The organism is Maribacter sp. 2-571 (assembly GCF_050589625.1).
In the GTDB taxonomy this organism is placed as follows: domain Bacteria; phylum Bacteroidota; class Bacteroidia; order Flavobacteriales; family Flavobacteriaceae; genus Pelagihabitans.
Map to the genome: position 1 here is coordinate 1 of NZ_JBNGOP010000004.1, position 57,671 is coordinate 57,671.

Consider the following 57,671-nt stretch of genomic DNA (forward strand, 5'->3'; position numbering starts at 1 on the left):
CAAGAGCCGTATGATGGGAGACTATCACGTACGGTTCTGTGAGAGGCTTGGGGTGAAACTCCCCTTGTCTACTCGACTACCAGAACCGTTGAAAGTTCAAATAAAGGATTGATTTTCTAAAGGATATTTAAAGAAAAGTCCAAGTAATTTATTATTTTTAGTCCAATATTGGTTGATAAAAAACTTCATAATGTTAGACATTGTATACGGATACCAGAATTTATTGCAGAATATTGATAGATACATCGATGACAGTAAATTCAAGAAAGCGTACTTTATCGAGCAACTTGGAATCTCCCGAGCTACATTCTACAACAAGGTGAAAAAGAAGAATTTTACTATTGATGAAATGGTAATCCTTAGTAATATTCTTTTTCCTGAGGAAGCAAAGGTTTTCGAGATCAAGGAAGCTTTGAGGGCTAGCCGTGAGGATAGCAAGAATGGCAGAACAAAGGCTCACGAGGAGGTTATGGATAATGTACGTAAAAAGCTGCGTGCATGAATGTGAGGTGGACTAGAAAGGCAGACCGGTCCTTCAATAGAATAGTCGATTTCCTATTGGATATTTGGACCGTTGAGATTGCAACGAATTTCGTTGATATTGTAGATCATACTATCAAATTAATCGTGAAGAATCCGGAGATGTTCAAGGTTTCTCAATATGATAATATCAGTAGAGAAGCATTTATCACAAAACATACTACAATGTTTTATCGAATCTTGGACGATACCATCGAGATTGAATACTTCTGGGGGAATTTTGATGACCCTGAAAAGATAAGCGAATTACTAAAGTTCAAATGAAGGATAGTAGATGATTAAGAGATATTTTGACAAATTACCATATAAGAAAAACTGTGTGATTGCGGCTTTGGTCATTTGGAATTTGTTGTTTATACCTATAATAATTGAGATTTTTAAAAATTATGACAACCCAGATCTTGGATGTGCGGGGCTACCACCAATTACCTTTGCTTTTATAACATGCATTGCTCTTCTATTATCCAAAGATTTCCAAAAACGAATACTCCAAAAGGTAAAGACTACAAAGACATACGGAAGGATGTTTTCTTAATTTCCATTCTCATGTTGGGTTTTTTAACCTTACAGGTACAGTACATTTTTAAAATTTTCTAGCTTAACCGAGTTAAGACCAAAGTTCAAATAAACGATCAATTATGTATAAATATGAGTTTGTAAAAGTTCCGATGAAGCAAGGATTTATAAAATCAAGACCAAGTAAAGATCATAGAGATATTATAAAGTCTTATGCAGAAAAAGGATGGAGGTTTAAACAGGTTTTTGCGCCAGCAATGAGTGGTTATGGGTCGGCAAGCTATTTTGAGCTAATTTTTGAAAAGGAAATTTAAACTAAAGTTCAAATAACCGATAAATTGGTGATGGGCTTGTTAGTGTTTTTCAAATAGTATATTTTAGGGTTATGACGCGATACTGTTGTTTTTTGATACTCTGTTGTGTGGGGGTGCAATGTTGGGCCCAAAGTTCGATTTCCGGAGAGATCGGCATAGCCTTTCAAAAGGAAAAGGAGGTAAAAATACATTTGAGCCGGATCAAGCTCGAAGATTTCCCGAGTGCGAAAGCGGAAAAATCCATTGCTACTACCATACTCGATAAAGAAGGTCGTTTTTCGTTCCGCGAACTGCAATTGGAAAAGAAAGATGCCATATATCATATTTATGTGAATACGGTTGCGGAGGCCTTGGGAGCGACAAAAAATGCGGACCATTTTTTTGTCTTTTCCGCCCGGGACAGTATCCATTTCACGAAGGGTAAAAAGGCGTTCGAAAAATACACCAACACCAATACCGCCGATGCGGAATGGCAGCGATTGAGGGCCTATGAGGCGCGTCTGTTCGGTACCGTTTTAAGTGGCGAGGATAGCCTATCGCCCGAGCGTTTGGCACATTTAAGACGCTATACCAAAGATTCGCTCCAAATTTTAATGGTAAAACTCATCGGCATCAAACAACTGGACCAACAGGAATTGTTGGATGTGGATATCGCTAAAAATCCGGATTATTACCTTGCGCTATTGGAAGAATTGAAGGAAAGTGAATTGGAGCGATCCGATTATCTTTTTTTGGAAAACAAACTGGCCTTCATCACAACCGAAAAGGCGGAGCATAAATTTATGTACAGTACATATATCAATATCTTTTTGGGGCTCATCATCCTGTGCCTGACCCTTTATGGCATCCGGAAAAAAAGAAGGCCGAAACCCGATATTGAACAATTGAGCCATCAAGAGCGTACCATTCAACAATTGATACTGCAAGGGAAGAGCAATAAGGAAATTGCCGCGGAACTTTTTATCAGTATCAGCACCGTAAAAACCCATATTACCCATATTTATGGGAAACTACAAGTAGCCAACCGAAAAGAACTGTTTCAAAAGGCACCGTACCGCTAGGGGACTAGTCCTAAAATACGACCCATTTCACTGTTGTTTTCCAAGAACAAACGATTACTTGCATGAAAAATGAACGTCATGCGCTTGTTATCCATATGCCTTGTATTTCTTTATGTTGTAAAAAGTAATGCCCAAGAGGGCCATGCCATACAAGGTACGGTAACCGATAAGGACGGTATGCCCATAACCGTTGGGGACATATTATTGTTCAAAAAGGACGGCGACAGCTTACAGCAGTATACCGTGCTGGTCGAAGGAACGTTTCGTATGGATGAAATTGCGTCCGGAGCATACCGACTGCGTATCTCGGCCATGGGCTATGCCACGATAACACGGTCGGTGGTCATCTCAAATGATCTTACCTTACGGCTTTCCTTGGAAGAAGAGGATACCGCTTTGGAAGCGGTGACCGTAACCGCCGCAAAGCCTATCGCCTTTAATCGGGGAGGGAATTTTACCCTGGACGTTACCAATCCCGTGCTGTCGTCCATTCCCGACCCCGTGGCGCTTTTGGAAAAACTTCCGGGAGTACAGGTCAGTCCCGACCGGGAGTCCATTACCATACTGGGTAAGGGAACTCCGCTGCTGTATTTGGACAAACAACGCATCTCCATGGATACCTATAAAACACTTTCGGTCGATGCGATCGATAGCATTACCATATTAAAAAACCCATCTTCCAAATACGAGGCCGACGGGCGGGCGGTGGTATTGATCAAGGGAAAAGCAGCAAAAAAGGAAGGCGTGCGCATCAACTTTAAAGAAACCTTGTCCCAAAGGCAAAACGGTAACAGTTACCATGGCATCGACCTGAGCCTAGTTGGCAAGCGCCTGCAATGGAACGCTCGACTGGGATACAATTTGTTGCAGACCTGGGAAAGCAACCGTTTTGCATTCGATATCCCGGAAGCGAATACCTTTACCGATTATGAGGTGCTGATAGCGGTCAACGATCGAAAACAGACGAACGCCGGAACCGGACTCACCTATACCATCAATTCCACCGACTATCTTTCCGTAAACGCCGACATGCGCCTACAAAACGATACCTTCCCGATAGCCACCGATACCCGTTTGATACAGGATGGTCGGGAGCGTAACATCCGTACCCATACCGACAACGGTAATACCAAGGATTTTATAAGCGTAAATGCGAATTACAATACCCGATGGAACGAAACGGTCGGACTTTTTGTTGGAGGACAGTATACTACTTTTCAACAAAAGTTGAATACCGAAATTTTTAACGCCACCGACGGGGGAACCTTATGGGCCGATGAGAATCGTAATCAATCGTATGGCATCGATGTATTTGCCACCCGTTTTGATCTGGAACAAGATTTGGGAAAGCACTTTAAATTGGAGCTAGGTGCGAACATTACCGAAGCAAGTGCGAATGCCAATGCTCGAACGCAAACGACGGATCCGCCCCGGACCACCCTTACCGATTTTGACTATTCGGAAAGGCGATACGCGGCATACACCCAAGTTGCGGGAAAAATAGGAGCGAAAATCACTTTTAATTCCGGGGCCAGGATCGAAAGGAACATAGTAAACGCAATGGAAACCCCGAGCATGTTACCATCGATCAATAGGGACAATAGCTATTTTTTTCCAAAGGTTTTGCTCGAGTTTCGGTTGGATAGCACAAAACAGTTGTTGCTGAACTACGCCAAAAGCATTTCGCGGCCCGACTATTCCCGGACCAGTGTTATTTCCGCATTTATAAACCCCTTTTTGGAAGGTTCGGGAAATCGTGGGCTATTGCCTGCAATTACCCAGGAGTGGTCGGCTACATTGCAATCGAAAAATAAGGTAGTAGGGTTCAGCTACGCAAGGCGAAAAGCCCCCATATATTTTACGATAGGATATGATGAAGGATTGGGAAAGGCGGTGTTGAGCCAAAGGAATTTAGATCGGGAGCATTTTTTGGAAATCTCGGCAAACATGCCCTTCTCGAAAGGAAAGTGGACGGCAACCAACTACGCAGCGGTATCGTTACGGAAAACCATGGACGGAAATGCATGGATAGGACGGGCAACGCCCTATGTTTATATCTCCACCAACCACCAATTCACAATAGCAAAGGACACCACCCTGTCTTTTGGCGGATGGGGCATCACCCGACGTGGCGAAGGAATTTTTGATAGAAATGGTATGTTGGTCATGGAGGCGGCAATAACAACGACCCTGTTGAAAAAATGGAGACTCGCATTGCGGTTCAACGACATCACCAGGGCCATGCGCTTTGAAGAGGCGTATTCCGTGGCGGGGGTAACTGCCAATGGAACGTATTTCGCGGATGGACGAGAGCTGGCATTGACCGTACAATACACACTGGGAAAAGGGCATCAGAAAGTACAAAAAAATAGAACGGTCGACGAAGAACTGGAACGTATCCGATAAATGAAGTGGTTTAGACTTTTTGTCCGGAAACCTCGGGAGGCTATAAAATGATGCTTTTTCACCCTTTTTTCGACTTTTTTTCCTTCCGTAGCCCGGTTATTCAACTCAAAAAAGACTTCAACAGGGCAAAAAATCATTTCCCGAAGCATCGGGATCACCGCAATCCAAAACGTTTAGACCACTTCAGTGTTAGATCGTCGTTAAAGCAATTTTTGTTTAATAAAAAACAATTAATTTTAAACAAAAATAATATTATGAGAGTTCTTTGTTCGTTTTTAATCTGTTTTTTAGTTTCAATCGGTATGGCCGCTCAAGAAATTACATCCTTTCAAGGAATGTGGGGCGATGAATTTTACCAGGATGCCGACAAAATAAGTTGGAAGGAAGTCGATAAAATCATGAAAGAAAGTACCGTTGCCGAACAAAATTGGCAGAAGTATAAAAAGCAGTCCCTCGGAGGGCTCGTTGCAGGTGCGGCGAACCTGGGCGCTACGATCTGGTTCGTAGTGGAGTATAACGACGACAGGGTGGTGACCGCACCGGCCATCGCCGCGATCGGTACCGCCGTAATTTCTTCCATTTTTTTCAACAGTGCCAAGAAAAACAAAAAAGAGGCAATCCTGAAGTACAACGCATCCTTTGACAATACCACCGCTTTCAAACTTGTTCCGGTCAGCAATTCCAATGGAATGGGCATCGCGTTACAATTTTAGGCAAACATTATTCTATAAAGATCGTTTCAAGGTTAAAATGGTATAAAAATCCATCCAGGACTTAAGGGTTCGCGATGGATTTCGTTTTTTTGCCTAACGGTAAAAACGAAAGGGGTATGCGAAAACTAAGAAATGACGAATTGGGCCGAATCGATGTAGCGGCGTTTCGGGATATGCCGAAAACCCCATTGATCATTATTCTGGACGACGTTCGAAGTCTCCATAATATTGGCTCGGTATTTCGAACATCCGATGCCTTTCTTATCGAAAAGATCTATTTATGCGGTATCACCGCCACGCCTCCTCACAAGGACATTCATAAAACTGCCTTGGGCGCAACGGAAAGCGTCGCTTGGGAATACCGTGCGGATATTATGGGATTGGTATCCGAATTAAAAGAACGGGATGTATCCCTAGTGGCCATAGAACAGGCCGTTGATGCGGTGCCCTTAAATGCGTTCAATGTCCGTTCCGGGCAAACCTATGCCATGATTTTCGGAAACGAGGTAAAAGGGGTTTCACAGGCCGTGGTGGACGCTTGCGGGTCGGTAATCGAAATTCCGCAATACGGCACCAAACATTCGCTCAATATTTCGGTAAGTGCCGGTGTCGTTATTTGGGATTTTTGGTCCAAAAGCGAGCGATTACAAAAGCCCTCTAAATAACGAAACCTCGACGGTCGGTCGAGGTTTCATTCATAGTTTGAGTTAGTTTAGTTTCCCATTAGGAGTTGGCAATAACGCAAATACATTACTGTTATGCAAGCATTTTTCTTGAAAAAATGTTAAAACAACTGTGTAGTGGCAAACTCCTGTATCTGTTGGAGTACCTTCTGGTAGTCGGCCTCATCGGCTACAAAATCCAGATCCGTACTATCGATGACCAAGCTGTTCTGTTCGGGATAACTGCGGAAAAAGTCGAAATACCCTTGTTGTATTTTGGATAGGTATTCGGCCGAAATATTTTGTTCATATTCGCGTCCGCGCTTTGCGATGTTCTCGAGCAATCGCTCGTTCGTTTGATACAGATAAACGTAAATTTTGGGCTTTTTAACCTCCTTGTACATCAGGTTGAAGAGCTTACGGTACAGCCGAAATTCCTCGGCCTGCAAGGTAACTTGCGCAAATATCAACGATTTGTAAGTGTCGTAATCGCTAACCATAAAGTTTTTAAAAAGATCGTACTGTGAAGTATCGTCCGAAAACTGCTGGTAACGGTCGGCCAAAAAAGACATTTCCAAGGGAAAGGCATAGCGGCTCCGGTCTTCATAAAACTTCGGTAAAAACGGGTTGTCCGCAAAACGCTCCAGTACCAATTTGGCGTTGAAATCCTCCGCTATTTTACCAGCCAAAGTGGTTTTTCCAGCACCAATATTCCCCTCTATGGCAATAAACCCGATATGGGTAAGCAGCTCTTGCCGACTTTTGAACAAACGGAGCGTCGTTTTTTCCAACTTGCCCTTATCCCTACATTCCTGGATCAGATTTCGGGTATCCTTGTTCAAAATGGGATGGTAAAACTGCGGTGCGATATCCGCCAAAGGTCTCAGTACAAACTTTCGAAAAGGAAGTTCCGGATGGGGAATTACCAGCTTTTCCGTCACTACGGTCTCGCGTGCATAATACAGAATGTCGATATCGATTAAGCGGGGCTCGTAGCCTTCCTCCTGAAACCTTTTACGGCCCATTTCCGTCTCTATCCGTAATACGTTCTCCAGTAGTTCTTGGGGAGTAAGCGTAGTGTTTACCGCAACACAGGCATTTAAAAAATCGTCGGATTCAAACCCCCAGGCGGCACTTTCGTACACCGGGGAAATCCGCACAATATCGCCCACGGTTCCCTGTAGGGCGAAAACGGCCCGTTGCAGGGCATTTTTTTTATCGCCCATGTTGGTGCCCAAAGAGAGGTATGTAAGAACAGGTTCAGCCATAATGGTAGACAAAGAAACAAAAAGTCGAGGTGAGTTTTAAGAACGGCCCCGTACTTTTATGAACATCATATCAAGTTGCTCCGGAAATTCGCGCATCTCCGAAAGCTACCGAGGAGTTCCGTATCTTTGCAATTCAAAAATATGCGACTTTAAATGAAATTTTTACGAAATCTACTTGCTGCCATTCTTGGTACTTTGATCGCCCTGGGAATTGTGTTCCTGATGTTCTTTATATTGGCCAGTTTGATCGGAAATGCCGAAGATACGGTCAGTATCGAGTCCGATTCCATACTCGAACTGCAATTGCAACTGCCCATAAACGATTATACCGGTCAAAACAACACCGATCCCTTCGCAGGGGTCTTTGAGCAATCGCAAGGATTGGACGAGATTTTGAACGCCATTCAAGTAGCAAAGGACGATAATGATATTAAGGGAATCAGTATCAACAATAACTTTTTGCTTACCGGGCTGGCGCAAACACAGGAGATCCGAAAGGCATTGGCCGATTTTAAGGAAAGTGGAAAGTTCGTTTACGCCTATGGGGATTTTTACTTGCAAAAGGATTACTACTTGGCAACGGTCGCGGATTCCATTTTTCTGAATCCTGTCGGGGGTATGGATTTTAAGGGCCTTTCCTCCGAGGTACTCTTTTTTAAGGAACTTCAGGAAAAGACCGGGGTGAAGCTTGAAGTGATCCGACATGGAAAATACAAAAGTGCCGTTGAGCCTTTTATTGCCGATGAAATGAGCGATGCGAACCGTAGGCAGATCAAGGAACTGATCATGTCGCTATGGGAATCCATGGTCGTTGATATGGCCGCGGGAAGAAATACCTCCGTTGCCAATTTGAATGCCATTGCCGACACCTTGGGCGGCCGTTTGCCCCAATACGCGAAAAATTCCGGACTGGTCGACGGGCTGTTGTTCTATGATCAATATGAAAAGAAATTGCGAAATGCGGTATCGGTTGCCGAGGATGGCGAATTGAACGTGGTTTCCCTGGAGGAGTACACCAAGCGGGCCAACACCAAAGGGAACAAAAAAGGAAAAGATAAGATTGCGGTCATTTATGCCCAAGGCGAAATACGGTATGGCGAGGGAGATCAAGAAGGTATCGGCCAAGGGTTGATGACAAAGGCGATACGAAAAGTAAAGGACGACGAGGACGTAAAAGCGATAGTGTTGCGGGTAGACTCTCCGGGTGGAAGCGCCTTGGTCTCCGATATCATATGGCGCGAACTGGAGCTGGCCAAAGCAAAAAAACCGGTAGTGGTCTCCATGGGTAACGTTGCCGCATCGGGAGGCTATTATATCGCCGTGGGTGCCAATAAAATTTTTGCCGAACCTACGACCATCACAGGTTCTATCGGGGTATTTGGTACCGTGCCCAATATCAACGGGCTCGCTACGGATATCGGCATCAATGCCGAACAAGTGGGCACACATAAAAATGCAGTGGACTATTCCGTTTTTGAACCCATGGACGATACCTTTCGGGAAACCGTGCAGGAGGGTATCGAGGAAATATATGACACCTTTTTGGACCGGGTATCCCAAGGTAGGGGCATCAGTATCGCCGAGGCCGACAGCCTTGCCCAAGGAAGGGTATGGAGCGGTACGGATGCAAAACGGTTGGGCTTGATCGACGAATTGGGAAATTTGGACGACGCGATTACCGAGGCTGCCAAAATGGCGGAGTTGGAGTCCTACGGCATACGGAAATATCCAAAATACAAAACCGGTTTTGAGCAACTGATGGAAGATTTGGGAGGTGCCGGTGCCAAGGCGCAGGAAAAGTTCATAAAAGAAAAGATCGGAACGGAAGCATACCAAACATTACGAACCATTAAAACTGCCCTGCAACAAAAGGGAATTCAAGCAAGAATGCCTTTTGTGCTCGATATCGATTAATACATGACCCTAAAAGACCAGAAACTGGCCTACCGGATCTATCTGTATCTGGGGGCACTGTTCATAACATCTCTAGTGGTGTCGAACCTGATTTTCCAGAAGTTCTTTTACTGGAAACCCTTTGGAGACGTTACCGTGTTCGGGGCCACCCTTTTTGAGGTCTCCGTTGGTATTCTGCCCTATCCCATTACCTTCTTGATCACCGATCTGATTTCGGAGATTTACGGTAAAAAAAAGGCCAATCAAATCGTCACGGCAGGTATTTTTGCCTCTTTTTTCTCCCTAACGATCGTCGTTTTAGCCGATGTTGCGCCGGCAATTCCAAAATCACCTATCGACGATGCGACCTTTACACAGGTTTTTGCGCTTAGTCCGGTGGCGGTGCTGGCATCCATGATCGCCTATCTTTTTGCACAATATGTAGATATAGCCCTGTATCACTTTTGGAAACGCGTAACCAAGGGCAAATTACTTTGGTTACGGAACAACTTTTCTACTTTTTTATCACAGTTCGCGGATACGTTTACGGTAGTTGGGCTCCTTTGTATTTTTAAGGTGTTGCCCTGGGACCTGTTTTTTGGGCTTTTGGTAAGCGGTTTTCTTTTTAAGGTTTTTATAGCATTTATCGACACCCCTTTTCTCTATTTTTTCGTATATCTCTTACGAAAACGATTCGGACTTGCCATTGGGGAAGAAATAAAGCTGGAAGTATAAAATATAAGGACTTTCCAAGAGTTATACACCTGTAGGGCCTTGGCCGTTTTATCATACAACTATCATGAGGAAAAAAATTATAAAAATCGGAGGTATTCTGTTGTTACTTCTTGTAGGTATCGTCATAGCCGCACCGTTTCTTTTGGAGGCTAAAATTGGCGACCTTATTAAAAACAATGTGAACAATAACGTGAACGCTACGTTGGATTTTTCCGAAGCGGACCTGAGCCTTATCCGAAGTTTTCCAAGTGCAGCGGTACGCCTTACAAATGTTGCTTTGGTGAACAAATCCCCCTTTGAGGGAGATACCCTTTTTGCAGCAAAAAAAGTGGAGCTTAAAATGGGTATCGCCCAACTCTTCAATACCGAGTCAGAGCCTATTGCCATTAAAAAGTTATTGGTCGATGGGGCCATTGTGAACATTACCGTCGATGAAGATGAAAATGCCAGTTATGATATTGGAAAGGAAACAACGGACGTGGCTTCTGCCGAAACGGAACCTTCTGGCGGATTTCAGCTGAACCTACAGCAGTACGAGCTGTCCAACGCTGCCATAAGCTATAACGACCGCGCTGCGGGAATACAGTTCAACCTTGTTGAGTTGCAGCACAAGGGCAGTGGTGATCTTTCCTTACAAACTTCGGAATTGGAAACGACCACCAGTGCGCTCGTTACCTTTGGTATGGATAGCACGGTTTACCTTAATCGGAACAAGGTGCAATTGGATGCCCTGATCGGTGTCGACCTCACCCAGGACAAATATTCGTTTTTAAAGAATGAAGCGATCGTTAACCAGTTGCCATTGGTTTTCGATGGTTTTGTAAAATTGAACAACAGTAGCCAGGAGGTCGATGTTAGTTTTAAAACGCCCTCGTCCGATTTTAAAAACTTTTTAGCGGTAATACCGGAAGCCTATTCCAAAAACATTGAAAACGTGAAAACGACCGGTAATTTCGAAGTCGGTGGGCGTTTTTATGGTATTGTGGACGAAACCCATATACCAAAATTTGATATTGCCATCAATTCTACGAACGCGAGTTTTAAATATCCCGATCTGCCAAAATCGGTGCAAAATGTAAACATCGATACCAAGATCAACAACAGAACGGGAATTGTGGAGGATACCTATGTCGATATCGATACGTTGACCTTTACCATCGACAAAGATCGCTTTAACATGACGGCACACTTAAAGGAACTCATGGGAAATACAAAGGTAAATGCTCACGTTGACGGAACGATGCATTTGGCCAACCTTGCACAAGCGTATCCCGTACCGGACGGTTTGGACCTCAAAGGACTGTTGGAGGCGAATATTACGACCGCTTTTGATATGGCCTCCGTAGAAAGCCATAACTACAAAAACACGAAGACGACCGGTGCTTTGAATCTGAAGGACTTTGAATACCGTTCCGATGAGGTGGCCAAGCCCATCGCGTTGCAGACCACAGCGATCACTTTTAACCCAGAAACGGTTACCCTCGACCAGTTGAGCGGTACTACCGGAGAAACCGATTTTAACGCCACCGGAAGTATCGAAAACCTATTGGGATTTCTCTTTAACGACGAACAGGTTGAAGGAAACTTTGATTTGAACTCCAATACGTTCGCGCTGAACGATTTTATGGTTCCCGATCAGGAAGATGCTACAGATGGTGGGACACCGAAGGACTCCGGTTCCGAAACGCCGGGTGCTACGGAAAAAATAAAGATTCCTTCTTTTCTGGATGCCACCATCAACGCCAATGCGACCAAGGTATTGTATGATAATTTGGTCTTAAAGGATGTAAAGGGGCAGCTAAGGATTAAAGATGAAAAAGCGGTTTTAAGCAATATGACATCTTCGTTGTTCGATGGAAAAATAGCCTTTGACGGAGAGGTGTCCACCAAAAATGAGATCCCGACCTTTGCCATGAACCTTGGGCTGGACAAACTGGAAATCGGGGAAACCTTCAAATCATTGGAATTGTTCAAGGTGCTCGCACCCGTGGCAAGTATACTGCAGGGGAAATTGGATTCCGATATTCAGTTGTCCGGTAACCTTACCAATGATTTTAGTCCCGACCTGTTATCCCTAAGCGGAAATATTTTGGCCAATATCTTTGCCAGGGAAATCGATACGGAAAAAACACCGGTATTGAACGCACTCGATAACAAGCTGGATTTTATCGATCTGAAAAGCCTTAACCTGGACCAACTAAAAACCAAGCTGACTTTTGAGGACGGTATCGTTAGTGTAAAGCCTTTTACCATAGCGTATAAGGATATGGCCATCAATATCGACGGCGGTCATACCTTTGATCAAAAACTTGACTATACCGCTACGATGGAGGTGCCCGCAAAGTACTTGGGTTCTCAGGTAAACGACCTTATCGCAAAAATCGACGACAGTTCCCTAAAGGGTATGACCATTCCTGTGAAGGCAAATATTGGAGGGGTGTACAACAGCCCGGCCGTGACTACCGATTTAAGTTCGGGCATCAAAAGTCTTACCGGTCAACTTATCGAAGTGCAAAAGCAAAAACTGGTGAACCAAGGAAAGGACAAGGCCAAAGACCTTATCGGGGATATTCTGAACCGTAACAGTACCGATACCACTCAAACTAAAAATGGAAGCGACAACGATGTGAAGGAAGTTCTGGGCGGAATTTTAGGAGGGCAAAAGAAAAAGGATAGTGTTACCGCTTCGGATGCACCGCCAGAAAATGGGGAAGATGTGGTAAAAGAAAAGGCAAAAAATATTTTAGGGGGCCTTTTGGGTGGTAAAAAGAAAAAAGACAGTTCGAAATCCGAGGAGAAAGAAAAGCAGTAAACGTAACACGATGTAACATTCGAATAAAAGTAATTTTACATTGAAAGGAAAGTTGTAATTTACAGATGATGAAATTACACCATTTCAAAGTTAAAATGGTAATAACAGTGTGCTTATGAGTTTTTTAGCCAAATTATATATAAACGGAAGGGTAATCAATGTTTTGGATACCAACATTCAATTCTATCAGGATGTAAACCCTATAAGTTTTAAGCCGAGTGCATTGCCAGCAGGGGGAGTGTTTAATATGACCTTGGAGGCCGATGGTACGACCGATCTTTTGAACCTGGCGGTTGCTCCCGATACCATGTGCAACGGATACATCCGTTTTTATAAAAGGGATGGAATGTCCAAACTGGTCGATTACGAATTTTACGATACCTACGTTGTGGCGTACAAACGGGTTTTTGAAGGATATATGGGAAGGGTCACTACCGACCATTACACGCTTTCGCCCGGTATTTTAAGAATTGGGGATATGGTGTTCGAAAAATGGTGGAAAGTGACCGATTTGGCCGCAAATGATACTCCGATAGCGACCCCCGAATTAAAGAAATCCCCAAAGGTCACGGATTATTACATTACGGATAGCGAGGGCAACAGAATTGAGGAAACGAAAATAGGACAGACCATTACGCTCAACATTCGTACCCAGGATATGATCGGGGAAACCATGACCATCAATCTTGACAATCCTTCGGCCGATTTCATGTATCAAGGTAAGGTTTTGGAGAACGATACTTTGGCCGACCTCACCATTACCAAGAAAATAGAGCGCATTAAATTGGAAGTTGTTAAACAAGGAACAAAATAATGGCAAACAATACATTCCAGCTTTCTGTTTTAGGAGAGAACAGAACACTTGACTTAAAAGTCTTACCGGAAATTACGGATAGTTTTTGGTTGAACATAAAGGACGAAGAGATACCTAAGGACGACGAGGGCGTGCAGGATATTTATCATGGAGAAAAGGTAAAGGTAAAATTAGTGGTCACCGGTGCCGAGGAAGGCCAGGAATTGGTGATCACCGTTAAATCTCAGGACGATGGCGCGGAACTTGCCGAGAGCGAGAAACAACCTTTTGCCCTATCGACCAAAGTACAGAATGGTGAAGCGTTGAGTGAACCGTTCTATATAGACCCCATTTGGTTCGATAAGGAAAATACGGTCACCTATGTTTTCGATGTTAAACTAAAAGAGGGCGATTCGGTTCTAGCGGAGAACTTGCCAGAAGCCGAGGAGAAAAGGTTGGCTCCGGTAGGGTTCGGAAAACCCGATCTGTTTAAAATGGACCCTACAAAAGGATACAGTTTGGAACGTGAATCCAACGGAAAAAAAACAGCGTATACCGGTGGTAAGATGGAAGAAATCGAATTGTACCAAAGTTGGTTCGAAGACGACTCGGATGAACTCGATACGGCTAAGAAAGTTCAAATTAAGTCATATTTTGAAAGTGTTTATATGACACGCCTGATGGGGTGGTCTCCAAATAATGAATATGGCAATGCCGCGAATAGGGCCAAGATTATTGCCGCTTTCGAAACGGCTTCGTCCAAACACGGCGTGCCCGCTTCAATCATGTTTACTTATGCGGCAGGCGAAGGAATGCAGTTAAGATGTAGTCGTGGACCATTGACCGATATAAATAAACAGGTCCAGTCTTTTCAGGCTTTTGGACTAGACTTTTTTGAGGAGCAGGCCGCAGGTCTTAAAAAGCAAGGTTATTTGTCCAAATCATTTGATACTAAAGCGACCGCCCTCGCCGAAAAGTATGTTGATTCAAAAGGAAAAAAATATTACTTAGTTAAGCCTGTTAAGGATTTTAAAGGTGGAGACTATGCAATCGTTAGATTGAAAAAAGGCGGTTACTATACTAGATCAGAGGCAGCGGACGGAGGTAAGACCGTCTCCGTTTATCCGGTGGTCTTTAAAGATTTGCTTACCGGAATTGAAGGTGCCTGCGCCGTTTATGCAAAAGCTTACGACGACGCACAGGCCAGTAGTAAAAAAATCGGTTGGGGGGAGCTTACCCAAAACCAAAAGGCCTTCTTTGGGTATGTAAAAATCCAAAAAACCAGTACCAAAGGGAATGCGGAATTGAACCGGTATCGGCCCAAGCCCGATGCCAACTTTTATGATCGTAAATATAGCCCTGTCGGAGTTCTAGAGATTGAGGCAATTATGGATAAAAGTTACCGACGCTATGTTGCTTGGCGTTACATTCGTTTAGGAAAGTTTTTTACGGAATGATTTTGCCCATGCGATTCATATGGACAATTTTGTTCGGTCTGGGGCACTGTTTTAGTGTTCAGGCCCAAAAGAGTTGGGATGTAGAGGCCCCTGACAAATCCATAAAAGTAACCAACTACCGCGCCTTTGATCAAGGTCTGGACAGTGTGGTGATCCGGCATAAGGACTCTAGGCTAAGTTTTTTTGGTGATTCATTATGCCAGGGCCCTGATGACGAATCGTGCATAACCGGTGCTGCCGGAGTATCCTTTATATCCGATATTCAAGTTTTGGACGATAGCAGGTATATGCTTTTCTCATTTTCGAATGGATCCCTGCGGAGTAGATTTGATCTTATGATCTATAACAAACAAACGAACGCTATCGATTTTTGGTTGATATCATCTTTGTCGGATAAAACAACTCCCACGGTGCTCTTTTATTATCTAGAGGATACCCAAGAGCTGTTGCTCCCTAAGGCGATTAACTTTATCGATGCCGAATGGATCCACACTGTAGATTACATGAATAAAACTGCGGAACATCTTGTGCCCATTAAAAAGGACTTTAAAATAGTGCAGCTGTTCGATTCCCATTATAGTTATATAGATCGCTCAGAAGAAGACCTGTTTTATGTGATACCTTTACGCAAAGGGGATAAAAAATAACTATTGGGATGATTGGAAAAATAAAATCATGGTTCTGCCTTTTGATTGCGCTGTTCGGTATACTGTTGGGCAGTGCACAAGATCAAAAAAAACTACTGTTCGAAGATCGTATAAGCATACGGCATTCCTATTTTGGGGATGGGACGGTAAAATGTTTGCGTATTAGCGATGGTGATGAGAAAATTAGCTTTTCAAAAAAAGATTTCCTCAAAGGCTTGCAATCGGAGACCAATGGAATTTATGAAAGTACCGAACAATTGGCCTTTTTGCCTCAAATCGAACATATTTCAAGATTATCGACCGATATCATTGTATTCAAGGGAAGTTATCCGTTTTTCGGATCGGTACAGCACCTGATTTTTTATAGTACCGCTTCCAAATCTATCGTAAAATGGGTTGCGTACTACGCCAGTTATGAGAACGTTATCAATTCACTTTTTTTCTATACGGATAGTAATCGGGTTTTGCTTAAGAATAATAGAAATTCTATCTACCAGCAAAAAATATACGTGTTGAAGTATAGGAGCAATTCCGTTGAAACCATCTTGCCCTCAAAAAGTACAATGCGCACGGTCGGAGTTGGTTTGGGGGCGAGCACTAAAGAGGACTGGGATACCACAAGAGATGAGGCAAAGGAGTATTTTGAGTTCGGTCTTTACGATTTACCCTAAATTACCCTAAACGATTTAGTAGTCCTTGTTATTCCATTTCTGATTTGGCAATGAGTTCAACACCCTTTTTGCCGTAATACCAATGAATTTTTCGGGAAATTTTTAAGTCTTCTGTCAAAGTATCCATTACGGGCTACCACAATAAGTCATACTACAGAAGTTTGGTTTGGTGCTAGGTACTGTTGGGTAAACACTTCAGTAAATAAAATTTACAAATTATGAAATGAGCCATAACAATTCTTGATACCAACCGAAATGATTATTGGTGAATTACATCTGACCATTAAAAAACAATAAATATAAACAGATGAAAAACGGGTTGTTGTTGATGCTTTTAATGGTAAGTTTTATTTCATTAAATGCCCAAAAAAGCCATGTTTTCAAATCGGACGATGGCAAAGTTTTGGCAGAGAACTTTATCTCTTACGAGGAAGGTGTGGATAGTGTGGTGGTAAAAAATAAAAAGCACCAATTTAAATTTTCGTACCACGAACCGTTTATTCAGATTAAAGATGGCTACGGCTATGACCTATTTGACAATGCTATCACCATTCGTAATATGAAGAAAGTAAAAAATCGCATCTATCTTTTAGTAGGCTATGGAGGAAATTTGAACGTTGACACCGAGCTTCATTTGATCTTTATAAAAAAGAGTGCGGTTCTAAAATACTACGTATTGAAATCGCACGATAAAATGCTGAGAGACGTCTCCTTTGAATATTTGCCCAAAACAAAAGAGGTGGTCATTCCGATCGCCAAACAATATACTCCACAAGATTTTATATATGCTATAGCTGCTGAATCCGGCCAAATGGATACGATTGGACCAATTAAAGATGGGGTAAATGATCAATACCACAAGTATAAATTAAAAGTACAAGACTAAGTTTTATAAAGATAGGGTTGAGGGGTATGTTTTGCATAAAATGGGGCCGAGGAATATTTTATGTTTCTAGCCCAAAGTCAGTGGAAAAAACGTGTCAAAGCGTAAGCCTAACTTTGTTCTTTTAAATATCCTAACCGGTTACGTGGCTACAGTATCCCTATTATACCATATTATCGGTCTTTGGATTTAGTTTTCAAAAGCTTTATGGGCAAGTAGTTCAATTCCTGTAAGAAGGAATCAGCGTCGTTTAAGGTTTTTTCAAAATAGATCGGATGCTTTGTATTAAAAAAACCATGCGGCTGGTCTTCGTACAGCTTTAGCGTGCAGGGGCTTCCGACTTTTTCCATAACGGTAGCATAATATTTCGCGGTGGCCACGGGAATCAGTTCGTCCGCAGTTCCCAACATCAATAGGGTAGGGGGAGCATCCTTTTTAATGTTGTGCAGCGGGGAGAAATCTTTGTAGGCATCTAGGATGCGTTCATACCCATAACCTCCGGGACCATTGTCAATTACGGGGTTAAAGAGTACAAGGGCGTTAGGTATACAGGACACCTTTAAATTTTCGCCTTCCTCGTTAAAATCCGATATCAAAGCCGTGGCAGCTGCAAGATGCCCCCCGGCCGAACCACCGGCAGCAATAATTTTGGTAGGGTCTATATGAAGGTCTTTTGCATTTTTTCGAACATACCGCATGGCCGATTTCGCATCCTTTAACGCCTCAAAAGGTGTGGTGCCATGGGTTACTTTTGTCCGATAATCGGCCAAAAAACAAACGAGTCCCCTTTTGGAGAAATACCTTGCTTGTTGCAAAAAGTGCGAACGGTTCCCTCCGATCCATCCTCCTCCGAAAAAGAAAATCATTGCCGGATAGTCTTTGGAACTATCGAAATTCTCGGGTTTATGGACTTCCAAAAACAATTGGGTAGTATCTATTTTTTTAAAGGGGAGCAGTTCTTGTCCTTGCGCCGGGGCACACCAAAGGAGTACCAAAAGGAACGAAAAAAAATACTTCATGGTCGGTCGTATTTGAATATGGGCGAAAGTTACGGGAATAAAATAATAGTGCAAGACACTACTGACCGATAGGTGGCATTCTAAAAACCGTATAGGGCAATATTGATTTTCTGACCTCCTTTAGTGGTCAAAATACCGTTTTGCTGCAGTAACGTTCAGCTCAATTGATGCCGATAGAGACCACGTAGCCTTCGGATCCCCGGACATTGAAGACGGTGTCGTCCTCAAAAATCAAATACTGTCCTTTTATTCCTTTTAATACGCCGTTAAATGAAGGTGTCTTGTTCAAGTTAAGACTTTTGACCTTCTCCGGATAGCGCAATACGGGAAACGCTATTTCGGTTTCCTGATTGTTTTCGATAAAATAGGGTAATGCTTCCTCGGGGATATAGGGTTTCAGTTTCGAACGCCAGTCCACCAAATTTTCATCGGTAACCTGATTGGTCAGCATTTTTCGCCAATTGGTCTTATCGCCAATATGGTCCTTTAGGGCCACTTCGGTAATGCCCGCAAGATAGCGGTTGGGCACTTCAACAATTTCAATGGCTTCATGGGCGCCCTGATCGATCCATCGGGTAGGCACCTGTGTTTTACGGGTTACCCCCACTTTAACATTGCTCGAGTTGGCCAAGTACACGATATGCGGTTGCAATTGTACCCTTTTTTCATATTCCAGATCTCGGTCTTCCTTGTCCAAATGCGCAGTGCTCAGTTCCGGCCTCATGATCCAGTCTCCGGCATTCGGGGTTTCAAAAAAACAACTTTTACAAAATCCCTGTCGGTAAATGGGTTTTTCCAAACCGCAATTGAGACATTGGTACGTTACAAAAGTGATCTGAAGCTCCTTGTCCAGTACTTGGTTGAGGTTTAAAAAATCGGTATCAAAAAGCAAATAATATTGAACGGGCTTCCCGACCTCCGTTTGCATTTTTCGTAATACGCCTTGGTACTGCATTAATAATGAGTGGGTTTAAATGTTCTATTTGAATGTAAGCGTTATATGACCTATTTTAGTACATCAAAGATACCCAAAATGCCCATACCTTTATTCAATTCCATTGCGTCTTGGTTGCTAAAAAAGCGCTATCATCAGATAGAACTTTTTATAAAGTACCCGGCCGAAGTACAGGAAGAGGTATTGCAACAGCTGTTGGAAATTGCCCAGAATACCGAAATTGGGAAGAAGTACGACTTTGAATCCATTCAAGGATATGCAACCTTTCGGGAACGTGTTCCGATCGTGTCCTACGAAGAAATAGAACCCTTGATCGAAAGAACACGTAAGGGGGTTCAAAACCTGTTTTGGCCCACCGCGATCAAATGGTTTGCTAAGAGCAGCGGTACCACCAATGCAAAAAGTAAGTTTATTCCCGTTAGTTCGGAAGCGCTGGAGGACTGCCATTATAAATCCGGTAAGGACTTGCTTTGTTTGTATTTGAACAACAACGAAAATTCGCAACTGTTTACGGGAAAAAGCCTGCGATTGGGCGGCAGTAAGGAACTCTATGAGGATAATGGGTCTTTTTTCGGTGACCTGTCGGCGATCTTGATCGATAATATGCCATTGTGGGCCGAATTTAGCAGTACCCCTAGCAGCAGGGTATCCTTAATGAGTGAATGGGAGCGCAAGCTTTCGGCGATCATAAAGGAAAGCACGAACGAGAATGTAACCAGTTTGGCCGGTGTGCCGTCGTGGATGTTGGTGCTTTTGAATCAGGTACTCCAAGAAACCGGAAAGAGCCATCTTTTTGATGTTTGGGAAAATTTGGAGGTGTACTTTCATGGCGGGGTCAATTTTAGTCCCTATAAGGAGCAGTATCAAAAGATACTCCCAAGAGAGCGTTTTAAGTATTATGAGATCTATAATGCGTCGGAAGGTTTTTTTGCCATTCAAGACCGTAACAATTCCGATGAGTTGCTCTTGATGCTCGACTACGGCATTTTTTACGAATTCATTCCCATGGAAGCGTATAAAAACGAACAACCACGGGCCATACCGCTTTGGGAAGTTGAAAAAGATAAAAATTACGCGATAATCATTACCACAAACTCCGGATTGTGGCGCTACAAAATAGGGGATACGGTACGTTTTACCTCCCTGGCCCCCTATCGGGTAAAGGTAACCGGGCGTACTAAACACCATATAAACGTTTTTGGGGAAGAACTGATTATTGAAAACGCGGAAGAAGCCCTCAAGCAAATTTGTATAAAAACGGGGGCAGAGATCATGGACTATACAGCAGGGCCCATTTTTATGGAGGGAAAGGAAAAAGGCGGGCATGAATGGATCATAGAGTTTAGAAAAAAACCCGAAGACCTGGATTACTTTACCGAGTTTTTGGATAACGCTTTAAAGTCTTTAAATTCCGACTATGAGGCCAAACGCTATAATAATACGACCCTGAGGATGCCAAAGGTGCATATGGCCAGGGAAAACCTTTTTTACGACTGGCTGAAATCAAAAGATAAATTGGGAGGGCAACATAAAATTCCCCGCCTATCGAACAAACGTAACTATGTTGAGGAACTCCTTGATCTGAACAAAATGTAAACTTCCGAAACCCCCGAACATTAATGGAACTCCACACCTTTATGAATTTTTTGCTGATTGCGGGCGCTACGCACGGGTTCATATTTAATGTGGCGACTTTCCTGTACCGCAGAAGGATAGAAATGCCAGTGGTTTTCCTCAATTTATTCGTTTTCTTTTTATCGCTTAACAACTTACAGTCCTGGTTATTGGCCAAAGGTTACGGCACCACCTTATTTTTTGCACAGCATTTTATATTCCCTTGGTACGTAATGATCGTACCGATGTTCTATGCCTTTTTGATCTATTATTTTGGATTGGAAAAAAGGTGTGCAACTTTTTTGGGGTTATCAAAAGGAGTTTTCATAGGAGAGTTTTTAGTACAGCTTGTCATTAGTTACGGAGTGGATGTCGGTGTTTTTAACGCAAGAATACTGACTACCTATGTAGCCTTTGAAGATGCCATTACCTTGGGATATTCTATTTTCATATTTACCAAAGTGGTAGTTTTGGCCTTTCGGTACCCCAAACGGAATCCGGCTATTTTAAAGATCGATAATTTAAAATGGATCAAGCGGACCGTTGTTTGGGGAGGACTGATATTCGCACTTTGGACAGTCGCCGTACTTCTCAATATTTTTTCGGACGTCATGAAGGCTCCTTATAGTTATTACCCTTTGCGCATCGCATCTTCAATTTTAATTTATTGGACCGGATACCAGGCATTCTTCCGATATATGGTTTACAAGGACCAGGTGATTTTAAGAAGGGAGCAGGAAAAAAAAACAGCTGGGTATTAATTTGTAGGGATAAATTTACGGTAAGTAAAACGATACATCTTACATTTGTTTTTCTTTTCATGTGGGCTTTCGCTGAATGCGTTTATGCTTTTAGAAAATGGGAGAATATTTTTTTAAGAAAACCAATAAAAGCGATTTTTACCCGTTCTAGCAATGAAGCGGTTTACACTTTCTGATTGGAAACGAAAAGGAAGGCTTTTGTGACCTGATAAAGTCATTTTTTGGTAGCATAGTATTAACTACGGTATGCAAAAAATGGTAAGGTAAGGGTACAAAATGCGCTCCCGATGTTTCGGGGATAGATAAAAAAGTTTAAAGCACATAAAGACATTAATAACCCCCAAAAAATAAAAACGATCATCCAAGAAATTATAATATGACAGAAAGGCTAGTGGTTTTATCCGACATATGGGGCGTAAAAAAGGGGTTATGGATTACCTCTTATCTCGGTTACCTTCAGCAGTATTATAATATCGTATTTTATGATATTCAACAACTGGCGAACATCGACCTTGCCATAAAGAGTGAGGAAAACTTGCACCAGGCCTTTGTAGAAGAGGGTATCGATACCGCTGTCGCCCATCTTCTGAAAAAGGAAAAAGAGCCAAGTCATTATCTGGCCTTCAGTACCGGTGGTACGATTGCTTGGAAGGCTGCCTTAAAGGGAGTGCCCATGAAATCCCTTTACGCTGTTTCGGCGACAAGGGTCCGTTTGGAAGATGTAAAGCCTTCTTGTCCCACTAGTTTGGTATTCGGTGGTGAAGATGCGTATCGACCCGATGCGGATTGGGCCGAGAAGATAGGTCTGGATTTGGAAATACTATCCCACTTCGGCCATGAGTGCTATGCCGATGAAAAAATAATCGGTAAGGTCTGCAGGGACCTGTTGGCAGCGATTACGACAAAAGAAACCATTGCAAAAAAAGCGGTGTAAAAGTGCTGCGGTAATAGTGTATTCTAAGCGCTTGGTACCCCAACGATGCCGATATTTCGTAACATAATCTCCCGCCTACCTAACTAGCTGAAAGTTTTTTTATTCTTATCATCGCGAGACATCGCGACATCGCGTGATACTACACCAATAAAAAAGCCCTTAAAGTTTTGTTGAACATTAGGGGCCTTCTATTATTTTCAACCCCTGATCCAATTTCTATCGGGCTAAGGGCGTATTGCCATAATTTTATATGGTGGTGGAAGCGCTTTTACGGGAGTTACCGTTAAGATACCGCCTTTAGTTTTTTCACCGTTTCATACGACAGCTTTTCTTCCGCATAAGGTTTAGTTACTTTAAATTCGGTCTGTTCGGAACTTGGCATCTCGAACATGGCATCGGTGAAAATAGCTTCGCATAAAGAGCGCAATCCACGCGCCCCGAGCTTGTACTCTATAGCTTTCTCCACAATATAGTCCAAGGCATGGTCGGTAATCTTAAAGGTGATACCATCCATTTCGAACAACTTTTCGTATTGTTTTATGATTGCGTTTTTAGGCTCCGTTAGAATCGCTCTCAACGTTTTCGCATCCAAGGGATTCATATAGGTCAAAACCGGCAAACGACCGATAATTTCGGGAATCAGCCCAAATTCCTTTAAATCTTTGGGTATAATGTACTGGAGCATATTGGTCTCGTCCAAACTTTCATCCGCCTTTGAAGCGCTATACCCTACGGCCTGCATGTTCAAACGTTTGGTAATGGCCCGTTCGATACCGTCAAAGGCACCGCCTGCGATAAACAGGATGTTTTCGGTATTGACCTCGATAAACTTTTGGTCGGGGTGTTTTCTGCCCCCTTTCGGCGGTACGTTGACCACCGTACCTTCAAGAAGTTTTAACAAGCCTTGCTGTACGCCTTCACCCGATACGTCCCGGGTAATGGAAGGGTTGTCCCCCTTACGCGCAATTTTATCGATTTCATCGATAAACACGATACCCCGTTCCGCTTTTTCCAAATTGTAGTCCGCGGCCTGTAACAGCCTTGTTAAAATGCTCTCCACGTCCTCGCCCACATAGCCGGCTTCGGTTAAAACGGTAGCGTCTACTATGGCCAACGGAACATTTAACATGCGGGCTATGGTTTTTGCCATTAAGGTTTTTCCCGTACCGGTTTGCCCGACCATTACGATATTACTTTTCTGTATTTCAATATCGTTCTCTTTGGAGGAAGGTTGTAAAAGGCGTTTATAGTGGTTGTACACCGCTACCGACATCACCTTTTTTGTACGCTCCTGTCCAATGATAAATGTATCGAGGAAGTCCTTGATCTCCAATGGTTTTTTGAGTACCAACTCGGCCGAAAGGTCGTTGGTCTTGGTCTGTTTTGATTCCTCTGCGACGATGCCGTGTGCCTGTTCGATACAACGGTCACATATATGCGCATCCAATCCCGCGATCAATAGATTGGTCTCGGGTTTTTTGCGCCCGCAAAAAGAGCATTCTAAATTTTCTTTTGCCATAATAATCTGGTCCTAACTATAAAACTAACGAAAGAATCCGGTTTTTATTCGGTGCTTTGTAGTAAGCTCCCGATGAAACTGTGTAGTTTGTCGAAATTATGACCGTTCTCTTACCAAAATTTCATCGATCATTCCGTACTCCTTTGCGGCATCGGCCTTCATCCAGTAATCGCGATCACTGTCCTCATGCACTTTTTCAACAGTTTGCCCGGAATGTTGTGCGATAATGGCATACAGTTCGTCTTTTAATTTCAAAATTTCGCGAGCGGTTATTTCAATATCACTGGCCTGCCCTTGGGCGCCTCCCATAGGCTGGTGGATCATTACCCGTGAATGGGTGAGCCCGCTGCGTTTGCCTTTTTCCCCTGCGCAGAGCAGTACCGCTCCCATGGAAGCGGCCATTCCCGTACAAATGGTAGCGACATCGGGCTTTATAAATTGCATGGTGTCGTAGATGCCCAAGCCGGCATACACGCTCCCACCGGGCGAGTTGATGTAGATTTGAATGTCCTTGGAGGCATCGGTGCTTTCCAAAAACAACAACTGGGCCTGAACGATATTAGCGACCTGATCGTTTATGCCCGTACCCAAAAATATAATACGATCCATCATCAATCGAGAAAATACATCAAAAACGGCAATGTTCATTTGGCGTTCTTCAATGATGTTGGGCGTCATGCTCGTAGGGTACATGCTGCTTATGATCTTGTCGTAATAGGCGCTATTGATACCTTGGTCCTTTATGGCGTAGTTTTTGAATTCTTTTCCGTAATCCATAGTGTTCAGTTCAATGTTTTAGACTTGTTTCAAACATTTATGTAAAGAAGAAAGTTCTTATAAATATTTGGATAAAAAAAGGTGCCGAAAACAGGTTTTTCGGCACCGTAAAGATACTTATTATTTTTATGAAACTATCCGTATACTTCCTTGACGAAATTTTCGTAGGTTACCTCTTTTACTTTTAGGTTTGCTTTTTCTTTGTAAAGGGCAATCAATTTTTGGCTCATCAACTGTTCGGACAAGCGTTTTACTTCATCCTGATTGCTCAGTACACGGGTGGCAATATTGTCAAGTTCTTCCTCCTGTGGGTTTAACTGGCCAAATTGCGCCATTTGCGATTTGATAAAGCCTTTGGCGAACTCTTTCAATTCATCAAAGTTGATCTGTACATCGTTTTGCTTGATGATTTTGCCTTCTATGAGTTGGTAGCGAAGCCCTTTTTCCGATTTCTGATATTCTTCGGTGGCTTGTTCTGATGTTAACGGCTCTTCACCCGTCATTTGGATCCAGCGGGTCAGAAAATCGGCAGGGAGATCGAATTTTGTGTTTTCGATAAAATGTTCCGTAACGTCGTTCAATAATTTTTGTTCCGATTGCTGCTCAAACTGTTTTTCGGAATCCGTTTTGATCCGTTCCCGTAACTCTTTCTCCGAGGCAATACTTTCGGCACCGTACAGTTTGTCGAACAATTCCTGGTTCAATGCTGCCGGTTGGCGTTCATTGATTTCCGAAATGGTAAAATCAACGTCTATTTTAAGGTCTTTCGCTTTTTCAGCGGCAATGCCCAAAGCACCGGAAAGCAAATAGTCTTCTTTAAAAAGTCCTTTGGTATTTATGGTTACGGTGTCGCCCACCTTTTTTCCGGTAAGTTGGCCAAGTGCCTTTTTACCGGCTACCTTGTCCAGTTCCAAGGTCGTTTTGTTATCTATCCCTTCCTCCTCGTTTTTAAACGTTCCGGTAAGTTCGTCGGTTTTGTCCGAAGTCTCCTTTTGGATGAGTTTTCCGTATTGTTTTTGTATACGCTCCACTTGCTCATCGACCATTTTTTTGTCGGCAACGATCTTATAATGGGTAATCGGCTTTTTTGATTTTAAGGAGACATCAAAAGCGGGGGCAAGGCCCAATTCAAATTCAAAATCAAATTCCTCTTGGTCCCAATCGAAGTTGTCCTGCTGCTTTGGTAATGGATTTCCCAGAACATCCAGTTTTTCCTCGGTCAAATAGGTATTTAAGTTATCTTGAATGAGCTTGTTCACCTCGTCTACCAACACTGCTTTGCCATATTGTTTTTTGATCAGTCCGATGGGTACCTGGCCTTTTCTAAAACCGGGTATGTTGGCTTGTTTTCGGTAGTCCTTTAAAATGGCATCTACCTTATCCTGATAGTCGTCCTTGGTAATGGCCACTTTTACCACTGCGTTCAGTTCGTCGATCTGCTCTTTGGTAATATTCATACGGTTCTATATCTTAAAATTGGTTCTAGGATAATACGAAAAGCACTAAAGGCCCGTCACGGGGAACTGGGCATTGGTATTGTCGGTGCAGGATCCGTAATCCTAAATGTATCCGTTATTCCCTTGTTTTTAATGGAGCGCAAAAATACTACATTTTCTATCCCTTACCAAGTTTTATCGTTTGATGCTCCAAATGGACCGTTTTATACCATTTCAAGGTCAAAATGGTATTAGCTTGGTTGACTTTAAAAGTGAATTGGTATTATTTGGTATCCTCCTTTAGTAGTGAAAACAGCACGGACTGAAGAAATGACAACAAAAGGCTGAACAACAGTGCCCATAACAGCCCGTCAACCGCGAAGCCGTCGATGAAATAATCCGCAATAAGGATAATGACGGCATTGATCACCAACAAAAAAAGTCCGAAGGTAATCAAGGTTATCGGTAGGGTAAGCACCGTTAAAATGGGTTTCACTAAAAAATTAAGGATACTTAATGCCACGGCAACGATAAGGGCGGTGGCATAGGTGTCAACGCTGACATTGGGCAACACTTTGGAAAGGACCACCACCGCAACGGCACTCAGGAGCAATCGTAATACCATTTTCATTTTTCGCTATTTATGGGATGCAAAAAGGCACCGATGTTTCGGTGCCCTAAATGTATGCATTTATTTTTTTCTGACTACTTTATGTAAAGTCCCGTAAAATCCAGGGGCTCCACATCGGGTAGGGTAGCGTCATAGGTCGTTTCTATGGCTTTTAGAAACTCGCCGGCCAAAAGCCCATATCCTCTAGGGGACGGATGTATTCCATCTAGCGAAAAGCTTCCTCCAGTGGCATAAACACCGGTGAGCGAACTTCCATCGCTTAGGGTGATACCGGTACTGGCAACAGTATTTAAAATGGCATTGACATCTACAAATGCCAAACCGAATTGATTGGCCAAGTTCTCTATGGTCGTGTTATAACTCGCAAGGGCCGTGGCCACCGCTGTCTGTTCTTCCGGGGTCAGTACCCAGTTGTCGGCCAAGGGAACGGAAACACCGTTAATGGAGGTCGGGTCGTTCGGGTCGGCCAATTCTCCTATGATTGTCTGGGATGTAAACACCAATAGGTCTTCTGCCGTCGCCTGTCGTATATTGATCAAAGCGGGATTAAAACTGGTCAAATCGGTAAGGTCTTCATCGATAATGACCACTGCATTTCCTTCTCCCGGGGCAAAACTAATGGTGCGACGCGCAAGTTCTTCGGCGGAAATTGCACCACCCTGTTGCAATGCTGTCAACCCTGCATTATAGGCACCATAACCACTAGCACTATTTAGAAAGCCCGCTGTGGCCTCATCCAAAGGTATTGGATTGTGCGGTACGGTGGTAAAAAACGGAATGGAGGTTACATCCGGTAAGTTGGACACTACGCCTTTGGCGCCATTCGCCGTTAAGGCTCCCAAAAGATTGGTATAAATCATTTCGAACAATCCGGGATCGGTAATGTCGTTACTTCCATAGGTCGTCGCATCCGGATTTCCGGTTTGATCGACCCCTAAACCACCGCTGGTGGCATAACCTAGAATATCGTTGTTTCCGATCCATAAACTAAAAAAGGTAGGTTCCTGTGCTACGGCATCTCCTAATATGGTAGCGTTGGGTTCCGAGGCGAACCGTGCAAAATAAGGATTGGCGGCTCCTACAGGAACGCCCTGAACGTTTCCATATCCCGGGGCTACAAGGTGAAAGCTTTTGGCACCCGGTACACCCATATTATTGAAAGGCCCGCTTAAAACGTTTGAAATTTCGGTAGTGCCCGTTCCTTCGACCTGAACCGGTGCAGGGGAACCGGAGGCAAAAGATAGTATCAATCTGTTTCCGAGTATTTGGTTGCCGCCCAATGTAGCCCCTCCCAAATTATCGGCCATAAAAGGAATTTCAAAGGAACCGCCACCAACTTCGGCAAAGGCGGTCGCCAGCATGTTGGGATAAGAGGCCGTTTGGCCGTCTACAAAAAGCGCATTGTCCGAAAAACCTGCGGTGAGGGAGTTGCCCAAAGCTACATAGTTGGAAAAATCTGCGGAACCTGCAGAAAAATTTTCCGGTACGGGTTCCGGTGGTGTAGTGGTTGCAGGGGGAGTGTCGTCATCGCTACAGGATGTCAAAAGAAATCCAAAAAATGCGAACAACAAGAAGAGTTTTTTCATCTTTTAAATATTGATTAAACGAGTTAGTTTATGGTATTGTCAAATTTAGGTAAAATTATCATACGCTCAAGGATATGCCGTAAAAATTATGCATGCATAATAAATACCCCTTTTAAATTTAGGATTCTATAAAATGTTTGGTAATGGTAAAATACGCGTCAGGGTTTTCGGCATGCAGCCAGTGGCCCGTTTCGGGAATTGTTTTTACCGTGGCCAACGGAAAATGGCGGACGATTTGGGGAGTATCCTTCGTATCGATATATTCACTATTGCCACCCCTTATAAACAAGGTCGGACCTTCAAAAATATCGGTGTTTCCTATGTTTTCCCCAACTTCGTTCATTCGCTCGCCAAGTACGTCCAAATTGATGCGTAGGGCAAAGCGATCTTTTTCGGCCCGGTACAGGTTTTTCAATAGAAACAACCGGATTCCCGGCTCCTTTATCTGTTCGGCCAATGCCGTTTCCGCTTCTTTTCGGGAACCTATCGCAGCCAAATCCAATGCTTTTAAAGCCGAAAGGATGCTGTTGTGGTGTGGCGGGTAAAACTTTGGCGCGATGTCGGCCACAATAAGTTTTTTGGTCATTTCAGGATGGTCGCAAGCGAACTGCATGGCCGTTTTACCCCCCATGGAGTGGCCCATAATAATGGCTTTGGAAAGTCCTTTTTCCCTCATGTATCGGTAAAGGTCATCGGACAGAACGTCGTAATTAAAGGTATCGGAGTGAAAACTTCTTCCGTGGTTGCGTTGGTCCACCAAATGTACTTGTAGCCCATTTTCGGCATAGTGTCGGCCCAAGGTTTTCCAGTTGTCCGACATTCCTAAAAAACCATGCAAAATGATCATCGGTTCTCCTTCTCCCAAAACAAGGGAATGTAACTGTTCCATTAGCCTAATTTGTTTAGATACATGTTAACGACATTTTCAAGCCCCACATATAATGCTTCGCATACAAGTGCGTGCCCAATGGATACCTCCAACAAATGGGGTACACTGGTCTTAAAGTTTTTGATGTTTGCCAGGCTCAGATCGTGCCCTGCATTTATGCCCAGTCCGTTCGCGTGGGCAATTTTCGCAGCTTCGGCGAAAGGATCGGCCGCATTTTTGTTTCCAGCTTCGTAAGCTTTGGCGTAACTTTCGGTATAGAGTTCTATCCTGTCCGTACCGACTTTTGCAGCACCCTCGATCATGGTCCGGTCGGGATCTACAAAAATGGAGGTGCGTATTCCGGCATTTTTAAAAGTGCCTATCACATCGTTAAGAAAATCGGCGTGGACCACCGTGTCCCATCCTGCATTAGAGGTAATGGCGTCTACCGCATCGGGGACCAGGGTCACCTGTTCGGGACGTACTTCCAGTACCAGATCGATAAATTTTTTGATCGGATTTCCTTCAATATTAAACTCGGTAGTCACCACTTTTTTTAGGTCCCTTGCATCTTGGTAGCGGATATGGCGTTCATCGGGTCTTGGATGGATGGTGATGCCCTGGGCCCCAAAATCCTCGATGTCCTGGGCTACTTTCACCACATTGGGTACGTTCCCCCCGCGTGCATTTCGTAACGTGGCAATTTTGTTGATGTTAACACTCAATTTCGTCATAGGATGCGCCGATAAAAGATTAGAAATGCAAAAATACGAATTAGGGGCAAGCCTACCTTGGTCAAGGGCGTCCAAATAAGGTCGCCCTTTTGGTTGTACATTTTCAGTATAGGAAAATGGAAAACATTCCAAACTACCCACATTTACGGAAGCTTTCTAGTGATAACTGTAAAAGTACGAGGTATCAATGCTCGATTTTTTAGCTTTTCCTTGATCTGGCCATACCGAAGTGGTCCGGGCCTTCCCCAAAAGTGGATTCATGGAGCTTTTCGGGAAGTACACATAATGCACGGTAGAATTTTTATTAGTATTTTGCGTTCTTATAAACGTTATGCAGATCCAATCCCATATCATATCCAACATTCCCGTTTTTCAAATTGACGACCCGTTGAAGGAGGTTATCGCGTTTTTTGGCGATAGTACCTATTCCCATGTATCGGTAGTAGAGAACGGGCAGTTTTTGGGTGTGCTCAACGAAAGTGACCTGGAGAATTTTGAAGCGGATAAAAGCATCGAGGATTTCCGATACATTTTGGAAGGTTTTTTTGTAAGCAAGACTACTTCGTGGTTGGATGTGTTGGAGGCCTTTGCAAGAAACGAGGCCAATTTATTACCGGTAGTTTCCGAAAAGGGTACCGTGTTGGGGTATTATGATCTTACTGACGTCATCGGGGTGTTTATCGACACGCCTTTTTTTACCGAGCCGGGCGGTATTATTGTGGTCGCCACGGGAATAAAGGACTATTCGTTCAGTGAGCTCGCCCAGATTGTGGAAAGCAACAACACCCGTTTGATCGGCGGTTTCATTACCGATCTCAGAAACGATGTGGTACAGGTAACGTTAAAGGTAGGGACTTCCAATTTGAACGAGATTATACAGACTTTACGTCGGTACAATTACAATATTCTTTTTGGTAATGATGACGACCAATTCCTTGAAGATTTGAAGCAGCGTTCCGATTATTTGGACAAATACCTAAATGTATAGCAATGAAGGTCGCCATATTCGGTCAAACCTATCAAGAAAGTATCATTGATTATGTTGCGGAACTGCTGGAAGAAATCAAGAAAATTTCGGGGCAGATCCGTATCGAGACCGCCTTTGCAGAATTTTTGAGCACCGCTATACCTACAGCGGACTATGGCCGATTTTCCTTAAAAAGTGGATTGGATTCCAGCGTTGATCTTTTTGTAAGTTTTGGTGGCGATGGAACCATGCTGCGGGCAGCGACCTATGTTCGTAATCTGGGCATACCTTTGGTGGGGGTGAATACGGGACGCCTTGGATTTCTTTCCACCTTCCAAAAAGAGGATGTGCGTAAAGTGATCCAAGAATTTAAGGCGGGCGCGTATCGTGAAGAGGAACGCAGTTTGGTGGAGGTGGTATCCGACACTCCGATACCGGAATTCGAATCCATGCACTTTGCCCTAAATGAAATAACGGTGAGCCGTAAGGACACCACCTCTATGATCAGCGTAGAGACCTATTTGAACGATGAGTACCTCACCTCGTATTGGGCAGATGGCCTTATCATTGCCACCCCTACGGGGTCTACGGGCTATTCCTTAAGTTGTGGCGGGCCGGTGATCGTTCCCTCTGCAAAGTCGTTGGTGCTTACGCCTATAGCGCCCCATAATCTCAATGCCAGGCCCTTGGTCGTTTCCGACGATACCGTGATCCGTTTAAAAGTTTCCGGAAGGGAAGAAAATCATCTGGTCTCCTTAGATTCCCGTATCGCTTCTTTGGAAAATGGCAGGGAAATTATCGTACGAAAAGCCCCGTTTTCCGTAATTATGATCGAATATACCTCTGAGAGCTTTCTCAAAACACTTCGCAATAAACTGTTATGGGGCGAAGACCGTCGGAATTGACCCCATTAAAAACAATAAATAGAGGTAATCACTGTTTATCAAGATAGAATAGTATCGATTGTCGCTTTTATGATACCCTTACGGACAATCCTTTTATTTGAAAACGTATTAACGCAATGAAAAGATTCTTATACTGCATCATCGCTTTTATGACCGTTCAGGCCAGTGCTCAAACGTACGAGATAGGGCTATTTGCGGGAGGGGCAAATAACATAGGGGATGTCGGGCGTACCAACTATATATTGCCTTCCGATATTGCGTTGGGCGGTGTTTTTAAGTGGAACAAGAGCAAACGCTATGCATGGCGGGCCAGTATGCTATATGGGAAATTTACGGCGGACGATACCAAATCGGATATTCCCGCACGGCAGCAGCGCGGTTTCGTGGCCGATAATTCCATTTTAGAGGCTTCGGTCGGACTGGAGTTTAATTTTGTGGACTACAACTTACATAAGTTGGGACCGGCTTTCACGCCATACCTATATACAGGGCTAACCTATTTTAGGTATGACTATAATTATTTTGATCTGGGCCAGTTCCAAAACGCGAACCAAAAAGACGGTTCCTTTGCCATTCCAATGACCGTTGGTGCAAAAATGCGGATCAACCAATTTCTTATCTTAGGCGCCGAAATCGGTGCAAGATATACCTTCACCGATAACTTGGATGGTAGCAATCCCGAGAAATTGACCGTAGCACAACAGTTCGACACCGTAATATTCGGTAACATTAATAGCGATGATTGGTACGTATTTTCAGGATTTACCTTAACTTACACCTTCGGTAGAAAGCCGTGTATGGATTGTTTCGAGTAATTGCCCTATGAATACCATTGAAGATATTTCATCCCACAATTTACCGCAGCACATCGCAATTATAATGGATGGTAATGGCCGGTGGGCCAAACAGAAGGGAAGGCTTCGCGTATTTGGTCATGAAAACGGGGTTGCCACCGTACGTAGGACCGTAGAGGACTGTGTCAAGATAGGCATATCCTATCTTACCTTATATACTTTTTCAACAGAAAATTGGAAACGTCCCAAGCTGGAGGTCGACACGCTAATGCGACTGCTCGTTTCATCCTTAAAAAAGGAATTGGCAACGTTTCAGGAAAACAATGTAAAACTTAATACTATTGGCGACATTTCCTCTTTGCCAAAAAGGGCCAACAAAGAACTTTTGGAGGTCATGGAAAAAACAAAGGACAACGACGGGATGACCCTAACTTTGGCCCTTAGCTACGGCGCTAGGGAAGAGCTTAAAAACGCCGTTAAAACCATCGCTTCCAAAGTTAAAAATAATATAATTTCTCCCGAAAATATTGATGAAACCATTATTAATACTCATCTTTACACGCATGATTTGCCAGATGTAGACCTGCTGATACGAACCAGCGGGGAACATCGGATCAGTAATTTTTTACTTTGGCAGATAGCATACGCGGAATTATATTTTATTGACGTATTTTGGCCCGATTTTAGTGAGCATCATTTGGTAGGTGCAATAAAAAATTACCAAAATAGAGAACGAAGATTTGGAAAAACTAGCGAACAACTCATCTAACGGTGCGAAAAGATTCTCGCCGCTACAACTCACATTAACCTTTCTACTCCTCTTTAACTCCCTTCTTATCCTTGCACAGGATGGCTATCAAGACGGGAAAAAATACATTCTTGGTGGTTTGGAGGTCACAGGGCTCCAAAGCTATAACGAACAAACCGTAAAAACGTATACCGGCCTTCGCGTGGGCCAACCAATAACCATACCCGGGGAAAAGATCAGTGAGGTGATCAACAAACTTTGGGGGCTCGAACTGTTTACCGATATCAGTTTCTACATCAATAACATTGAAGGTGAAAAGGTGTTTCTTGAACTTAATATTAAGGAAAGACCAACGCTGACCGATGTTACGGTTTATGGGGTCAAGAAAAGGAAGATTCAGGATATTTTAGACGATACCGATTTAAAAAAGGGAAAGAAAATTACCGAAAGCCTTATCTCCAACACCAAAAATTTCCTAGAGAACAAATATAAAAAGCAAGGATACCTAAATGCAAAAGCTACCATTGCTACGGCAAAGGATACCTCGGAGACCAATGCCGAAACCATGGTCATCAATATCAAAAAAGGGGATAAGGTAAAGATCAGGAACTTTATTTTGGACGGGAACAAGCAGCTCAAAAAGAGAAAGCTGCTTTCCGCCATGAAAAAAACCAAGGAAAAACGCTTTGGTCGTTTTTGGAAGAAGTCCAAATATATCGAGGACGAATATGAAAACGATTTGGATCTTTTTATAGACAAGTATGCCGAGAACGGTTTTCGCGACGCGCGGATCATTTCCGATTCCATTATAAAGGTCAACGAGAATAATATCGATATTTTACTCAAGCTCGAAGAGGGGAACAAATATTATTTCGGGGACATCGATTTTGTCGGTAATACCGTTTACGGGGACCGACAGCTACAACGTGTCCTAGGCATCAAAAAGGGCGATGTGTACAATGGGGTCGCCCTGAGGGAACGCATACAGGACGACAGTAAGCCGGATGCCCAAGATATTATTAGCCTATACCAGAACTATGGCTATCTTTTTTCCAGTATCAATCCGGTAGAAATTTCGGCCCAAAACGATACCATCAATTTTGAAATACGGATCATCGAGGGGAAAGAGACCTTTCTGGACCATGTTACCGTAAACGGAAACGACCGTACCAATGATCATGTCATCTTTCGCGAACTGCGCACCCGACCAGGACAAAAATATAGCAAGGCCGATATCATCCGTACCATACGCGAGCTACAACAACTCGGCTTTTTTGATGCGGAACAGATTCAGCCCGATATCGAAAATCCCGATCCCAACGCCGGTACGGTAGACGTAAACTATAATCTAGTGGAGTCGGGTTCCAGCCAGATCGAACTCCAAGGTGGTTACGGTGGCGGTGGTTTTATCGGTACGCTCGGACTATCGTTCAACAACTTTTCCATTGGTAATATTTTCAATAAGGAAGAATACAAGCCGGTTCCCATGGGAGACGGGCAAACCTTTGCTTTGCGTTTGCAGGCCAGTAGGACCTTTAGGGTATACAGTCTTAATTTTGCGGAACCCTGGTTGGGGGGAAGAAAACCGGTTCGGTTCAACCTTAGTTTTTCAAGAACGCAACAGTTTGGCGTAACCCGCGACAGTAGGGGGCGTTTCCAACCTAATAAGGACCAACAGTTCTCCATTACGGGGGTGTCTGCCGGTTTGGCAAAAAGGGTACAATGGCCGGACGACTTTTTTACGGTCTCCCACTCGCTAGGATATCAGTTGTACAATTTTAAGGACTACGATCTTGGGTTGTTCAATTTCGGCGACGGTTCGGTGAACTCCTTTACCTATACCTTGGGTATTTCCAGAAATGCCATTGCAGGTGGACGTATTTATCCTAGGGGAGGTTCAAACTTTGAAATTACCGCTAAGCTCACCCCGCCCTATTCGCTTTTTAGCAACAAGGATTTTAAGGAGATACGGGAGCAGAGCGACGACTTGCTCGAACAACTTAGTCCTTTGGACTTGAACGACCCTTTGCGTGCAGAACTCGGTGATCAGCGCGAAGTGCTGGAAGAGCAACGTTTCAAATGGTTGGAGTACTATAAAATAAAGTTTAAGGGCGACTGGTTTACCACCCTGGCCGGTAGCGCAGATCATTCCCTAGTGCTTCGCGCCAATGCGGAACTCGGTTTTCTGGGGAGTTACAATACCAATATCGGTAATGTTCCCTTTGAGCGTTTCTTTGTAGGAGGTACGGGGCTTGGTAACTTTACACTAGATGGTAGGGATATCGTACAGCTTCGGGGCTATGACGAGCAGACGCTCACTCCGCTGAACCCTTTGACGGGAAGGTCCGAAGGGGGCGTAGTCTTCAATAAATATTCCCTGGAATTACGGTACCCACTTACTTTAAAGCCGTCTGCTTCTATTTACGGACTTACTTTTTTAGAAGGAGGAAACGCCTTCAACAATTTTCAGGACTTTAATCCGTTTGAAATACGACGATCGGCCGGAGTGGGGCTGCGCATATTTATGCCGGCGTTTGGACTTTTGGGAATTGATTTTGGATACGGATTTGATTCCGATTATGTTAATCCCAATGGAGGACCGAGCGGTTGGCAAACACACTTCATTATTGGCCAACAATTTTAAAAACAAAAAATTGGATCGCTTTATCAAGTGCTAACTGTTTCATTTTAAAATATTTGGTATTTTTGGCACGATATTTTCTATGGTATTAAATGAAATTCAAATGAAGAAAAAAACAAACGTTCTTTTAGTAGTGTCCTGCTTGTTGTTCGTTGCTTACAGTTTTGCACAGCGCGGCGTTCGTATCGGATACGTGGATATGGAGTATATTCTTGAAAATGTGGAGGAATATCGCGATGCCACGGCACAGTTGGAGACCAAAGTCCAGAAATGGAAGGTAGAGATCGAACAAAAGCAAAGCGCGGTCGAGCAAATGAAAAAGGATTTGATGGCCGAAAAGGTATTGCTTACCGATGAGCTGATTACCGAACGCGAAGAAGAGATCTTGATTTTGGAAAAGGAAATGTTGGAATACCAACAAAACCGGTTCGGACCACAGGGCGATCTGGTATTACAAAAGAGACAGTTGATCCAACCGATACAGGACCAAGTCTTCAATGAAGTACAGAAAATAGGTACAAATAAAAAGTATGATTTTATTTTTGATAAATCGGCGGATGTTGTAATGTTGTACTCCCAAAAAAGGCACGATATCAGCGATTTAATTTTAAGGGGAATCGCGCGCACCAGAAAGGTTAGCGCCCCCAAAAAAAAGAAGCAAAAAAGCAAGATAGACGAGTTTGAAGGAGAGGAAACGGAGGAAGCGCCAAGTGATGCCATAATCGAGCGCAGGGCAAAAGCAAAGGAGGCACAGGATGCCAAAACCAAAACGGCGGAGGAGCGAAGGGCGGAACAGCTTCGGTTACGGGAGGAACGCAAGAAGGCCTATGAAGAACGGCGTAAGAAACTTTTAGAGGAAAGAGAAGCAAAAAAGAAAGCAAAAGAGGCGCAACGCCAAGGAGCGGTCGCCAAGGATACGATTAATTAGAAACCATTAATAACTATTATTTTAAATTAAACACGACATAGCCGTACTTTTTAAGAACGGTTTACGACATGTAAACACCATTAAATTTTAACTCATGAAACACCTAAGGAAAATAGCGGTAGCACTCGTACTTTTTGTAGCTGCAACAAGTTTTGTAAACGCGCAGAGCAAAGTGGCACACATCGACGTGACACAACTATTGTCGGCCATGCCGGAGATGAAAGCAGCGGAGGCCGAATTGAAGAAACTATCGGAAACCTATAATGCCGATATCGAGAGTTCCATGACCGAGCTCCAAAACAAATATACGCAGTACGGAAACGAATCGGCTACCGTATCAAAAGAGGAAAACGAAAAAAGGGCATTGGAACTACAAGGTGTTCAAAAGAACATTGGAGAGGCCCAGCAGCAGGCGCAACGTGACCTTCAGCAAAAACAGGCAGAACTTTTCGCCCCGATATCCGAGAAAGCAAAAGCGGCCATAGAAAAGGTTGCTGCAGCACAAGGCTTTGACTACGTGGTGGATTCGCAAGTAGGCGGAGGACTCATCGTAGCAAAAGGGAAAGACCTATTGGCCGATGTAAAAAAAGAATTGGGTATTTAAGGGATAACCCTTCAATAAAAAAAAGTCCATCCCCACGGGATGGACTTTTTTTTACCTCTTTTTGAACGTGGCCGTCCCCGGTATACTAATGGTCAAAAGGCCATACTGAGCCCCCTATAATCTCAAATGCTATAACGGCATGCGGTACTGGTCGAAGTCGACCGATTCTTTCTTAAATTTTTTGGTGTTTTGTAGCAAGGTGTCAATGCGGCGAATGTCCTGTTGGTTGTTGTTGGCCAAAATATAAATAGACCCCCACACATCAAGGCTTAACGTAACCCTACCATTTTGGGAGCACATAACGACTAAAATTTCGTCGTTCATCCAAAGGTCTATCTTTCCTTGTTGCTCAAAACCATGCATGGACAACAGTTTCATGATTTCGAACAGCAGGTACTCTCCATCATCGGCAGTTCCAAATTCGATCAAAAGATTTTCCGATCCGTAGGCAGGTCGAAGTTTGTAGGTGTTGTTGGGACGCATATCATGTGGTTTTAATAGGATGATTTCTGGTGAAGATGCTTAAATACTCCGAGCAGAGGCCTTTTAGAATGTAGTGCCACCAGTTTTTCTTTGCTGATAACACCCCCATTGGTTTTGGCATTATTGTAATACGGCAAACTGGTCTTCGTCCTCAAAGTATTGGGCAACAATTTCGCGGATGTGTGCTTCTTGCAGTACGGAGTTCGCGGTTTTATACTCCGCATCGATCAAGGTTTTGGCGGGGAATGTTTTGCAAGAGGTCTCTTCACCTTGGAAGTTGGTGATCTTCAACATTGCGGTACCTTCCAACACCGTTTTACCGGAGATGACCAAGCGATGGTTTTCAAAAGCCTCTTTGTCGGATGCTCCAAGGTTTTTTATGGTTTGGTTTTCCAGCAGAACATCCGAAGTAATTGGGGACCCCGGTTTTATCTTTTCCGTTGCTTTTTTATCATTGCTACAGGAGAGAAATAATGCGGTCAGTGCGATTAGAAGGTGTACTTTCATCTTTAACTATTTTTATAGTACAAAGATGGGGTAGGGCAGTCTTCCGCTTTAGGCCCAATTAGGTGAAAAAGGCCTCCCTGTTTTCAGGGAGCGTTATAACAGGGCCGTTTGGATAGCGCGGATACTGGGTCGGTTACCCAGTGTTGTGTGCTTAGTTTTTACAAGCCGTTAAGCGTCCAATAATCCCATTTTTATGGCATGTTTGGTGAGCCCTGCCAAATTTTTAACCTGTAATTTGGAGATAAGGTTTTTTCGGTAACTTTCTATGGTATGTTTGCTCAGAAAAAGAGTGTCCGCAATTTCTTGGGTAGTGTTTTCTTCGGCAATCAGTTTTAAAACCTCTACTTCACGATCCGTTAGGGAAACCTCCTCCTGCTTCTTGTTTTCGAACATTGCGTCGGTGTACGCTTTTTTTATTTCGGTAGAAAAGTACTTTTCCCCTTTCACAATGGTTCGTATGGCGGTAAGCAATTCCTCTTTTTCGGCATTTTTGGGTACATAGCCATCTACGTTGTTCCGGATGAGTTTGTCGATCATACCCCCATCGATATGCATGCTTACCACAAGCGTCTTTAGCGCCGGATATTTTTCCTTTACGATGCTATTGAGTTCGATACCATCCATTTCGGGCATCGTTAGGTCGGTTATCAATAGGTGCAGCTGATCAGTACCGTTGATGTCAAGATATTTCACTACCTGTGCACCGTTTTTGGCCGTAAGGGTAATGGCGAACTCGGGGGCGTCCTGTAAAATGCTCATAAGACCGTCGATGAACATTTTGTGGTCGTCCGCAATGATCAAATTGTACTTCATAGTTTGTTTTTTGGTTAACGGTTTAGTTATGGCCGAAATCGGTGGCAAAAAGTATTGTACATTTCAAAACTTACGATGCTTCGTAAGCTACCACAACCGTTGCATAAAGTTACTAATAAAAACTACTCCCCATACTTGCTCTCTAGAGGTCTTTTTAAGGGAATTGGAATTTGTCTTAGCAAGGTTTATACGAGGCAACGATCAAGCTCAAGCTCAAGTTCAAGTTCAAGTTCAAATTCAAACTTTGCCACTGCATACTTTTTAGTTACCACTAATTACTACAAACTACCATACATTCACTGTTCATTGAAAAAGGACCGCTACGCTGAAGGAGCAAGGACAAAAGACAAGTACAAGTTCAAGTGTCAAATTCAAACTCAAATTCAAACTCCTGAGCTTCTGCCAATCATCAATGCACAGTCCGGTCGAGCTTGGTCGGTACTGCTTTCGAAAGCGCTTCTACAAGCTCTGCATGACAGGAATGTCCCGTTTTGGCACCTTGCCAAATGACCAACGCTTTGTCAGTCCGAGCGTGTCGAGGACCGTGCCGAAAGTGCAAGTGTCAAATTCAAATTCAAATATCAAATTCAAACTTTGCCACTACATACTTTTTACTCATTACTAACCATGCCAACCGCCTACTGCTACTGCAAACTGTTCCTTGAAAAAAATCACTAATTACTAACTACTTAATACTAGCAACTTTGCACCTTCGAACATCAAAATAGCGGTAGCGCAGTAGTTGAAGTGCTGCAATGAAAATGAGGAAAATAATGCTCATATTTTTGGGATTTCAATGGATACTACCGTTCCTCTTCCCGGGGCGGCATCAAAATGGCAGGTTCCGTTCATTTCCCGTACACGATCTTTAATATTCTTAAAACCGATTCCTGCTACTTTTTGTCCCATTTCAAAACCCACTCCATTATCTTCGAACAATAGCGATATGGTATTGGCAATACAGCTCAGATGGATGTCTACCTGTTTTGCCTTGGCATGTTTTAAGGTATTGGTCATCAACTCCTTGATAATGTTAAAAAGTTCCATTTGTAACTTGTCCGCCACGGCGTTCACTTCATCCTCGGGGTGTGGGTGAAAGCCTATCTTCAATTTACCGGTACTTTCGATGGATTTTATATAGGTGGCGATAAGTTGTGTAAAAGCGTTCTGTCTGAATTTTTTGGGTATGAGCGTATGGGAAATATCGCGGACCAATTGATAGGTTTCGTCCAACTGTCCGCCGATAAGGCCCAATTGTTCGGAGTTTTCGTCAACACTGGCCAGTTGTAGTTTAATGCCCGCTAAATTACCTCCAATACTATCATGCAGTTCCTGCGCAATACGTTTTCGCTCTTCATCCTGTCCGGCTATTGCCGCTTTGATCAGGTTGAGTTCCTGTTCCTTTTTCAATGCGGCAACCTTTTGGGAATTGATGACCTCTTGTTTTTTTGATAGTTCGCTTTGGGCCTGTATTTTTTGATAGTAAGTAAAGAGTAACGCAATAATAGGCACAAGAATGATCAAGAATCCGATCAAGAACGCATTTTTATACGTTTTTTGACGTGCAAGCTCGGTAGTCTTGAGAATTTGATCTTCCTGTAACTTTAATATTTCCTTTTCTTTTTCCAAGGTTTCGTATTGTACTTCCAGTTCTTTGCTTATTTTTTGTTGTTGGCGTTCGCTTATCCTTTTACGTACGGCCGCCAAGCGGGTCATCACGGCATAGGCATTCTCGTGGTTGCCGGCGTCGGCAAAAACGTTGCTCTTGATCTTCAAAATTTCCTCTTGATAATGCAGGTTGTCGCGCTCCATGGCGTTCACATAGGCCATGCTCAAGGCCATGGTCGCCGCTTCGTAGTTTTTCTCCTTATAGAACAATTCGCCCACCCTAATGGTGCCTTCGAAATAGAGCACGTTCAACCCTTCCGCAAGGGCGCGTTCACGTGCCCCGTTATAGAGTGCGAACGCCTTGTCGTATTTTCCCTCTCGTTCGGCAATTTCGCCCAGTTTTAGATCTAGGAACAGCGTTTTTCCCAAATCTTCGACTGCAGTGCTTCCTTTTTTGGCCTGCTCATAGTATTTTTTCGCTTTGCTACTGTTGTCGCTGCTGTAGTAGGCGTCGCCCAAATGGATCAATGCCTCGTTCGTATATTTCGGCCATTCTTCGCCAAAATCGGCAATGGCCTTCTCCAACATCTCGATCGCCTTTTTATGGCGCTGTATTAAATTATATACTTTCCCAAGTCCGATTTTATGTTGGTATTGGTAACCGGTGTGTTCGCATTTTTCCGCGGCCCGAATTCCTTTTAGATGCCATTCTATGGCGTTGTCCAGAAGCCCGTTAAATTGATTGCCCACCGCTAAAAAATAATAGGCCTTGGCGTAATGGGAGGTTTTCTCCGCTTCGGGCCGATCCCAGTTGGTCAATTCCTTTATATACAAGTTCCCGTAATGGCGTATGGAGTCTGCCGAGGCTTTTTCCATATGGGCAGTTGCCAATTGCTCAAAAATGGAAAAACGTTCCGTACCGTATGCGGCATCCTTTAAAGCCTCATAGTAGGGTTCCAAAGATTTTCTGCGTTCGATGGGAATCATCGAGAACCATATCTTGTCGTCGTTATCCGCTCCAATTTCTTCAAAAGGCGCTGTTTGCGAAAATGAGGGGACGAACAAAAAGAGTATCCATAGCACGCACCATGCAGACACATTTTTCTTGAAAATGTTTTTTGAAAAAAAAATATGTGGCCAAAAATACTTCATGCCTATTACTTGGACGATGCTCCGGGACCGTAAAATTTCATTTCGATACCATGTTTTTTGGCAAAGTCGCTTACGGCCTTATCGTAAGTCACAAAAACGGCTTCCCTTTTATCGAATACGGAATCTAAATAATCGCCATAAGGTTCTAGGGCAACGCTGGCGGCATCAAGGTCCGGCGCGTTTCCGGCAGCCTCGAAAGCGGCCAAGGTTTTAGGATTTTTGGCGGTTTCAATAGCGAATTCCATATAGGCTATTGCCGATGTTATCATGGCATCCGAATCCTCGTTGCCCAACTTTCCTTGAAGCTTGGTTACATTTTCTTCCATCATACGTACATGCGTCGGTGTGGTCAGGACCAAATCTTCCGGTCCCAGTTGTAATCCCTTTTCCAGTCTTTCGAGTCTGTTTTCAAAATTACGCAAAACGTATACTTGGTTGCCCGCACTTATAGCGCTATTGTAGTAATCCTCAGGACTGGAACCGCAGGAAGATAATACGACCAAAAGAAAGCATAAAATAAAGTTCAATTTCATTATTAGCTGTTTTTTATTTAAAAAGTTCAAACCATCTGATGAACGCGTATCGAGTTGTTCGCTTGCCTAACGCCGAGGCGTTGAGGTCCCATTTTATACCGTAATTTTGAGGTTTCCGGAATCTATACCCGCAAAATAACATCATTCCAGCACCGAGCTTTCCTTCCCGGTTCCAAACGCCACAATAGGAGTTTCATTACCTGGCATATCATCGCTCTAAAACATCTTGGACGTTTGCAAATTACATCATTCTAACCGGGAAGAAAAGTCCACTTAAGGTCGTTCCCTTCAAATACAACAATGCTTTGGTCGATATATTTTATAAGATCGGGACAATCGCGACCAAAATCCTCACAAAAAACGGTTTTACTACGACCGTCATGCTCTAAGGTTATTTCAATACTGCTGCTGCAAGAAGTATCCGTCCGATAGCGTTCGTTTAAGGTCCAAAAACGTTCCGATTCCAACTTGGAGAAAAAGGAGTCCACAACTTTTTTTTCCAATGGGGTAACGCTCGATACGTTAAATCGCTCGATTGTCTTAACATCCGTGCTATCGGGAAAGTAAAAGATACTATTGCCGATCAATTGAAACATATAATTATGATACCCGCCCCGTTTTACGGTCAAGGTATACATGTCCGATGAAATGGTGGTTTTTTTGTTCGTATTGTAACCACAATACGCTAAGAAGGATATCAATAAGGCGATTGTTTTCGGTAGTAAAAAACGCATGAGGGTATGATTTTATGCTACAAAGATGAGGAAACGGGGCTTGGGCGGAACCGCGGTTGTCGGCCAAAATGTGTTCCCTGAATTCAGGGATGTATCTAGTGAACAAGCCGTTTTTTAATCCGGTCTATCATTCGAATTTTATCATTAGGGTCGAAAATGTAAAAAAAGTGAAACGTTCGTATTTGCGTAGTTTCGAGCTGTAGTAGCTTTTCTAATGCATAAAACAGCTTATATCATTTCAAAGGTAGAAAAGGTATTAAACCCATGTATTTGCCCGGGTCCAATTTTAATGCCATTATTTGGCCGGTCTTGATAATGGGAAAGGAAGTTTTTTGTTTTTGTAATGGGTATCTACTTCGTATTCATGGGTTCTTTGTTGTTGGTATGCGCCACGATGTTGGAAACGATCATTTTGGCATGTACCCTAGAATTTTCAATGAACCATTTATGGGTTTCCATGCCGCCACAAATGACACCCGCCAAATATAGCCCCTCGATATTGGTCTCCATCGTTTGGGGGTCATAGCTCGGAATTCGCTTCTCATCCTGCGAGAGTACGATACCCAGTTTTTCCAAAAATCCAAAATCGGGCCGATAACCGGTCAGGGCCAAAACAAAATCGTTTTCGATGACGGTCGTGCCTTCAGGAGTTTCCACAACGATCTCGGCAGCGCGAACTTCCGCCAACCGACTGTGGTAATATGCCTTTATACTCCCTTCTTCGATACGATTGATGATGTCTGGCCGTACCCAGTATTTTACCCTTTTTCCGACTTCCGGACCGCGAATGATCAAGGTTACCTCCGCACCTTTTCGCCAACATTCCAATGCCGCATCAATGGCGGAGTTACTGGCACCGATAACCGCGAGTTTTTGATGGGCGTAAAAATGGGGGTCCCCGTAATAATGGGAAACCTTGGACAGGTTTTCCCCAGGGATGTTCAAGGTATTCGGAAGATCATAAAAACCGGTGGCGATTACCACATTGTCGGATCGGTATTCGTTTTTGTCCGTTTTGATGGAAAAACCATCATCGGAACGAACCACCTGATCTACTTTTTCGAACAGTTTGATGCGAAGTCCATTACTGCTTACGATTCTGCGGTAATACTCAAGGGCTTCACTGCGCTTTGGTTTGGCTTCCTTACTGATAAATGGAATGTGGTCGATTTCCAGCCGTTCCGAAGAAGAGAAGAACTGCATGTTCACCGGATAATTGAACAGGGAATTTACAATAGGCCCTTTTTCAATGATCACATAGGTCAATCCTTTTTTTTGTGCTTCCAAAGCGCAGGCGATTCCTATGGGGCCGCCCCCTACGATTACAAGATCTAGGTGCTCCATCATTCGGTCGCTTGTATTAATGCCGTAATCGTTTTTTCCGGGGAGTCGCTCTTAAATACAAAGCTGCCGGCGACCAGCACATCGGCACCCGCATCTTTTAACGCTTTGGCATTTTTTGATGTTACCCCACCGTCGATTTCGATAAGTGTCGATGCCTTTTTTCGTTCGATGAGCTGTTTTAGTGCCCGTGTTTTAGAGTAGGTATTTTCGATGAACGATTGTCCCCCAAACCCAGGGTTTACGCTCATGATACAAACCAGGTCGAGGTCGGTGATGACGTCCTCCAAGAGTTGTACGTTCGTATGCGGATTCAATGCCACTCCTGCTTGCATTCCCGCTTTTTTTATCGCTTGAACGGTTCTGTGCAAGTGGGTACAGGCTTCTAAATGAACGGTCAGTACGGAAGCTCCCAAATCGGCAAAAACATTGATATAGCGGTCAGGGTCGACAATCATCAAATGAACGTCCAAAGGTTTCGTAGCATGTTCGGCAATCGCCTTTACTACTGGCATCCCGTAGGAAATATTGGGAACAAAAACACCATCCATCACGTCGATATGGTGCCAATCGGCCCGGCTCCGGTTTACCATTTCAACATCGCGTTGCAGATTTCCAAAATCCGCTGCCAATAGGGAGGGTGCTATTTTGATCGTACTCATATCGTTCAACTTCTTGTATGGGCTGCAAAAATACGGAATTGGTGCCGCTTATACCTTATGCCATCCCTTTTGAACGATAAATTGCGCAAACGCCATTGTGGAGGGCATTGTTGTTGGTACTGGGCACAAGTTCCGATAATACCATTTCTAATGTTAAATTACCCATTAAAAATTGTTCTTTTCCGTGTATGCTTCAAAATAAAAGCTAACCATAGCTACTGCTATGCTTAGATTTTCTTTTTCGCCTACCCAAAAAATCCCTGGTTTTTATTTGCGTAATTTAACACCAGAAATGGTATACCGCCAATGGCTTTCGTTGGAAAACCAAAGGGATACGATGCCTATAAGAACGGCCTAAGCTTTTTAAGACCTTCATAAACAACGATGCCGACGGCATTTGCCAGGTTTAAGCTTCTGATGTGTTGGCTGAACATCGGTATCTTAAAAAGGGTTTCCCCATGGGACTCGGTAATCGATTTTGGAAGACCGGTGGATTCTTTTCCAAAAATTAAAAACATATCCTCTTTAAAGTCGATATCCCAATGTTCCTTTTCGCCATGACTGGATAAAAACGCCATTTTTTTATCACTGTGTTGCTCGAAAAAGCTTTCGGTATTCTCGTATATCGTTACCGAAACATGTTGCCAGTAATCCAGGCCGGCCCGCTTTACACGCTTGTCGCTAAGTTCAAAGCCCAAGGGGCGTACCAAATGCAAATGGGAGCCGGTGGCCAGGGCCAAACGTCCTATGTTCCCCGTATTGTTCGGGATTTCAGGGGTAATCAATACGATGTTAAACGGCATGGGATAATTTTTAAGGAGGATGGGTATGGGCGACCTTTAATGTTCAAAACCAATCCAATTCAAATTCAAGAACGGTATGCATCCAAGAGGCGAACAGCCCTAACGCTACGACCAAAACCGTACGATAGATTTCGCTATTTCGATGCCTTTTCCATTTTCTTTTGAACCACAGTAGGTCAAGAATCAAAAATAATGTAAAACTGATGATTCCGACAAGACTGCCCAAGGCATAAATGATGAAATCGCGAATATCAAAAATTTGTTGTAGCCTATTTTCCGATGCAACGGAAGGTCCCAGTTGTACATACTTGAATGCGATACAGACAAGAATGCTGAGCAAGGCCCAAGGGAGGTATGAAAGTATTTTTCGTAAGATTGGCATAGGGCTTTCGGTATTGCTGCTGTTCCCTGTGATAAATGGCAAATTACTTTTTGCCCGATGCTTTGTTTACGGCACGCAGATAGAGCTGTTCCACCTTGGTTCGGGCCCATGGAGTTCTTCTAAGAAATTTTAAGGACGATTTTACGGAGGGATCTTTTTTAAAACAGTTGATATCGATTTTCGCGGCCAACTCCTCCCAAGTGTAACGTTCTACCAAAAATGCCATAATATCCGCCAATTTTACACCATGTAAGGGGTTGTTCGGTTGTGTTTTAAAATCGGACATCGGGTATTGGCTTTAGGGTATAAAATGAAAAAACTCCGGTAATCAGCCGGAGTTTATTCATCAATCAAAAAACGAACAGTCATGATAACTGCTTGTACTGGTAAAATTACAATATATATGCCAAATTTCCAATTTGATAAAAATTTAACATCATAATTACTTGATCCTAACCTAAATAGGTTTTAAGAATTTTACTTCTTGAGGTATGTTTTAGTCTACGGATCGCTTTTTCCTTGATTTGCCTTACGCGTTCCCGAGTAAGATCAAAGGTTTCTCCGATTTCCTCTAGGGTCATGGAATGTTGACCGGCCAGACCGAAGTAAAGACGGATTACGTCCGCTTCCCTTGGGGTCAATGTTTCCAAGGCCCGCTCGATCTCCGTACGCAGGGAATCGTGCAACAGTTCCTTGTCTGGGTTTGGCGATTCACCACTACGCAATACATCGTAAAGGTTGGAATCTTCACCGTCGATCAAGGGTGCGTCCATGGATACATGGCGTCCTGAATTTTTTAAGGACTGCTTTACGTCTTCCACGGTCATGTCCAATTCTTTCGCTATTTCTTCTGCGGAAGGCGGACGTTCGTGTGCCTGCTCTAAAAAGGCAAAGGTTTTGTTTATTTTATTGATCGATCCAATCTTGTTCAACGGCAAGCGAACGATTCTGGATTGTTCTGCCAGTGCCTGAAGAATAGATTGACGGATCCACCAAACGGCGTATGAAATAAATTTAAATCCACGGGTCTCGTCAAAACGTTGTGCCGCTTTGATCAGTCCCAAGTTGCCCTCGTTGATAAGATCGGGCAGTGTAAGTCCTTGGTTTTGGTACTGCTTGGCAACCGATACCACGAATCGAAGATTGGCTTTTGTGAGTTTTTCAAGAGCGATCTGGTCGCCTGCCTTGATGCGTTGTGCCAATTCTACCTCTTCATCAGCGGTAATCAAGTCTACTTTGCCGATTTCTTGCAAGTACTTGTCCAAAGATGCGGTCTCCCTATTGGTGACCTGTTTTGTAATCTTTAGCTGTCTCATTTACTTAAATTAAGTTCCTATTTGCATAGACTGCATATACTTATACGTAGAAATACGGGAAATGTTACAATAGCATAAAAAAAACTTGCTTTTTTAGTTGTATGACCTCCCGAATGCAGTTGGTCGATGTATTTCGTCGCAAATGACATACATTCCTTACAAAGTTTAAGCAGGGTTGAAAGGCGACGGCGCTGGTCGGGCCGATCGGGTAATGGACGTTATCGGGCATAAAAAAAGCCCCAATTCAATTGGGGCCTTTGTTTTATGGACAAATACTTAATCTCTGTCCCTTCTCGGTTTTCTATCACGGTTATCGCGACGACGATCATTGGTTCTAGGCGGACGCTCCTTATAACCCTCCGGTTTTGGGAGCAACGCTTTTTTGGAGACCTTGTCCTTTCTGGTCCTTGGATCCGTACCCAAGTACTTCACATCGAATACATCTCCCATGTTCACTACATCGGAAACGTTTTCGGTGCGTTCCCAAGCCAATTCGGATACGTGCAACAGTACTTCGTTACCCGGTGCGTCTTGGTATTCTACCACGGCTCCGAAATCCAACATCTTGATTACTTTCACCTCATATACGCTCCCTACTTCCGGCTTGAACATTAAGGAGTCTATTTTGGCCTGTACGGCATCGATACCGTTTTGATCGGTACCCAAAATTTCTACGATTCCTTCTTCCGTTACTGGATCTTCATTGATAACAATGGTAGTACCGGTCTCTTTTTGAAGCTCCTGGATCACTTTTCCACCAGGGCCGATCAAGGCACCGATAAATTCGTTCGGAATAATTCGGGTAACCATTTTTGGGGAATGCGGTTTTACATCGGCATTCGGGGCCGCAATGGTATCGGTCAGTTTTTCAAGGATGTGCAAACGACCATCTTTGGCCTGCATCAACGCTTTTACCAAAATTTCATAGGAAAGTCCCTTCACTTTGATATCCATTTGACAGGCGGTGATACCGTCAGCGGTACCGGTAACTTTAAAGTCCATATCTCCCAAGTGATCTTCATCACCCAAAATATCGGAAAGTACAGCGTATTTTCCAGAATCGGCATCGGAAATCAATCCCATCGCAATACCGGAAACGGGTTTTTTCAATTGCACACCGGCATCCATCAACGCCATAGTACCCGAACAAACGGTGGCCATAGAGGAAGAACCATTGGATTCCAATACCTCGGATACTACACGTACGGTATACGGACAATCTTCAGGTACCATTCCTTTAAGGGCGCGTTGTGCCAAATTACCATGTCCTACTTCCCGACGAGAGGTTCCTCGAATAGGTCTTGCTTCTCCCGTTGAAAATGGGGGGAAGTTGTAGTGAAGGTAAAAGCGTTCTTCGCCTTCATGCGATGGCATGTCTATTTGGTTGGAGTCCCTTGAGGTTCCCAAGGTAACCGTTGCAAGTGCCTGGGTTTCCCCACGGGTGAAAATCGCGGATCCGTGTGTAGAGGGCAAGTAATCGATCTCGCACCATATGGGACGGATCTCGTCAGTTTTCCTACCGTCCAAGCGAAGTCCTTCGTTTAAGGTAAGGTCGCGTACCGCGGCCTTTTCGGCCTTGTAGAAATATTTGGATACCAAACCTCCGATATCTTCTAACTCTTCTTCTGAAAAAGTAGCTTTTATGGCTTCCTTTATTTCACCGAAAGCGGCACTGCGTTCGTGTTTTGCCGATCCTGCCTTGGCTACGGCATACACCTTATCGTAAGCGAGGGCGTGTACTTTTTTGGCCAGTTCCTCATCTTCTCTTTCCGGTTCGTACTCGCGAACTTCTTTTCTCCCGAAGGCTTCCGCCAAACGCATTTGTGCGGCACATTGTTCTTTAATGGCCTCATGTGCGAACTTGATGGCTTCGGTCATTTCCTCTTCCGAAATCTCATCCATTTCACCTTCCACCATCATTACCGAGTCTGCCGATGCACCGATCATCATATCGATGTCCGATTCGGCCAACTGTGCACGGGTAGGGTTGATGATGAATTCGCCGTTTACACGACCGACCCTTGCTTCGGAAATGGCACATTCGAAAGGAAAGTCGGAAAGCTGAATTGCGGCCGAAGCGGCCAATCCTGCCATAGCGTCGGGCATAACGTTTTCGTCATGCGACATCAACTGGATCATTACCTGTGTTTCGGAGTGATAGTCTTTTGGAAAAAGAGGACGTAAAACACGGTCTACCAAGCGCATGGTCAATACCTCGCCATCACTGGGTCGTGCCTCACGTTTGAAAAAGCCACCTGGATATCGTCCGGCAGCGGCAAATTTTTCGCGATAATCCACCGTTAACGGTAAAAAGTCGACATCACTTTGTTTGTAATTGGAAACGACCGTACATAACAGCATACATTTTCCGGATTGCACTACTACCGAACCATGGGCCTGTTTGGCCAATTTTCCGGTTTCGATGGAAATTTCTCTTCCATCACCGAGGTCGATCACCTCTTTAAATACTTTTGGAATCATACATTTGATTTTGTTCCGAATTTTTTATCGGATACGTTAAACAATGGTCTTTTTTGGCGGAGTGCCGTTTTCACCAAAGCGTATAGGTAGCGGCATCTCCATTTTGGGATACTCCTACACCATGCGATGGTATCGAACAGGTCACCGGCCTTTGTTGTTGTGTTGTTGTGTTGACCAATGAAAAACTGTGTGCAGCTTTTTGTGTTGCCCTCTCGAAAACGTCCGAGCGATTCAGGGACTTTTGAACGGATATAAAAAATGGGGGAAGCATCGCTTCCCCCATTTTTGAGATTATTTTCGTATTCCTAGTTCTTTGATCAATTCACGATATTTTACAATATCCTTCTTTTTCAAATAATCCAGTAGACTTCTTCGCTTTCCTACCAAACGTACCAAAGAACGTTCGGTGTTGTAATCCTTATGGTTATTTTTAAGGTGTCCGGTAAGGTGGTTGATGCGATGGGTGAACAAGGCGATCTGCCCTTCAGTTGAACCCGTGTTTTTTTCTTCTCCGCCGTGTTTCTTAAAGATTTCGGCCTTTACTTCCTTTGTTAAATACATTCCAATATTGTTTTAAATGATTTTTATGTATCCGATTGATTTTCAATCAGGCCGCAAAGATAAAACTATTTTTTAGATGCCGCACATGAATTTTTTTTAATCCGGATTAAACCTTTTGGTTTCTTAAAGGTCTTACTGGTATGAATTGATGTGAAGTACCCGGTTAATAGAAAATGGGATAAATGCTAGCGAACATTTTTTGGGAAGGGTATTTGAATAATGATAAACATTAAAATCTATAATGATGAAACAAGGAATTGTAAGACTATTATTTTCAGGGGTCATAATACTGGCCTCTTGTGACAGGGAGTCGAATACCGATTTAAACTTTGGGGATACTGGGGTGATCAGTGCCGTGGAACTACAAATAAGCGATGAAGCGGAATTGATTTCCGAGGATATCATGGGAATTGCCGAGGATGTGTACGCTACGGATGAAATTTCCACCGTTTCCAAGAACAATTATCGCTCCGATTTTTTACCGGACTGTGCCATTGTAACTACGGTAACGACGGATACTTCCAAAGAAAAAACCATTGCTTTTGGTGAAGGCTGTGAGTTGCCGAACGGTAATGTGGTGTCGGGAACCATGTATTTGAGCTACAATAAGGATATGGGGCTGGCCACTAAAACTGTGGAGCTGGTACTGGAAAATTTCACGTTCAATGGTGTTGCTGTTTCCGGCGGGGCATCGGTAGTTAGAACAGGGGCCACTGAAGGCGCGAACCCCAAGGGAATGGCGTCGTGGAGTTTTGAAGGGGTTTGGCCCGAAGGGGAGGCTACGAGTTTTGAAGGCAACAGGACCCGGGAATGGATCGAAGGATATGGGTCCGGCTCATGGGGGGATAATGTGTTTTTGATTTCCGGATCGGGAACGCACACCAACAGGGCGGGCAAGACGCACACCAAAGAAATTGTAGAACCATTGCGAAAAGAATGGTCCTGTCGGTTTATCGTTAGCGGTGTGCTGCGTATTTCGAGGGACGGTAATACCGCAAGCTTGGATTTCGGTGACGGTACATGTGATGCAAAAGGAATGTTGACCGATGCAGAAGGAAATATCGAGGAGGTAGCCTTAAGACGGTTTTCCAAGAAATAATATTGAGTTGGTCTAGTTCAATTGTTGTGCGGCCGGGATGAATTATGGTGAGGCGTCTCGGTCGTACTTTTTGATAGCACTGACCGTTGTAACACAAGAAATGGGATAAGGCCAAAGTAGTTATTAGGTCGCTTTGCGCAAGTACATTTCAATGCGCGCGAAATCACGTTGATTCGCGTAATTCTTTGAAAATGTTCACTTTCTCCTAGAAGTAGGCTCCATTACCCAAAAAGAATGACCTTTAGAAAGCACACCCTTCCGGTAAAGGGTTCTCCGATGCCAATGCTTCGGCAAATTCGGCATCCAACCGAATCGGTTCAAATCCTTTTTCAGCGCTACCTTTCAGTACGGAATCGCCGTACCCAAGGTTGTTCATATGTGCCCTGATATACACTTCGGTATTGCCGGAGATGGCAATGGGCCCGCCAGACCTTGAAAAAGGTTGTTCCCCTACATGGCTATGGGCCAAAATACGGCGGAACAAAAGATTGCCATCGGTATCGATTACCTCCCACCAATCGGCATACTGCTCGCATCCGGTATCGGGGCTGGAAACCGTTACGTTGAAACGATAGGCGTTCTCTTCCCCGCTGATCTCGACCAGGGTCGTTTTTGCCCCGCCCTCTTTGGAGGCAATATCCGAATCGGCCAAGGCCTCTTGCTCGTCCGCACTTATTTTGTCGGTAGAACAACAGAAAAGCATTCCGATAAGTAACGGGAATCCTATTAAGATGGGGGACATTTTCATCTGTTAATATTTATTGTTTTTTAATGGTCAGATGTAATTCGCCAATAATCATTTCGGTTGGTATCAAGAATTGTTATGGCTCATTTCATAGGTGTCTTTTTTTTGTGAACTGTAAAACGGTTGCCATCAAGACAAAAGGGTGTGCTAAGAAGCTTTTTCGCTACGGACCGGATTATTTTGAATCAGGTCGATGTACAGATTGATTTTTTTCTTCAGTTGGCTCCGATGTACGATAAAGTCAAGAAAGCCATGCTCCAACAAAAATTCTGCAGTTTGGAAATCTTTTGGTAATTCCTTTCCGGTAGCCTCTTTTACGACCCTAGGTCCGGCAAAACCGATAAGCGCACCGGGTTCCGATATGGTGATGTCGCCCAACATGGCGTAGGAAGCGGTGGTACCTCCGGTAGTCGGGTCGGTACAAAGGGAAATATAGGGTATTTTGGCTTCCGCCAATTGCGCCAATTTTGCCGAAGTTTTCGCCAACTGCATCAATGATATGGCCGCTTCCATCATACGGGCCCCTCCGGACTTCGATATCATTAAAAATGGGATTTTCTTTTTAATGGAATGGTCTATCGCCCGGGCAATTTTCTCCCCTACGACACTCCCCATGGAACCGCCGATAAAAGAGAAGTCCATACAGGCGACCACTAGGTCTTTTCCCACTGATTTTCCTACCGCCGTCCGAACCGCATCGTTCAGGCCCGTTTTCTTTTGGGCCGCTTTCAAACGGTCCGAGTACTTTTTGGTATCCTCGAATTTCAACGGGTCTTTTGAGGTAAGCTTGCCGTCAAGCTCCTTAAACTTGTTGTCGTCAAAAAGTATTTCGAAATACTCCTTGCTTCCGATCCTTACATGGTAATCGTCTTCCGGACTTACATAAAAGTTTTTGGCCAATACCTCCGATTCCACGATTTTTCCGGTAGGGGACTTGTACCAAAGTCCCTTAGGGGTGTCTTTCTTTTCCTCGGTGGCCGTTTGTATACCCTTTTCCTTTCTTTTGAACCATGCTGTCATACTACCGACGGTTTTAGTGCCTCATTTAAGGGCGTTATAAGGTATTTACATTATTAAGGTCCTCAAAGGCCTTTTTCAAACGTTCTACAAAGCTTTTTTCACCTTCCCTTAACCAAACGCGGGGGTCATAAAACTTTTTGTTGGGCTCATCGTCGCCTTTTGGGTTACCGATTTGGGTCTGTAAAAAGGCTTTATTTTCCTGAACATAGTCCCGGACCCCGGAAAGAAAGGCATATTGCAAATCGGTATCGATGTTCATTTTAATAACACCGTAGCTGATACCTTCTCGAATTTCCTCCACCGTAGATCCCGAACCACCGTGAAAAACAAAATCGATATGGTTGTGTTCCACCCCGTACTTTTCACTGATGTATTCTTGGGAATTCTTAAGGATTTTTGGTGTCAACTTTACATTGCCCGGTTTGTAAACCCCATGTACGTTTCCAAAAGCGGCGGCAATGGTAAATCTAGGGCTGACCTTTGAAAGCTCCTCATAGGCATAGGCCACTTCTTCGGGCTGGGTGTATAATTTGCTATCGTCCACATCCGAATTGTCCACACCATCCTCTTCACCACCAGTAATACCAAGTTCGATTTCAAGGGTCATGTCCATCTTGGCCATACGCTCCAAATAGCCCTTACATATTTCGATATTTTCTTCCAAAGGTTCTTCCGAAAGATCGATCATATGGGAGCTAAATAGGGATTTCCCCGTCTCGGCAAAGTGCTTTTCGCTCGCTTCCAACATGCCGTCGATCCAAGGCAATAATTTTTTAGCGCAGTGGTCGGTATGTAGGATGACCGTAGCTCCGTAAGCTTCGGCCAATTGGTGTACATGCTTTGCACCTGCAACGGCACCCTGTACGGCAGCACGCTGCTCTTCATTGGACAAACCTTTCCCCGCATTGAACTGGGCCCCACCGTTCGAAAATTGAATGATGACCGGTGCGTTTAGGCTGGCAGCGGTTTCCAAAACCCCGTTAATGGTATTGGAACCGATAACGTTTACCGCGGGCAGTGCAAAACCCTTTTCTTTTGCGTAGTTGAATATTTGTTGTACTTCGTCACCTGTAGCGACACCTGCTTTGATGTTGTGGGACATAATATTTTTGTCTGTTAAATTTTTTATTGGAATGGCACAAAAGTAATAAAATAACTAATAGTGGACGATCGGTTTTTTTACGGAACTTGATTCCTCTTTTTGTTCGGAACGGCGAAAACTGGCTTTCGTACCGGTCTGTAGTCATTTTTAGGAGGCGCCACCGGACTACGGTTGTTAAAAATGGCAAAATAAGGACGTAAATTGTGATTTTCTAAGGCAAACCAAAACGGGTAAACGCCTTCCTTTTGCATTTAGGGAAACCCCGCTGTGCGAAAACGTTTTGTTCTGGCTGAACAAAGCTGCGATTTAAAAAAATTAAAAAGGATAATTGATACCTATTTGAAGTACCGAATTCGCAAAGTTATAATCGCGGAACCATCGTTTAGATTGCTCTTCTGCGGGATTATAGGTCTTAAACCCAAGATCGACCCTAAATAGGAAATAGGTAAAATCATAACGAAGCCCGAAACCGGAACCCAATGCAATGTCGCCCAAAGAACCGATGCCCTTAAACTTGGCGTCGGGGTCTTCCACATTGTCAAATACGTTCCAGATGTTCCCCGCATCGGCAAAAAGGGCTCCCTTAAAATTACCGGCGACCGGAAAGCGGTATTCCAGATTAAGGGCAATTTTCAGGTTCGCTTCGTTAAAATCATTGATGGCATTCGTTTTTCCAGGACCCAGACTATAGGGGAACCATCCACGATTGTCGTTGGCCCCACCGGCGAAATAACTACGTACGAAGGGGATGCTGTTGGAGTTTCCGTAAGGGACCGCGATTCCAAAAAAGGAACGAAAGGCCAGTACGTTCGAACGCCTAAAGTCCCAATACTTCACAAACTCGGTCTCGCCCTTTAGATATTGTGAAAAGACTACGTCCAACACTTCCCTACTGCCTTCCTCCCCGCCGAAAGGGATAAGCTGCGACAGCCCTGACAACAGATTTCCGGCACTTTCGATCTTGAACCGGAATTGGTAAAAGTCATTATCCGTCAACGCTTCCCGGTTATTGAGGTTTAACGTATAGTTACTTGCAAAGATCAGGTTGTCCTCTACCAAACGCAACCTGCGTTCTTCTATACGGCCCACATCGGTACGGTCCTCCGAGCTCAGGCCCACAATTTGATTATTGCGCACGGCTTCAATGAGACCAGCGGTCCCGTCCGGAATTTCCAATCTGGGTTCTGTTTGACCTTTTGGGGTTTCGAAAAAATCACTAAGCGTAGGATCATCTTGGTAGGCATCCGCGATATCGTCCAATTCGGCGTAGGAACTTCGGTAGAACGAGAAAAATTGATCGGGACGCACGTTGTTTACGAACTGCACGTTCAGTAACTCGATGTTATGGTTGATGCGTTGTGAGGGTTTCCAACTATATCCTAAAACTGAATTTAGGGTACGTTTGTCCAACCCGATATTTTGCTGAAAACTCGCCCCAACCGATAATCGCGTCCTGGGAAGGGAATAACTTGGGATGAGGGTATTGGTTTTAATGAACGGAAACCAGATGCGGGGAAAATCCAGACTGAGGTCCGCTCCGTATTCCTGAATATTGAAAAAGCGATTGTCCTGAATGTTGGGATCACTGGAGTTACCAAGGCTCAAACGCGTGGAAAGGCTGAGGTTTTCGGCTCCTTTGAAAAGGTTTCTTGCTTGTAAAGACGGACTCACCGCCATACCGATACGTTGAATATTGGAATGCGTCACATCCAAATTGGCCCCAAAAGAATATTTTGGTCGGGCGGCCAAATAAATATTGGATGTCAATTTTCTTCGCGTGCTGTCGGTATCAAAGGTGATGGTCGGATATTTGAAAACCCCCAAATTGGTAATTTGCCGGTAGGTACGCACCTTGTCGATATCGCGGTAAAGGCTATCTTTTTCAAAGAACACGGCATCGGTAAGTGCCTTAGGCTTAAAGCGTAGCTTTCCCCTGTAAAATATGGTATATCCGTTATAGCGAATGAATTCCTGCTGGGTATTGTTATCGTCAAAAAGAAAATCCGTGTAAATGTTGATGTTCTCAAAATGGGTAACCTTGTAGGGCTCCGTGGTAATGGTACCTTCCCCACGTTTTCTAAGATCGTCGATGTTCAATATCGCACCCATTTTTTGGTCATTGGCCAAACGGGTAGTATCGCTGATGATATCGAATTTTATGGAGCTCTCTTGAAAATTGTATACCCCGTTGTTCCGGAATACCTCTGTGAGCCGTTCGCGTTCCCTACCAAATTCATCTACATTAAACTGGCTCCCCTTTTTAATGATCGCATCGGCGACGTTCAACCGATATAGGGAATCTATGGTGGGAGAGGCTATAATGGCCGCTACCGAATCTACCATAAAAGGTTTGTTGAGCGTTATACGGTAATCCACCAAGGCCCGTTGTGATGACGCGACCGTATCTATGGAATAGGATGTGGTGTTGTTCAAATATCCCTGTGCCTTGTAATAGGCATTAAGCCGTTCCATGGTAGCCCTTGTCAAGGCGGTATCCAAAATGACCGGTGGCTCCCCAATTTTTTTTAAGGTCTCGC

General features: G+C 43.8%; 55 protein-coding genes (1 of these 55 running past the window's edge). 26 read left to right on the forward strand and 29 right to left on the reverse strand.

Annotation, left to right across the window (positions count from 1 at the left end):
* Window positions 1-190 precede the first annotated feature (190 nt).
* From ACRD7P_RS03890 to ACRD7P_RS03920, 7 genes are all read left to right on the forward strand, one after another.
* A complete protein-coding gene (locus ACRD7P_RS03890) occupies window positions 191-502 on the forward strand; it encodes a hypothetical protein (protein WP_430906188.1) in 312 nt (103 codons plus the stop codon).
* A complete protein-coding gene (locus tag ACRD7P_RS03895; RefSeq protein WP_430906189.1) occupies window positions 499-804 on the forward strand; it encodes a type II toxin-antitoxin system RelE/ParE family toxin in 306 nt (101 codons plus the stop codon). Before ACRD7P_RS03890 ends, ACRD7P_RS03895 begins: the two co-directional genes overlap by 4 nt.
* A gap of 374 nt (window positions 805-1,178) precedes the next feature.
* Entirely contained in the window at window positions 1,179-1,370 is a 192-nt protein-coding gene (locus tag ACRD7P_RS03900) for a DUF4177 domain-containing protein (RefSeq protein WP_430906190.1), read from the forward strand.
* A 71-nt stretch (window positions 1,371-1,441) separates the two neighbouring features.
* The gene (locus ACRD7P_RS03905) at window positions 1,442-2,431 is read left to right on the forward strand and encodes a response regulator transcription factor (protein WP_430906191.1); all 990 of its coding nucleotides are present in this window, start codon (window positions 1,442-1,444) and stop codon (window positions 2,429-2,431) included.
* Window positions 2,432-2,509: 78 nt separating this feature from the next.
* The gene (locus ACRD7P_RS03910) at window positions 2,510-4,837 is read left to right on the forward strand and encodes a TonB-dependent receptor domain-containing protein (protein ID WP_430906192.1); all 2,328 of its coding nucleotides are present in this window, start codon (window positions 2,510-2,512) and stop codon (window positions 4,835-4,837) included.
* A gap of 254 nt (window positions 4,838-5,091) precedes the next feature.
* Window positions 5,092-5,550, forward strand: coding sequence for a hypothetical protein (locus tag ACRD7P_RS03915; RefSeq protein ID WP_430906193.1), 459 nt, complete (start codon window positions 5,092-5,094; stop codon window positions 5,548-5,550).
* Window positions 5,551-5,666: 116 nt separating this feature from the next.
* Window positions 5,667-6,215 carry an RNA methyltransferase gene (locus ACRD7P_RS03920; protein WP_430906194.1) on the forward strand — a complete coding sequence of 183 codons (549 nt, stop codon included), beginning with the start codon at window positions 5,667-5,669 and terminating at the stop codon, window positions 6,213-6,215.
* A 119-nt stretch (window positions 6,216-6,334) separates the two neighbouring features.
* Here the strand turns inward: ACRD7P_RS03920 and folK are convergent, their stop codons facing one another.
* Window positions 6,335-7,480, reverse strand: a complete 1,146-nt coding sequence (folK, locus tag ACRD7P_RS03925; protein ID WP_430906195.1) for a 2-amino-4-hydroxy-6-hydroxymethyldihydropteridine diphosphokinase — start codon at window positions 7,478-7,480, stop codon at window positions 6,335-6,337.
* Window positions 7,481-7,633: 153 nt separating this feature from the next.
* Between folK and sppA the strand changes: the two genes are divergently transcribed.
* The 8 genes from sppA (at window position 7,634) to ACRD7P_RS03965 (ending at window position 17,374) form a co-directional block, all read left to right on the forward strand.
* Entirely contained in the window at window positions 7,634-9,394 is a 1,761-nt protein-coding gene (sppA, locus tag ACRD7P_RS03930) for a signal peptide peptidase SppA (protein WP_430906197.1), read from the forward strand.
* Window positions 9,395-9,397: 3 nt separating this feature from the next.
* The gene (locus tag ACRD7P_RS03935; RefSeq protein WP_430906198.1) at window positions 9,398-10,108 is read left to right on the forward strand and encodes a queuosine precursor transporter; all 711 of its coding nucleotides are present in this window, start codon (window positions 9,398-9,400) and stop codon (window positions 10,106-10,108) included.
* Window positions 10,109-10,172: 64 nt separating this feature from the next.
* Window positions 10,173-12,920 (forward strand): AsmA-like C-terminal region-containing protein, encoded by a 2,748-nt coding sequence (locus ACRD7P_RS03940; RefSeq protein WP_430906199.1) that lies wholly within the window; start codon window positions 10,173-10,175, stop codon window positions 12,918-12,920.
* A gap of 115 nt (window positions 12,921-13,035) precedes the next feature.
* Window positions 13,036-13,734, forward strand: coding sequence for a type VI secretion system tube protein TssD (tssD, locus tag ACRD7P_RS03945; protein ID WP_430906200.1), 699 nt, complete (start codon window positions 13,036-13,038; stop codon window positions 13,732-13,734).
* The gene (locus tag ACRD7P_RS03950; RefSeq protein ID WP_430906201.1) at window positions 13,734-15,170 is read left to right on the forward strand and encodes a hypothetical protein; all 1,437 of its coding nucleotides are present in this window, start codon (window positions 13,734-13,736) and stop codon (window positions 15,168-15,170) included. The genes tssD and ACRD7P_RS03950 overlap by 1 nt, the downstream gene beginning before the upstream one ends.
* Window positions 15,171-15,178: 8 nt before the next feature.
* The gene (locus ACRD7P_RS03955; RefSeq protein ID WP_430906202.1) at window positions 15,179-15,817 is read left to right on the forward strand and encodes a hypothetical protein; all 639 of its coding nucleotides are present in this window, start codon (window positions 15,179-15,181) and stop codon (window positions 15,815-15,817) included.
* 8 nt (window positions 15,818-15,825) lie between these two features.
* Complete coding sequence (locus ACRD7P_RS03960; RefSeq protein ID WP_430906203.1) at window positions 15,826-16,488, forward strand: hypothetical protein; 663 nt, start codon at window positions 15,826-15,828, stop codon at window positions 16,486-16,488.
* Between the two features lie 307 nt (window positions 16,489-16,795).
* Window positions 16,796-17,374 carry a hypothetical protein gene (locus ACRD7P_RS03965; protein ID WP_430906204.1) on the forward strand — a complete coding sequence of 193 codons (579 nt, stop codon included), beginning with the start codon at window positions 16,796-16,798 and terminating at the stop codon, window positions 17,372-17,374.
* Window positions 17,375-17,544: 170 nt separating this feature from the next.
* On the opposite strand, the gene ACRD7P_RS03970 is transcribed toward ACRD7P_RS03965, so the two are convergent.
* Window positions 17,545-18,390 (reverse strand): alpha/beta hydrolase, encoded by an 846-nt coding sequence (locus tag ACRD7P_RS03970; protein WP_430906205.1) that lies wholly within the window; start codon window positions 18,388-18,390, stop codon window positions 17,545-17,547.
* Between the two features lie 160 nt (window positions 18,391-18,550).
* Complete coding sequence (locus ACRD7P_RS03975) at window positions 18,551-19,345, reverse strand: DUF2797 domain-containing protein (RefSeq protein WP_430906206.1); 795 nt, start codon at window positions 19,343-19,345, stop codon at window positions 18,551-18,553.
* Between the two features lie 78 nt (window positions 19,346-19,423).
* On the opposite strand from ACRD7P_RS03975, the gene ACRD7P_RS03980 reads away from it, so the two are divergent.
* From ACRD7P_RS03980 to ACRD7P_RS03990, 3 genes are all read left to right on the forward strand, one after another.
* Entirely contained in the window at window positions 19,424-20,941 is a 1,518-nt protein-coding gene (locus ACRD7P_RS03980) for a GH3 auxin-responsive promoter family protein (protein WP_430906207.1), read from the forward strand.
* Between the two features lie 41 nt (window positions 20,942-20,982).
* Window positions 20,983-21,720 (forward strand): hypothetical protein, encoded by a 738-nt coding sequence (locus ACRD7P_RS03985; RefSeq protein ID WP_430906208.1) that lies wholly within the window; start codon window positions 20,983-20,985, stop codon window positions 21,718-21,720.
* Window positions 21,721-22,096: 376 nt separating this feature from the next.
* Window positions 22,097-22,654, forward strand: a complete 558-nt coding sequence (locus tag ACRD7P_RS03990) for a hypothetical protein (RefSeq protein WP_430906209.1) — start codon at window positions 22,097-22,099, stop codon at window positions 22,652-22,654.
* Between the two features lie 283 nt (window positions 22,655-22,937).
* On the opposite strand, the gene clpX is transcribed toward ACRD7P_RS03990, so the two are convergent.
* From clpX to ACRD7P_RS04025, 7 genes are all read right to left on the reverse strand, one after another.
* Window positions 22,938-24,173 (reverse strand): ATP-dependent Clp protease ATP-binding subunit ClpX, encoded by a 1,236-nt coding sequence (gene clpX / locus ACRD7P_RS03995; RefSeq protein WP_430906210.1) that lies wholly within the window; start codon window positions 24,171-24,173, stop codon window positions 22,938-22,940.
* A 96-nt stretch (window positions 24,174-24,269) separates the two neighbouring features.
* Window positions 24,270-24,950: an ATP-dependent Clp endopeptidase proteolytic subunit ClpP gene (clpP, locus tag ACRD7P_RS04000; protein ID WP_430906212.1), complete on the reverse strand. Its 681-nt coding sequence runs from the start codon at window positions 24,948-24,950 to the stop codon at window positions 24,270-24,272.
* A gap of 134 nt (window positions 24,951-25,084) precedes the next feature.
* Window positions 25,085-26,407, reverse strand: a complete 1,323-nt coding sequence (tig, locus tag ACRD7P_RS04005) for a trigger factor (RefSeq protein WP_430906213.1) — start codon at window positions 26,405-26,407, stop codon at window positions 25,085-25,087.
* Between the two features lie 262 nt (window positions 26,408-26,669).
* The gene (locus ACRD7P_RS04010) at window positions 26,670-27,017 is read right to left on the reverse strand and encodes a phage holin family protein (protein ID WP_430906214.1); all 348 of its coding nucleotides are present in this window, start codon (window positions 27,015-27,017) and stop codon (window positions 26,670-26,672) included.
* Window positions 27,018-27,091: 74 nt separating this feature from the next.
* Entirely contained in the window at window positions 27,092-28,603 is a 1,512-nt protein-coding gene (locus ACRD7P_RS04015; protein ID WP_430906215.1) for a G-D-S-L family lipolytic protein, read from the reverse strand.
* A 118-nt stretch (window positions 28,604-28,721) separates the two neighbouring features.
* Window positions 28,722-29,492 (reverse strand): alpha/beta fold hydrolase, encoded by a 771-nt coding sequence (locus tag ACRD7P_RS04020; RefSeq protein WP_430906216.1) that lies wholly within the window; start codon window positions 29,490-29,492, stop codon window positions 28,722-28,724.
* Window positions 29,492-30,205, reverse strand: coding sequence for a pyridoxine 5'-phosphate synthase (locus tag ACRD7P_RS04025; RefSeq protein ID WP_430906217.1), 714 nt, complete (start codon window positions 30,203-30,205; stop codon window positions 29,492-29,494). Before ACRD7P_RS04025 ends, ACRD7P_RS04020 begins: the two co-directional genes overlap by 1 nt.
* A 331-nt stretch (window positions 30,206-30,536) precedes the next feature.
* Here ACRD7P_RS04025 and ACRD7P_RS04030 point away from each other — a divergent pair, with 331 nt between their 5' ends.
* The 7 genes from ACRD7P_RS04030 (at window position 30,537) to ACRD7P_RS04060 (ending at window position 37,792) form a co-directional block, all read left to right on the forward strand.
* A complete protein-coding gene (locus ACRD7P_RS04030; RefSeq protein ID WP_430906218.1) occupies window positions 30,537-31,193 on the forward strand; it encodes a CBS domain-containing protein in 657 nt (218 codons plus the stop codon).
* A gap of 2 nt (window positions 31,194-31,195) precedes the next feature.
* Window positions 31,196-32,077, forward strand: a complete 882-nt coding sequence (locus ACRD7P_RS04035; protein WP_430906219.1) for an NAD kinase — start codon at window positions 31,196-31,198, stop codon at window positions 32,075-32,077.
* 116 nt (window positions 32,078-32,193) lie between these two features.
* The gene (locus tag ACRD7P_RS04040) at window positions 32,194-32,892 is read left to right on the forward strand and encodes a DUF6089 family protein (RefSeq protein WP_430906220.1); all 699 of its coding nucleotides are present in this window, start codon (window positions 32,194-32,196) and stop codon (window positions 32,890-32,892) included.
* A gap of 7 nt (window positions 32,893-32,899) precedes the next feature.
* On the forward strand, window positions 32,900-33,640 hold the full coding sequence (locus ACRD7P_RS04045) for an isoprenyl transferase (RefSeq protein WP_430906221.1): 741 nt from the start codon (window positions 32,900-32,902) through the stop codon (window positions 33,638-33,640).
* Window positions 33,612-36,263, forward strand: coding sequence for an outer membrane protein assembly factor BamA (gene bamA, locus ACRD7P_RS04050; RefSeq protein ID WP_430906222.1), 2,652 nt, complete (start codon window positions 33,612-33,614; stop codon window positions 36,261-36,263). The genes ACRD7P_RS04045 and bamA overlap by 29 nt, the downstream gene beginning before the upstream one ends.
* 100 nt (window positions 36,264-36,363) lie before the next feature.
* Window positions 36,364-37,188 (forward strand): OmpH family outer membrane protein, encoded by an 825-nt coding sequence (locus ACRD7P_RS04055; protein ID WP_430906223.1) that lies wholly within the window; start codon window positions 36,364-36,366, stop codon window positions 37,186-37,188.
* Window positions 37,189-37,282: 94 nt separating this feature from the next.
* On the forward strand, window positions 37,283-37,792 hold the full coding sequence (locus tag ACRD7P_RS04060; protein WP_430906224.1) for an OmpH family outer membrane protein: 510 nt from the start codon (window positions 37,283-37,285) through the stop codon (window positions 37,790-37,792).
* A 129-nt stretch (window positions 37,793-37,921) separates the two neighbouring features.
* Here the strand turns inward: ACRD7P_RS04060 and ACRD7P_RS04065 are convergent, their stop codons facing one another.
* From ACRD7P_RS04065 to rpsO, 15 genes are all read right to left on the reverse strand, one after another.
* On the reverse strand, window positions 37,922-38,275 hold the full coding sequence (locus tag ACRD7P_RS04065) for a hypothetical protein (RefSeq protein WP_430906225.1): 354 nt from the start codon (window positions 38,273-38,275) through the stop codon (window positions 37,922-37,924).
* A 120-nt stretch (window positions 38,276-38,395) separates the two neighbouring features.
* Window positions 38,396-38,782, reverse strand: a complete 387-nt coding sequence (locus ACRD7P_RS04070; RefSeq protein WP_430906226.1) for a hypothetical protein — start codon at window positions 38,780-38,782, stop codon at window positions 38,396-38,398.
* A gap of 168 nt (window positions 38,783-38,950) precedes the next feature.
* Entirely contained in the window at window positions 38,951-39,595 is a 645-nt protein-coding gene (locus ACRD7P_RS04075) for a response regulator (protein WP_430906227.1), read from the reverse strand.
* 777 nt (window positions 39,596-40,372) lie between these two features.
* Window positions 40,373-42,301: a tetratricopeptide repeat-containing sensor histidine kinase gene (locus ACRD7P_RS04080; RefSeq protein WP_430906228.1), complete on the reverse strand. Its 1,929-nt coding sequence runs from the start codon at window positions 42,299-42,301 to the stop codon at window positions 40,373-40,375.
* A gap of 59 nt (window positions 42,302-42,360) precedes the next feature.
* On the reverse strand, window positions 42,361-42,888 hold the full coding sequence (locus ACRD7P_RS04085) for a hypothetical protein (protein WP_430906229.1): 528 nt from the start codon (window positions 42,886-42,888) through the stop codon (window positions 42,361-42,363).
* Window positions 42,889-43,139: 251 nt separating this feature from the next.
* Complete coding sequence (locus tag ACRD7P_RS04090) at window positions 43,140-43,622, reverse strand: hypothetical protein (protein ID WP_430906230.1); 483 nt, start codon at window positions 43,620-43,622, stop codon at window positions 43,140-43,142.
* A 351-nt stretch (window positions 43,623-43,973) separates the two neighbouring features.
* Window positions 43,974-44,966 carry a YpdA family putative bacillithiol disulfide reductase gene (locus ACRD7P_RS04095; RefSeq protein ID WP_430906437.1) on the reverse strand — a complete coding sequence of 331 codons (993 nt, stop codon included), beginning with the start codon at window positions 44,964-44,966 and terminating at the stop codon, window positions 43,974-43,976.
* A complete protein-coding gene (gene rpe / locus ACRD7P_RS04100) occupies window positions 44,966-45,625 on the reverse strand; it encodes a ribulose-phosphate 3-epimerase (protein WP_430906231.1) in 660 nt (219 codons plus the stop codon). Before rpe ends, ACRD7P_RS04095 begins: the two co-directional genes overlap by 1 nt.
* A gap of 341 nt (window positions 45,626-45,966) precedes the next feature.
* Entirely contained in the window at window positions 45,967-46,428 is a 462-nt protein-coding gene (locus ACRD7P_RS04105; RefSeq protein WP_430906232.1) for a tRNA (cytidine(34)-2'-O)-methyltransferase, read from the reverse strand.
* Between the two features lie 43 nt (window positions 46,429-46,471).
* Complete coding sequence (locus ACRD7P_RS04110; RefSeq protein WP_430906233.1) at window positions 46,472-46,810, reverse strand: hypothetical protein; 339 nt, start codon at window positions 46,808-46,810, stop codon at window positions 46,472-46,474.
* Window positions 46,811-46,853: 43 nt separating this feature from the next.
* Complete coding sequence (locus tag ACRD7P_RS04115) at window positions 46,854-47,096, reverse strand: VF530 family DNA-binding protein (RefSeq protein WP_430906234.1); 243 nt, start codon at window positions 47,094-47,096, stop codon at window positions 46,854-46,856.
* 166 nt (window positions 47,097-47,262) lie between these two features.
* Entirely contained in the window at window positions 47,263-48,126 is an 864-nt protein-coding gene (locus ACRD7P_RS04120; RefSeq protein WP_014033356.1) for a sigma-70 family RNA polymerase sigma factor, read from the reverse strand.
* Window positions 48,127-48,402: 276 nt separating this feature from the next.
* A complete protein-coding gene (locus ACRD7P_RS04125; protein ID WP_430906235.1) occupies window positions 48,403-50,607 on the reverse strand; it encodes a polyribonucleotide nucleotidyltransferase in 2,205 nt (734 codons plus the stop codon).
* Window positions 50,608-50,677: 70 nt separating this feature from the next.
* The gene (locus tag ACRD7P_RS04130) at window positions 50,678-50,890 is read right to left on the reverse strand and encodes a hypothetical protein (RefSeq protein WP_430906236.1); all 213 of its coding nucleotides are present in this window, start codon (window positions 50,888-50,890) and stop codon (window positions 50,678-50,680) included.
* A gap of 8 nt (window positions 50,891-50,898) precedes the next feature.
* The gene (gene rpsO / locus ACRD7P_RS04135) at window positions 50,899-51,168 is read right to left on the reverse strand and encodes a 30S ribosomal protein S15 (RefSeq protein ID WP_430906237.1); all 270 of its coding nucleotides are present in this window, start codon (window positions 51,166-51,168) and stop codon (window positions 50,899-50,901) included.
* 244 nt (window positions 51,169-51,412) lie between these two features.
* On the opposite strand from rpsO, the gene ACRD7P_RS04140 reads away from it, so the two are divergent.
* On the forward strand, window positions 51,413-52,267 hold the full coding sequence (locus tag ACRD7P_RS04140; RefSeq protein ID WP_430906238.1) for a hypothetical protein: 855 nt from the start codon (window positions 51,413-51,415) through the stop codon (window positions 52,265-52,267).
* Window positions 52,268-52,508: 241 nt separating this feature from the next.
* Here the strand turns inward: ACRD7P_RS04140 and ACRD7P_RS04145 are convergent, their stop codons facing one another.
* The 4 genes from ACRD7P_RS04145 to ACRD7P_RS04160 all read right to left on the reverse strand — a co-directional run.
* Window positions 52,509-53,009: a hypothetical protein gene (locus tag ACRD7P_RS04145; RefSeq protein WP_430906239.1), complete on the reverse strand. Its 501-nt coding sequence runs from the start codon at window positions 53,007-53,009 to the stop codon at window positions 52,509-52,511.
* 150 nt (window positions 53,010-53,159) lie between these two features.
* Entirely contained in the window at window positions 53,160-54,032 is an 873-nt protein-coding gene (gene accD, locus ACRD7P_RS04150) for an acetyl-CoA carboxylase, carboxyltransferase subunit beta (protein ID WP_430906240.1), read from the reverse strand.
* 34 nt (window positions 54,033-54,066) lie between these two features.
* On the reverse strand, window positions 54,067-55,134 hold the full coding sequence (fbaA, locus tag ACRD7P_RS04155) for a class II fructose-bisphosphate aldolase (RefSeq protein WP_430906241.1): 1,068 nt from the start codon (window positions 55,132-55,134) through the stop codon (window positions 54,067-54,069).
* 315 nt (window positions 55,135-55,449) lie between these two features.
* On the reverse strand, window positions 55,450-57,671 hold the 3' portion of the coding sequence (locus tag ACRD7P_RS04160) for a BamA/TamA family outer membrane protein (protein ID WP_430906242.1). The gene runs 373 nt beyond the window's last position; the window shows 2,222 of its 2,595 coding nt (coding positions 374-2,595); its start codon lies off the right edge, out of view; the stop codon is at window positions 55,450-55,452.

Coding starts and splice junctions, on each gene's coding strand:
- ACRD7P_RS03920 (WP_430906194.1), top strand. CDS start 5,667: ATGCGAAAACTAAGAAATGACGAATTGGGCCGAATCGATGTAGCGGCG.
- ACRD7P_RS03955 (WP_430906202.1), top strand. CDS start 15,179: ATGCGATTCATATGGACAATTTTGTTCGGTCTGGGGCACTGTTTTAGT.
- ACRD7P_RS04085 (WP_430906229.1), bottom strand. CDS start 42,888: ATGAAATTGAACTTTATTTTATGCTTTCTTTTGGTCGTATTATCTTCC.
- ACRD7P_RS03980 (WP_430906207.1), top strand. CDS start 19,424: ATGCCCATACCTTTATTCAATTCCATTGCGTCTTGGTTGCTAAAAAAG.
- ACRD7P_RS04030 (WP_430906218.1), top strand. CDS start 30,537: ATGCAGATCCAATCCCATATCATATCCAACATTCCCGTTTTTCAAATT.
- ACRD7P_RS04055 (WP_430906223.1), top strand. CDS start 36,364: ATGAAGAAAAAAACAAACGTTCTTTTAGTAGTGTCCTGCTTGTTGTTC.
- ACRD7P_RS04095 (WP_430906437.1), bottom strand. CDS start 44,966: ATGGAGCACCTAGATCTTGTAATCGTAGGGGGCGGCCCCATAGGAATC.
- tssD (WP_430906200.1), top strand. CDS start 13,036: ATGAGTTTTTTAGCCAAATTATATATAAACGGAAGGGTAATCAATGTT.
- rpsO (WP_430906237.1), bottom strand. CDS start 51,168: ATGTATTTAACAAAGGAAGTAAAGGCCGAAATCTTTAAGAAACACGGC.
- ACRD7P_RS03950 (WP_430906201.1), top strand. CDS start 13,734: ATGGCAAACAATACATTCCAGCTTTCTGTTTTAGGAGAGAACAGAACA.
- ACRD7P_RS03915 (WP_430906193.1), top strand. CDS start 5,092: ATGAGAGTTCTTTGTTCGTTTTTAATCTGTTTTTTAGTTTCAATCGGT.
- ACRD7P_RS04065 (WP_430906225.1), bottom strand. CDS start 38,275: ATGCGTCCCAACAACACCTACAAACTTCGACCTGCCTACGGATCGGAA.
- accD (WP_430906240.1), bottom strand. CDS start 54,032: ATGACAGCATGGTTCAAAAGAAAGGAAAAGGGTATACAAACGGCCACC.
- tig (WP_430906213.1), bottom strand. CDS start 26,407: ATGAATATTACCAAAGAGCAGATCGACGAACTGAACGCAGTGGTAAAA.
- ACRD7P_RS03895 (WP_430906189.1), top strand. CDS start 499: ATGAATGTGAGGTGGACTAGAAAGGCAGACCGGTCCTTCAATAGAATA.
- ACRD7P_RS03965 (WP_430906204.1), top strand. CDS start 16,796: ATGAAAAACGGGTTGTTGTTGATGCTTTTAATGGTAAGTTTTATTTCA.
- ACRD7P_RS03985 (WP_430906208.1), top strand. CDS start 20,983: ATGAATTTTTTGCTGATTGCGGGCGCTACGCACGGGTTCATATTTAAT.
- folK (WP_430906195.1), bottom strand. CDS start 7,480: ATGGCTGAACCTGTTCTTACATACCTCTCTTTGGGCACCAACATGGGC.
- ACRD7P_RS03940 (WP_430906199.1), top strand. CDS start 10,173: ATGAGGAAAAAAATTATAAAAATCGGAGGTATTCTGTTGTTACTTCTT.
- ACRD7P_RS03900 (WP_430906190.1), top strand. CDS start 1,179: ATGTATAAATATGAGTTTGTAAAAGTTCCGATGAAGCAAGGATTTATA.
- ACRD7P_RS03960 (WP_430906203.1), top strand. CDS start 15,826: ATGATTGGAAAAATAAAATCATGGTTCTGCCTTTTGATTGCGCTGTTC.
- ACRD7P_RS04115 (WP_430906234.1), bottom strand. CDS start 47,096: ATGTCCGATTTTAAAACACAACCGAACAACCCCTTACATGGTGTAAAA.
- clpX (WP_430906210.1), bottom strand. CDS start 24,173: ATGGCAAAAGAAAATTTAGAATGCTCTTTTTGCGGGCGCAAAAAACCC.
- ACRD7P_RS04075 (WP_430906227.1), bottom strand. CDS start 39,595: ATGAAGTACAATTTGATCATTGCGGACGACCACAAAATGTTCATCGAC.
- ACRD7P_RS04120 (WP_014033356.1), bottom strand. CDS start 48,126: ATGAGACAGCTAAAGATTACAAAACAGGTCACCAATAGGGAGACCGCA.
- ACRD7P_RS03910 (WP_430906192.1), top strand. CDS start 2,510: ATGCGCTTGTTATCCATATGCCTTGTATTTCTTTATGTTGTAAAAAGT.
- ACRD7P_RS04015 (WP_430906215.1), bottom strand. CDS start 28,603: ATGAAAAAACTCTTCTTGTTGTTCGCATTTTTTGGATTTCTTTTGACA.
- ACRD7P_RS03975 (WP_430906206.1), bottom strand. CDS start 19,345: ATGCAGTACCAAGGCGTATTACGAAAAATGCAAACGGAGGTCGGGAAG.
- ACRD7P_RS03905 (WP_430906191.1), top strand. CDS start 1,442: ATGACGCGATACTGTTGTTTTTTGATACTCTGTTGTGTGGGGGTGCAA.
- ACRD7P_RS04130 (WP_430906236.1), bottom strand. CDS start 50,890: ATGGGGGAAGCGATGCTTCCCCCATTTTTTATATCCGTTCAAAAGTCC.
- ACRD7P_RS04060 (WP_430906224.1), top strand. CDS start 37,283: ATGAAACACCTAAGGAAAATAGCGGTAGCACTCGTACTTTTTGTAGCT.
- ACRD7P_RS04070 (WP_430906226.1), bottom strand. CDS start 38,782: ATGAAAGTACACCTTCTAATCGCACTGACCGCATTATTTCTCTCCTGT.
- ACRD7P_RS03890 (WP_430906188.1), top strand. CDS start 191: ATGTTAGACATTGTATACGGATACCAGAATTTATTGCAGAATATTGAT.
- clpP (WP_430906212.1), bottom strand. CDS start 24,950: ATGGATTACGGAAAAGAATTCAAAAACTACGCCATAAAGGACCAAGGT.
- fbaA (WP_430906241.1), bottom strand. CDS start 55,134: ATGTCCCACAACATCAAAGCAGGTGTCGCTACAGGTGACGAAGTACAA.
- rpe (WP_430906231.1), bottom strand. CDS start 45,625: ATGAGTACGATCAAAATAGCACCCTCCCTATTGGCAGCGGATTTTGGA.
- ACRD7P_RS04105 (WP_430906232.1), bottom strand. CDS start 46,428: ATGCCGTTTAACATCGTATTGATTACCCCTGAAATCCCGAACAATACG.
- ACRD7P_RS03935 (WP_430906198.1), top strand. CDS start 9,398: ATGACCCTAAAAGACCAGAAACTGGCCTACCGGATCTATCTGTATCTG.
- ACRD7P_RS04140 (WP_430906238.1), top strand. CDS start 51,413: ATGAAACAAGGAATTGTAAGACTATTATTTTCAGGGGTCATAATACTG.
- ACRD7P_RS04090 (WP_430906230.1), bottom strand. CDS start 43,622: ATGCGTTTTTTACTACCGAAAACAATCGCCTTATTGATATCCTTCTTA.
- ACRD7P_RS04020 (WP_430906216.1), bottom strand. CDS start 29,492: ATGGAACAGTTACATTCCCTTGTTTTGGGAGAAGGAGAACCGATGATC.
- ACRD7P_RS04040 (WP_430906220.1), top strand. CDS start 32,194: ATGAAAAGATTCTTATACTGCATCATCGCTTTTATGACCGTTCAGGCC.
- ACRD7P_RS04025 (WP_430906217.1), bottom strand. CDS start 30,205: ATGACGAAATTGAGTGTTAACATCAACAAAATTGCCACGTTACGAAAT.
- ACRD7P_RS04110 (WP_430906233.1), bottom strand. CDS start 46,810: ATGCCAATCTTACGAAAAATACTTTCATACCTCCCTTGGGCCTTGCTC.
- ACRD7P_RS04125 (WP_430906235.1), bottom strand. CDS start 50,607: ATGATTCCAAAAGTATTTAAAGAGGTGATCGACCTCGGTGATGGAAGA.
- ACRD7P_RS03970 (WP_430906205.1), bottom strand. CDS start 18,390: ATGAAGTATTTTTTTTCGTTCCTTTTGGTACTCCTTTGGTGTGCCCCG.
- ACRD7P_RS04145 (WP_430906239.1), bottom strand. CDS start 53,009: ATGTCCCCCATCTTAATAGGATTCCCGTTACTTATCGGAATGCTTTTC.
- sppA (WP_430906197.1), top strand. CDS start 7,634: ATGAAATTTTTACGAAATCTACTTGCTGCCATTCTTGGTACTTTGATC.
- ACRD7P_RS04035 (WP_430906219.1), top strand. CDS start 31,196: ATGAAGGTCGCCATATTCGGTCAAACCTATCAAGAAAGTATCATTGAT.
- ACRD7P_RS04045 (WP_430906221.1), top strand. CDS start 32,900: ATGAATACCATTGAAGATATTTCATCCCACAATTTACCGCAGCACATC.
- ACRD7P_RS03990 (WP_430906209.1), top strand. CDS start 22,097: ATGACAGAAAGGCTAGTGGTTTTATCCGACATATGGGGCGTAAAAAAG.
- ACRD7P_RS04010 (WP_430906214.1), bottom strand. CDS start 27,017: ATGAAAATGGTATTACGATTGCTCCTGAGTGCCGTTGCGGTGGTGGTC.